This is a genomic window from Humidesulfovibrio idahonensis (genome assembly GCF_054657715.1).
The window spans coordinates 1,424,636-1,477,935 of record NZ_BAAHYE010000003.1 but is presented as its reverse complement, the minus strand read 5'-3'; the positions used below and the strand labels follow the sequence as shown (position 1 = coordinate 1,477,935).

The window sequence follows — 53,300 nt, the reverse complement described above, 5'->3', positions numbered from 1 at the left end:
TAGTCATCCTCAACCGCGGCCAAGAGGTCGCGGACGTAATACTCTCTGCCCAGCTTGTCGGCCAGTTCAATCTCTGCGCCGACCAGATCCTGTGTGCCGGGCAGCAGGGAAAGGTACGGTATCGCCGTCTCCACGATGCACTTGCGCACGTTGTCCGGGTCAAAAAGCGCCGTATAGATGTTCGCGCGATCATCACCAGGATAAAAGCCCAGCCCGCTCGATGCGTTTCCCTGAGGGTCGCAATCGACGAGCAGGACTCGCTTTTCCATTACAGCCAAGGAAGCGCCGAGATTGACCGCCGTGGTTGTCTTCCCAACGCCGCCCTTTTGATTTGCAACGACAATTCTGCGTGCCACATTTCCTCCGCAACGAAAGCAGATTTTCGCGTTTCACGTGAAACATTGCGTCTCACGTGCCTGTTTCACGTGAAACACGCGCGGTGAACCCAGAATAAATGTCACCAGCGCATAAATCAAGCGCTGGTGACGAATAGTGGGAAGAAAAGGACTAGGCTTTGAAATAGTCTCTGTACCACTCGACAAAGCGGGAGATGCCGACTTCGATCGTGGTGGCCGGCTTGAAGTCGACATCGCGCACAAGGTCGTCGACATTGGCCTCTGTGGCGGGGACGTCGCCGAGCTGCATGGGCAGGAATTCCTTGATGGCCTTCTTGCCAAGGCAGTCTTCGAGCACCTCAATATAATGAGAGAGCTCAACGACCTTGTTGTTGCCGATGTTGTAAAGGCGGTAGGGGCTCGGGCTCGTGGCCGGATCTGGCTTTGCGCCGGACCACTCGGGATTGGGCTCTGCCGTGTGCAGGGTGACGCGGACCACGCCTTCGATGATGTCGTCGATGTAGGTGAAGTCGCGGCGCATCTTGCCGTGGTTGAACACCTTTATGGGCTCGCCGGCCAGGATGGCCTTGGTGAAGAGGAACAGCGCCATATCCGGGCGGCCCCATGGCCCATAAACGGTGAAGAAGCGCAAGCCGGTTGTGGGCAGCCCATACAGGTGACTGTAGGTGTGCGCCATGAGCTCGTTGGATTTCTTCGTGGCGGCGTAAAGGCTCATGGGGTGGTCGACATTATCGTGAACGCTCAGCGGCATGGTCGTGTTCAGCCCGTACACGGAGCTGGAAGAGGCGTAAGCAAGGTGTCCCACCTTGTTGTGCCGGCAGCCTTCCAGGATGTTCAGGAACCCGACCACGTTGGAGTCGATGTATGCCCGCGGGTTGTCGATGCTGTAGCGGACGCCTGCCTGCGCAGCGAGGTTGACCACGTGGGTGAACCCGTTTTCCGCGAAGAGCTTGGCCATGCCGGCGTTGTCAGCCAAGTCGAGGTGCGCAAAGGTGAACTTGGGGTTTGCTTCAAGCATCGCCAAGCGTGATTTCTTGATCTCGACCGAATAATAGTTGTTGAGGTTATCCAGGCCGACAACATCGAAACCCATGGAAAGAAAGCGGCGGGAAAGGTGAAATCCGATGAACCCGGCCGCTCCGGTGACAAGTACCTTCATGGTGCAGTCCTTTTTTGCGGTTTGGAGTGAAGGGCGCAGATTTACCCGCGCAGGGGAGTAAAGGCAAGCTTAGGCGAGCTTGATGCCTTTGAGGTTGGCCAAGGCCTGATGCAGCTGATGCGGCAGCAGCGAGAGAAGCGCCTGGGTTTCTGGCGCCGGATGGATGATGACCGGGGGTGTCTTCTCCTCTTGGGGGTAGAGGGTCAACGCCCGTTTTGCTGCCTGCTCGCCAAAGCAGATGATGTGCCGGATGGCGAAATGCCTGACGCCAGCGGCAAAGAAGTCCGTTGCAAACTGTCCCTGCGGGTTGACGTTTGATGGGAAGGAAATCGGCCAGAACAATGTGGTCCCGGCAGGCCAGCCCAAAAAAGAAAGCACGGTCTGGAAGAGTCTCCGCCGCTCAGGATCAGCGGCGACAGCCACATCATCAGCGAGTGATGCGTATGTGATGATCACCCGTGGCTGGGTGCGGACGCGAGCATGCAGATTGCGCCAGGGCTCCGGCCACGTGCTGGGCGGTGCTTCCTCAACCTCGGCGACTTCGTGATTTTCGGGCGCTGCATCCCGAGGCACCTCGTCAGGGCCAATGGCGCAAGCGTCCTGCGCCGGGCACAGGCCCTCCGGAAGGAACACAAGCTCGAGTCCGGCATGGGCGAAAGGCCGTAGCCGCTCAGCGAGGTCTACAGATGCTGCAAAAGATCCCATATGCGCCAAGCGACCTCGGTTTTGGGGAGTACGGGCCATTGTTCAACGCGACCGGTCCGATCAAGCACCGTGACGACGTTCGTGGCGCTGTCGAATCCGCTTTCAGGCAGGCCGATGCGATTGGCGACGATGAGGTCGAGATTCTTTTCGCTCAGTTTCAGCCGCGCCTGATCAAGAAGGTCGTCGGTCTCTGCGGCAAAGCCGATGAGCGTCTGATCTTCGCGTTTGGAAGCACCCAGGGTGCGCAAAATATCGGGGTTTGCAGCCAGGGGGATGGAGAGCGCATCCGGGTTCATGTCGCGCTTTTTGAGCTTGCGCGTCAGGCCTGAGCTTGGCGGCACTGGGCGGAAGTCGCACACGGCTGCCGTGCAGCAGGCAATGTCAGCGTTGGGGAAAATCGCCGCTGCCGCAGCAAGCATTTCCCTTGCCGTGGTGACGGGCGTCACCGTGATGCCTGCCGGAAAATCGAAGGAGGTGGGGCCGGCAACAACCTGCACATTCGCGCCGCGCATCCAGGCCGAGACGGCAAGGCAGGCGCCCATAAGTCCGCTGGAGGGGTTGGTCAGGAAACGGACCGCGTCCCAGGCTTCGCGAGTGGGACCCAGGGTGACGAGCACCGTGCGCCCGGCAAGATCCTGAGGAGACAAGGCGCGCAGAACGTGGGCGAAAACGTGCTCCACAGGGCTCATGCGGCCTTTGCCTGTATCCCCGCAGGCGACTGGCCCGGCAACAGGCCCCACAGGCACAGCGCCCCGTTCGAGCAACGTCTTCCAGTTGGCCTGTGTGGCCGGTGCTGCCCACATGGCCGGATTCATGGCCGGTGCGACGATGAGCGGCCCGCTGAACGCAAGGGCCTGGGTGGAGAGCATGTCGTCGGCGATGCCGTGGGCGATCTTGGCGATGATGTTGGCGGTGGCCGGTGCAATGACCAAGGCGCTTGAGGAGCGGCCCGGTGTCAGGTGCGCGAAGGGATCATCCACCGGCGCATCATGGAACATGGCGGTGTTCACCGTGCCAGCGCCCAAGGCTTGGAAGCTTTCCGCGCCGACGAAGCGCTGGGTGGAGGCCGTGAGCGTGACCCCGACAGAGATTTGCGCTTCGACAAGAAGGCGCAGCAGGTCAAGGCTCTTGTACGCGGCAATGCTGCCGGTCACCCCAAGGTGCACCCGGCGGCCCAGAAAGCAGGGAAAGCGCAAATGGGCAGTGTTCAATTGCTGATGTCCTTTTCGGAAAAGCTGCTCTGGGAGGGGCTGGCGGGAGCCGGGCGGGCCGTGGCGGTGCCAGGGCGAGGCGCGGTCGAACGCGGGCTGGACGTGGCGCCAGCCTTGTATTCCAGGGCGAAGATGGTCGCCTTGGCCTTGAAGCCGTCCACCAGCTCGATGATCGCGGCCTTGTTCGACTTTTCAAAGACGAGGATGCTCTTCTTGGAGCGCACGGAAGAAACCTTGCGCCAGCCGTCCTTGACCATGTTGTTCTGGAAGAAATTGATGAGGTCGTCAAAGACGACGCGGCCCTGGAAGATCTGGATGCCGGCCTTGAATTGCTGTGTGTCGAACGAGAAGTCGTCGTCCGTGGAGTGCTCCATGCCGTTAGGGATCAGGATGTCGTCGAAAAGATAATAATAATTGGGGTTGTCGTAGGTCTCAGCCTGGCCGCCCGTGGCCGGGGCAGGGTCGGAATTGCTCCTCGTATTCAAGCCGGAACAGGCGGGCAGGGCAAGAAGAAGCAGACACAACAGCAGAAATTTAAGAGATGCTGGCTTCATGGCGCGGCTCCTCGGTTTAACTTGTGGGAAACGAACCACATGCGAAGTGGTGACGCTGATAATCTAGACTAAAGCTAGAGAAAGCTCAACGCCATATATGTGGGATCATTTATGGCGTCTAGGCTCCAAGGCCGTTTGCCCGTTTCAGCTGGGCCTCGAGCCGGTCGCGGTCCTCGCGCAGCCTGCGCAGTTCGACTTCCTGAGCGGAAAGCCGAGCTTTGAGGTCGGCGTTGTCGCTGGTCAGCGTCAGCGAAATTTCTTCCATGACGGCGAGCTTGGGCTCCATGGTCTTGACCCGCTCAGCCAGCGTTTCCACCTGTGAGGCGACATCGGCCTGTTCGCGTTTGGCCACGCGCTTGAGGTTGCGCGCAAGCAGCACAAAGCCGTTCTTCAGCTTGTTGATGTCGGTCTGGTGCGAGTCCAGGCTGGTCTTCTGCTCGGACAACTTGTCGAGGGCGCTGGAAAATTGGGAGATGGAGTTCGAAAGCGCTTCGGAAAGGGCATCGGAGAGGACCTCGGCCAAATGCTCCGGCAGGTCCTGCGTCATGGCGGGCAAGGCCAGGGGCTCGGCCGCGGGGCCCACTTCAATGGTGCGGGGAAATTCTTTGCGTAGCATTTCTTCGATTTCCGCAGTGATGCGGCCTTCGGTGTAGAGTTCGCTGATGCGCTGGAAGATCGCCACCGACTCTTCAGGGTAGCGGGTCATGCGGCCCAGACGGCGCCCGGAGAGATAATCCTTGAACAGCGCGGCGTAACGGCGCGCCGTGGGAGCGGGGATGCCGGTGTGCTTGGCGATATCGCTGAGAGCCAGGAGTTCCATGTCCCGTCCATACCAGGATCAGGCTGAAGATCAAGGGAAAACTAGCGGCAGTCGCGGGTTTGCGGGGGTGATGATGGCGGGGTGAGCGGATGATCGAGTCGGCTGTGCGCGGGGGCCGCTTGGTCTAGGGTTGCGATCACAAGGGGAATGGTTAAGATGCATCGACCATGCACACGAAAGAAAATGCACCTGACCGTCTGGATATTCCCGCCGAGTTTCGCCTAAGCAGCTATGTGTACGAACTGCCCGAGGAGCAGATCGCCCGCAGACCGGCCGAGCGCCGCGACGGCTCGCGCCTGCTTGTGCTCGACCGGGAGGAGGCGGCGCCGCGCGTGGACGCCTTTGCGAATCTGCCGGAGATCTTGGCAAAGCGCTTTCCCCAGGGCGCGCTGCTGGTGGCGAACAATTCCCGCGTGTTCCCGGCGAGAATCTTCGGCAAGCGAGCCACCGGCGGGCGCGTGGAGCTGCTCTTGCTCACGCCGCTGCCGCTGCTTCACGTGAAACCTTTGCCCGACGGCCGCCAAAGCGCCGAGGCCGAGGGCCTGGTGCGCACGGCCAAGCGCATGAAGGTGGGCGAGGCCGCGTTGTTCGATGCGCCCCTGACGGTGACGCTGCTGGAACGAGGCGACTTCGGCCGGTGCCGCGTGCGCTTGGAGTGGGCTGGAAGCCTTGGAGATATATTGAACGAAATCGGGCATATGCCGCTGCCGCCGTATCTTGAGCGGGCGGACGACGCCGCGGACCGCGAGCGCTATCAGACCGTGTACGCCGACGCGGCAAAGGCCGGCAGCGTTGCGGCCCCCACGGCCGGGTTGCACTTTACGCCAGAGGTGCGCGGCGCTTTGGCGCAAAAGGGCATCGCCTGGGCCGAGGTCACGCTCTACGTCGGCTACGGCACCTTCAGCCCCGTGCGCGAGGGCGACATCCGCGAGCACAAGATGCACGCGGAATATGTCGAAGTGCCCGAGGCGACGGCCAAGGCGATACGCGAGGCCAAGGCGGCGGGCGTTCCCGTTGTGGCCGTTGGCACCACCAGCGCGCGCAGCCTGGAGGGCATGTACGCGGCCACGGGCCAGGTGGAGGCCTTTGCCGGCGAGACGGAAATCTACATTATTCCGGGCAGAAGCTTCAACGTCGTGGACGCGTTGCTCACCAATTTCCATTTGCCAGAATCAAGTCTCCTGATTATGGTTTCGGCCCTGGCGGGCCGCGAACGCATCATGGCCGCCTATGCTTTGGCGCTCGCCCAGGGCTTCCGTTTCTTTTCCTACGGCGACGCCATGCTCATCGTGTGATCGAAAGTTACTGACAAGGCCGGCGTGGCGAAAGCTCGCGGCGGCGAAAGGGGTGTCCCATGTCCCGCATCACCGTATCAGAGGAGCGCTGCAAAGGCTGTCTCCTGTGCACCCAGGTCTGCCCGGTGGAGATCATCCGGCAGAGCGAGCGCATCAATCAGCACGGCTACAAGGTGGCCGAGGTCCCGGCCGAGAGCCTGGACAAATGCACCGGGTGCGCGTCCTGCGCCACCATCTGCCCGGACGTGGCCATCGAAGTCTGGCGCAGCAAAAAGCCCAAAAAGGCTGCTTAGGAGGGCGCATGGCAGGCAAAAAGGAAAGACTTTTCGTCAAGGGCAATGAAGCCATCGCCATGGGCGCTTTGGCCGCCGGGTGCCGGTGCTTCTTCGGCTACCCCATCACCCCGCAGAACGACATTCCGGAGTTCATGAGCAAGCACCTGGTCGAAGCCGGGGGCGAGTTCGTGCAGGCCGAGAGCGAAGTGGCCGCGGCCAACATGCTGCTGGGCGCAGGCGCCTGCGGCATCCGCGCCATGACGAGCTCCTCCTCGCCGGGCATGAGCCTGAAGCAGGAGGCCATCAGCTACATGGCCGGCAGCGAGATCCCCGCCGTCATCGTGAACATGAACAGAGGCGGCCCAGGCCTGGGCGACATCGGCCCCAGCCAGGGCGACTACTTCCAGTCCACGCGCGGCGGCGGCCACGGCGACTATCGCCTGCTGGTCCTTGCGCCCTCCAGCGCGCAGGAAGCCTACGACATGACCTTTGATGCCTTTGACCTGGCGTTCGCGTCCAAGAACCCCGTGCTCATCCTGGGCGACGCCATCATCGGCCAGATGAAGGAGCCCATCGTCCCGCGCGAGCCCAAGGCCGTGGACCCCGAGGAAGGCGGCGACTGGCGTCTCATCGGGGCCAAGGGGCGGGAGCACCGCATCATCAAGTCGCTCTTCCTCATGGACGGAGAGCTGGCCGGGCAGAATATGAAGCTGCAGGCCAAGTACGATGCCTGGAAGAAGCTCGCCGACTTCGAGACCTTCGAGGTCAAGGACGCGGAGCTTGTGGTGGTGGCGTACGGCTCCATCGGCCGCATCGCCAAGAACGCGGTGCGCGCCCTGCGCGCCAAGGGCAAGAAGGTCGGCCTGTTCCGGCCCAAGACCTTGTACCCCTTCCCGGAAAAGGCGCTGGAAAAGCTGGCCAAAGAAGGCAAGCGCTTCCTGACCATCGAGCACAATCTGGGCCAGATGGTCGAGGACGTCCGCTTGTCCGTGCGCAGGCACGCCGACTCGGACCTGTTCTGCGTCTACCCCGGCAACATGCCGAGCCCGGACGATTTCGAAGCGCCCATTCTGCGCGCCCTGGGGAGGAAATAACATGTCCAAGCCCACTTCCGCCGCGGCGGCACAGGAAGAGCTGGTCTTCACCCGGCCCGCCTCCCTTGTGGACCGCGCCACGCATTATTGCCCCGGCTGCCATCACGGCATCGCCCACCGCATGGTGGCCGAACTGCTGGACGAAATGCAGCTGGCCGAGAACACCATCGCCGTGGCCTCCATCGGCTGCTCCGTGTTCTTGTACAACTACATCAACGCCGACGGGGTCGAATCGCCGCACGGCCGCGCCCCGGCCGTGGCCACGGGCGTCAAGCGCGCCCGGCCGGACAAGTTCGTGTTCACCTACCAGGGCGACGGCGACCTGGCCTCCATCGGCATGGCCGAGATCATGCACGCCGCCAACCGCGGCGAGCGCATCAGCGTGGTCTTCGTCAACAACACGGTCTACGGCATGACCGGCGGCCAAATGGCCCCGACCACGCTCATCGGCCAAAAGACCACCACCTGCCCCGGCGGTCGCTGCAAGGACCGCGAAGGCTCGCCCATCCGCATGGCCGAGATCATCGCCCAGCTGGGCGGCACTGCCTTTTGCGCGCGCGGCTCGCTTGATTCCGTGAAGAACATCCGCCAGGCCAAGAAGTACATGCGCCAGGCCTTCGAGGTGCAGACCAAGGGCCTTGGCTTCGGCTTCGTGGAGCTCTTGTCCGGCTGCCCCACCAACTGGCGCATGTCTCCGGTGGCCGCCAACAAGCGCATCACCGACGAAATGATCCCGTACTTCCCGCTGGGCGTGTACCGGGACGTTGTCGCGGACGGCACCTGCGGGTCGCTGGTTTCGGGAGGCGAATAATGAAGCGTTACATCGACGTCATCATGGCCGGCTTCGGCGGGCAGGGCGTGCTCTTGATCGGCAACCTGCTGGCCTACGCCGGCATGCGCGAAAAGCTGAACGTCACCTACATTCCCGTCTACGGCGTGGAGATGCGCGGCGGCACGGCCAACTGCACTGTGGTCCTGTCCGAGGAGGAAATCGGCTCGCCCATCATCAACACGCCCAAAAGCCTCATCGTCATGAACCGCCCCAGCCTGGACAAGTTCCAGCCCAAGCTGGCCGACGGCGGCATCCAACTCGTCAATTCGTCCCTGGTGGACCCGGAACTGGTGGAAAAGGGCGGGCGCATCCGCACCGTGCTGGTGCCGGCCAACGAGCTGGCCGACCAGGTGGGCAACGCCCGCGCCGTGAACACCATCATGCTGGGCGCATATGTTGCGGCCACGGGCATGGTGAAGCTGGAAACCGTGGAGGGCTGCCTCTCCGCCGTCATGCCCGCCAAGATTGTGGAGCTGAACGTCAAAGCTCTGCGCCTTGGGGCCGAGTACGCCAGAAAGCAGCTTGCGGCCGCTCCCGGCGCGAAAAAAGCTCCGGCCAAGGCTCCTGGCAAGGCACCTGCGAAGCCTGTGAAAACCGCGGCCAAGGCCAAGAAGCCAGCCGCCAAAAAGCCCGTCGCAAAGAAGAAATAGCGTGCAGTTGAACGCGAAGAAAAAGCCCCAGGGTCAGTACGGCATCATCGGCTGGCCCCTGGGGCACAGCAAAAGCCCGTTGCTGCACAACTGGGGGCTCAAGGAATCCGGGCTGCTGGGGACCTATGTGCCCTGGCCGACGGAACCGGCCAAGCTCAAGGCCTTCATGGCCGAGGTGCGCGCCCGGCACATCCGCGGCGTCAGCGTCACCATTCCGCACAAGCAGACGGTCATGCCTTATCTGGATGGGCTGACCGACAGGGCCAAGGCCGTGGGCGCGGTGAACACGCTCTTCTGGCGCGACGGCAAGCTTTGGGGAGACAACACCGACGTGTGGGGGCTCATGGTCCCGCTGTTGCCCCATAAGGACGCGTTGAAGAACGCCCTGGTGCTTGGGGCGGGCGGCGCCGCCCGGGCCGCCTGCGCGGCGCTCAAGGAGCTTGGCGTGCCGGACATCGCCGTGGCGAACCGCACGGCGGCCAAGGCGGAAAAGCTGGCAGCGGATTTCGGTCTGCGGGCCATTGCGTGGGAAGAGCGCCTCGGGACCTGGTCCCTGGTGCTCAACACAACGCCGCTGGGCATGTTGGGCGACAACCTGGGCAAATCGCCCTGGCCCGCCGACGGTTTCGGCGGCGTGTCCCTGGTGTTCGACCTGGTCTATAACCCCGTGCGCACCAAGCTGCTTGAAGACGCACAGGCCGCTGGCGTGGCCTGTCTCTCCGGCCTGTCCATGTTTTTGCACCAAGGTTTGGCGCAGTTCGAGGTCTGGACGGGCAAAAAGCTGGACGAGCGGCGCGCGCGGCAGGTGCTCATGGCCGATTTGCTGCTGACCGGCGGCTGAGCCGTCCGGCATTTGTGGTCCATCAAGGGCGGTTGCTGCGGCGCCGCCCTTTTTTTATGCCGCCGCCGCCTCATGGCCTGAGGAGATTTCGAGCCGCGCGGCCAAGGCCTGGATGTCCTCCAGGTATTCGCGGCTGGTATCGAGATAAAACGCCAAAGCCCGGGCGAAATTCTTGCCCACGAGCCCGTCGAGGAACAACTGACTGATCTCGCGCTCGCGCAGGAGCACATACTGCGAAAGCAGAAAGACCTTGCGTTCCTCGACGCTCATTTCCTGCAGCCATCTGGTGAGCACGGAACGGGCACGCGGCTGATACATCCAGAAATATAACAAATCCAGCGCATTGACGATGATGATGTTTTCGAGGCCCTTGTCCTCGTAGCTCATGGTGAGCATGAACTGCTTGGGCGATTCCAGCAGCGCCAGCACGTCCTCCTGCGGGAAGCGCAGCTCCAGCTTCTGGAAGGTGTCGAAGAGCTGGGCCAGCTTGCCCTTGTAGTCCCACTCGCGCAGGCGCGTGGCCTGGGCGCGGTCCACAAAGCCTTCTATGACGCCCGCTGCGGTGTCCGAGGCCAGCTTGGAGATGACCGCCGCCCAAGGTTCGAGCAAAAGCGCGGCATCCTGGTGCCCCGCGGATTGCAGCAGCACCACCAGGGCGTCGCTGTACACAAGGGCGAGGGGGATTGACACCACGGAGCGGAAGAGATTGCCCAGGGCGGATCCTTTGGGCAACCCGCGCAAAATGTTGTGTCCCATGATGTACAGGCCGTTTGCCAGGGCCACCACGGTGTAGAGCGTCAGCGGCGCGTTGGCGAGCGTGATGCCCATGCCCTTGTTGAGCAGCAGCGTCTTGATGACGTAGTCCAGCAGCGGCACGGAAATGCCTGTGTAGAGCAGGGAATCGGCCAGCCGCTCCCAGCTGACCAGGTCGTTCCAGCGCAGCAAAGACGAGCGCGTGAACCCGCCGGTGGAGAGCACCATCTGGATGATGTTGCGCACGCCGGTGATGCCGAACCACAGGAACGCGCCCAAATAGGCCAGCACCCACCAGTCCTTGGTGAGGCCGAAGGTGAGGGCGGCGGGGATGAATCCGCCAAGCACCTTGAGCACGATCTTGAGGGTGGAGTTGAGGTAGCGCGGGTGCAGCAGTCGCGGCGGCGCAGGCGTTGCCGGCGGCTCAAGACCCAGGCCGGACTCGGCGCCGTGCTCGCGCTGGATGCCGCCCATGAGCGAGACGTTGCCGGGCACGCCGGGGGTCAGGTGGAAGGTCTCGGCCAGCCATTCCACGCTGGTGCGGCGCACCAGAAAGCGCAGACGCGGAAAGACATCGGCCAGGGCGTGCAGCAAGCCGCGCTCGGGTTCGCGGTCGTCGTCGGGCAGCTCCGTGACGCGCTTGCGGGCCACGGCCTGCACCTCCAGGCGCTTGGAGGCAGCCTCGGGCATGTTCCGCAGGGCTCGCCGCGCCCGTCCCGGCAGGGTCTCGTCGACAACCATGCCCATGCCGTAGAGCCGGCTCGACTGGCCGGTGGAGTCCGTGCCGATGCACGAGGCCAGCGGCGTCTTGCGGTAGCAGGCGTGCAGGGTGGCGATGTCGAAAAGGATCTCCTCAAGCTTGTCGCGCACGCTCTTGGTCGGCACGGCTTCAATGATGTCGCGGATGAGCTTCTTGAGCTTGATGATGTTGGAGGTGTTCAAGGCCTCCTGCAAGGCGTTGATGCGCGCCCGGTCGATTTCGCGGCCCAGGGCGCGGTCCTTCATGTTCACGATCTCCAGGTGCGTTATGGCGCCCCTGCAGTCGTACAGGATCTCCAGGACCTCCTCCACGCGCAGATTGCCCAGGCTGAGTGTGATGCGCCCGGCCGGGTGGATGTCCTGCAGCCTGCGGGTAAGCTCCTGGGGTGAGAGGCGCAGCAGCGCGGGCGCGGTGGGGGCGTCGCTGGGAATGTCGGGGTTTTGCAGCGTCGGGTTGCGCAAGGGCTTGAGGAACAAGTCGATGATCTCGTCCGTATCGAGCTTGCAAAGCCGGCTGAGCTGCTGGCGGATCTCCTCCCGCTCCGGGCCGGTGGCGCTGGCCAGCTCGTGGCGCAGGAACGCGGCCTGCCGCTGCATGAGCGGGAGCAGGCGCTCGTGGATGAACTTGCCCAAGTGCTGCAGCGATGCCTGCCCGGCGCCGACAAAGCGCTGGAACTGTTCCACGGGCAGGGGCTCCAGGTCCAGGGCGTAGTCCCGCTTCAGGGTCTGCCGGTGGATGTTGTTGAAAACGCCAAAGACATCCGCGACATACCGTTGGTGGAACTGCGAAACGATGCGGCCTTCGGCCATGAAGTCCGCCGTGGCCGGCTGGTCGAGAAAATCGAGGAACTCCAGCGGAGTGGCGAAACCGCCCGGCACCCAGATGACCTTCAGGAAACGGCCGCGGAAGCGGGGGGTGAACTCGATGCCGATGCGGACCTTGAGTTCAAGCACGCGCGCCGCCTCAAGCAGCTCGGCCGCGGCAGAGCGCGGCACGTAGTTGTAATACACCACAGTCAGGGTCTTGATGCCCTTGATCCAGGCGTCGAGGACCAGGTGGGTGCTTGATTTGCGGCCCTTGGTGTTGGCGTCGTGCACATGGTCGTCAAAGGCCACCTGGCTCTGGTCCTCGGGCATTTCCAGCAAGTGGTAGTTGGAAAGGTGGCGGCGCACGACGCGCGGCTTGCCTGAGCAGGCCTCGCGGAAGTCGCGGGCGAACATGAGCTGGGTCAGGGTGTCGCCGCTGGCACGCACCATGTCCTTCATGATCTGCACAAGCACGCGGGCCGTGTTGCGGCGCAGGCCGCTTTGCGCCGTGGTCAGCACCTCGGCATGAAGCGAGCGCAGGGCGGAGAGGCGGTCCTCGGCCTTGCCGGTCTCCAACGAGCCCAGCAGGTGCACCACGGCATAGGCGATGCGCAGGCCGCGCGTGGCGGCCATTTCCTTAATGCCATGGGGGTGCATGTATGGCGCAAGCAGCTTCTTGTGGCTCGGCGCGTCGTCCCGGTCGATGACATCGCGGACGATGCGCAGCAGTTCGTAGTCCTTGCGGTCAAAATATGCCCGGCTTGGTCTTGCAGCAAAGCCGACGTCCTGGCGGGCGCGTTGTTCCGTGGTCTCGGGCATGCGTATCCTTTTTAGCGTGCCGCCTCCGCTCGTGACAGGGGGGAGGCGAATGAACGTGACTGATTTCACAATCAGGAGAGGAGAGAAAAAAGTCAAGGGGATGACGGACATTTAGAGCCTGATTCCGCGCATGTCTGACCCAGGACGGCCGCAAACGCTGTCAATGGGTAAAATCGTTCCTTTTACCGGCCAAAAGCAGGGTGTTTTTGTCCTGCCTCACAGGCCCGTGCTATGCTGCGCACAGGAGGGCCCAGAGCCATGCACGATATGAACACATTGCACCATTGCTACTTGCGCGCGTTTGAGGGAGAGGCGGGAAAGGCGGTATTGGCCGACATCGAGTCACGGGCCTATGTGCGCGACACCAGCTTCAACCCGGATCCGCAGCGTGCGGCCTTCAACGAGGGCAGACGCAGCATGGCCTTGCACATCCGGCGCATGCTCGATGGCGAGGTGATGCCGCGTCATCAGCAGGGCGAGGAAGCACCGGGCATTTCTTAGGCACAAAAAAAGAGGGAGACCCGAAGGCCCCCCTCTCGAATAGCTAGACTAAAAGCCTTAGGGCTTCTTGGTCTCAGCAGGAGCGGCCGGAGCGGCAGCGGCGTCAGCGGGCTTGGCAGCGCCGTCAGCGGGCTTGGCTTCAGCAGGAGCGGCCGGGGCGGCGGGAGCCGGAGCGGCAGCGGCGGGCTCGGCCTTCTTCTCTTCGGCTTTCTTCTCACCGCAAGCGGAAACGCCAAGGGCCAGGGCAGCAACGATCATGACAGCGAAAAGCTTTTTCATGGGACTCTTCCTCTCTATTTGTGGTGGTACAACTCAAAACAGAAATTCCGTTCCCCGGAAAGTCCCGCATGGGACCTTTGCCTTTGACCAGAAACCCTGCGGCGTTTGGTCTTAAGCCCGGGAGCAAGGGCAGAAACAGAACCCATACACGGAACACCCGCGCACAGGGCGGTTCAACCCCTCACGCGCCCCTCAATATACCCGTTGAATGCGGTTGGCAACAGAAAAAACCGGGAAAGTTCTCGTCGGGGCAAACGCGCCAAACCCACGCCCTGAAAGGGTCGGAGGGGGATAGAGCAAGGAGGCGGCAGAACACTATGGGCATCCAACCTACAAAAAACGCACATCCCGCGCTCGCATACATGGACAAAATGGAGAGATTCCGCTTCGTCAGCCTGGCGGACGACCGCGGGCTTTACGGGGCTGGCGCTTTGGCGGAACACGACGATTGCCTTGAGGTCCACCTGGAGATTTTCCGCTTTGGGCCGGGCGTGCTGCGTTCGCTGCGGGCAGACGCGGAAGAGCTCAAACGCATGGCGTACCGCCTTGGCAAGAAACGCATCGTGGGGCTCAAGGTGGAGGCCGGACCAGTGGCGGACGCGCGCTGGCCCAAGTTCACGCGCCTGCTCGGCTTCACCGGGCAGCGCATCTACCAGGCGGCGGAAATGTGGCTGGAGTAGATCCCTGTCAAGGCGCTAATATTGTCCTTTTCGCGGCCAAAAACAGGGCATTTTCATCCGGGCCGAAAAGCGGCGGTATACTGGCGCGGATCTCTGGAGCCCGACACAGGGCCGGGTTTCCAGCTAAGCCACCCTCTAAGGACAAGGAGACCATCATGCCTGATGCCCGCCCCCGCAATGTGAAATTGCCCACCACGCCCGCGCCTGCCATGGACGACTGGCGGCAGACCCTGCCGGAAGACTGGACCGCGCCCGGACGCGACGCAACCGGTGCGGAAGTGCAGGTGCCCCTGCGCGAGCACCCCGCCCTGGCCAAGTATGCGTCCAAGGATGAAGCTATCAAGGCCCTGGTGCATGCCCAGCGCTTGCTGGGAAAAAAAGGCGAGTCCATGCCCGACGCCGGCGGGGAGTCGCTCTTGTCGCTGGGCGCCTGCCCCGCGGGCGCGGACTGCCCGGCCAGCCCCGCCGACTACCAGCTGCCCGAGATCGAACTGCCGGAAGAGTTCAACCTGGACGACAACCTGCGCGAGGCCTTTTTGGCCAAGGCCCATGAGCTGGGCCTGAGCGATGCCCAGGCCGGCGGACTCTACGCCTGGTTTGTGCCCATGAACGTGCAGGCCCTCATCGACAAGACCCAGGAGGACCAAGCGGAGCGCTCCAGAGCCCGCGACCGGGAGCTGTCCGCGTTGCGCCAGGTGCATGGAGGTGCCGCCACGAGCGTGCTGGAGGCCGCGCGCAAGGCCGTTTTGGCCCTTGGCGGCAAGGAGCTCATGGAGCGCTTGGAGGCCAACGGCGCCGCCGACGACGCCCGCGTGATCCAGGCCTTTGCCCGCATGGCGCCCATGGTGAGCGAATCCGTGCTCAAGGGGCGCGACGCCGCTCCCGCCCAGAGCCTCACCCCCCAGCGGCTGCGCGAGATGATGCGCGACCCCCGCTACTTCGACCCGTCGCGCCGGGACGAGGACTTTGTGCGCCAGGTGCGAGACGGCTTTGACGCGCTGTACCCCGGGGACCAGCCGCAGAGCCCTCGGGGCTACGAGGCGTAGCCGAAGGCGGGGGCGCTCTTAGCTCTCGCTGGGGGGCAGGAGGCTCTGCTCTGGCCGCGTACGCAACACATCGACACGCAGGTGGCTGCCCGCAAGGCGGCCACCTGTTTTTGCGAATGGGGCGCCCCCCTGTCGAACAGATGTTGTCTTTGCCGCATAGTCGTGAGGCGATATTCAATTGAAAGGCCGAAGGGGTAGGCTATGGAGACGAATAATGAGCAGCCGCGCATCTGGACCAGGGTGAGCCCGGACGGCAAGTCCGCCGCCGCCGGGATGGACCTGGGGCCTGCGGGCACGAAACCCGGCGCGGGGAGAGCGCCAGCGTTTCTCCCAGGGGAGGACGCCCGAGAATTCCTCAAGCGGGCGTCGAGAAAGAGGGAAATTGCTCTGCTGCGTGGCGGCACAATCAAAAGGGCTTGCATGCTTTCGCGCTGCAAGCCCTTTTGATTGTTATGGGAAGGGGACATTGCCCCCCAGGAGGCGTTTTGCGGCGGCTAGTTGCCCAGAATGGACGGCAAGGAGGGCATTTTGAAGCCGAAGCCGGCGCTCGTGGGCGTGCTGGAGCCGTTTTGCGGCACGCGCAAACGCCAGAAGGAGGCGCCATTTGTGGCGCGGTCGGCCGGATTGCCCACGCCGGGCAGGGCGTAGCGCATGCTGGCGGGACAGATCATCTCTTGCAGCAGCCCGGTGCTGTAGCGGTTGCAGTTCTCGGTGACGGAGCAACGCAGGTCCTGCAGCACGGCGCGGCTTTGCGAAATCCAGGAGTGGCCGAGCACGTCGGTTTTGACATCCGAGACATCGGTGACATGCACGCCGGGGATGCAGAGCACGTTCTTGCCCAGGCGCTCATAGTCGCCGCCCTGGACCAGGGCCGAGGCGGTGAGGGCCATGTCGCCGGCGGAGGTGTAGAGCACCACGCGGGCATCCAGGTGGGTGAGCTTGGCGGCGTACTGGTCGAGGAAGATCTCGCGGTCCATGTCCGGCGCGGCAAGCACGATGGCCCGCACTTTGCGCAGGTTGCCGCAGCCGCCGCGTGTGCTGGCGCATTCGCCCGCCAGCTCGCTGTAGGCGCGGATGAGCACCTCGTTGCCCATGCTGTGCACCACCACGCTGACGCGGCCGATCCACGGGCTGTTGGTGAGGTCGGTCAGCAGGTCCTTCAAGCCCTGCACAGCCCAGTAGGCGTTGTTGCGGTCCGCCAGGTAGCTGGCCGGGCTGCCGGCGCTGGGCCAGCTGTACAGCATCATGGCGCCGGTGAAGCCGATGCCGACGCCGATGCGCGCGCTGGTCTTGGCGGCGTCGTCGAAGGAGTTGTCGAAACCGTGGATGAAGAGCAGCACCTCGCGTCCAGGCGTGCGCGCCGCGGCGCGCTCAATGTCGGAGAACGCGCGGGAATGCGTCATGCGCGTCACCCGGTCCAGGCTGATGTTGACGCGGTAGAGGTCCGAGCCGTCGGCCTGCCCGCCGGTGGCGCCCACAAGCAACTGCCCATAGGACATCTCGCGCGAGCGCTGGCCGCCGTAACGGGCGCCATTGGGGCCCACATCGAGCGCATTGCGGTTGGTGGCGTAATAGAACACGGGACGGCGCCAGTCCTGCGCGGCCAGGGGGGGCGGAGCCTGCACCGCGGGCGGCGGCACCGGGACCGGGGTTTTGTCCGCGCAGGCGGCAAGCAGCAAGGTGACAAACGCCAGGGCCAGTAGCAAGAGAGGGGCGCGCGTGTTCATGCGCGGGGGACTACACCCGCTTGTCGCAGGGGGCAAGAGGGAGCATCGTCCGTATTTCGCATCCGCAGCGCAAGAATTCATGATATTGTCATGAAAAAATCAAGAAAGCTTGGCGATGGTGCTCTCAGGGCGCTTCCGCCGGAGAGTCCGTCCTTCAATCTCTCTGTTCGATTTCCTTTTGTTCGGCTTCCTCTTGTTCGATTTCCTCCTGTGCGGCGGAAAGATCGACATCAAGGGTCACCATCCGGCGCTCCAGGGGCTGCGCAGATTCCTTGCCCGCTCCATAGCGCTCCGGCCGCAGCGTCTTGAGAAGAAACATGAGCAGCTGGTCCGAGTGTTTGACCGTGTTGCCGCACTCGCGTCCCTGGTGAAACACCGGTACGCTGACACCGCTGAGGGCCCGGCGCACGGCTTCCGTCTCCAGCGCGGCGATGGCGTCGTCAAGCTCCCCCTTGAGGGGGCGCTCCTTCAAATGTGACAGTATGGTGGTATTGTTTTGTCGGTTCAAATGACCCCCAACCCTTCGCAGCTTTGCACAAGGCGAAGCCGTTTGTGCAGCCCTTTTGGCGGCCGCAAAGCAGCCTGTTGCGTTTAAAACGAGCCGGAAAGTGAGTAATTGAAAGGGTTTCATCCGAAGCTCCAGAGCGGGATTTTGGCCGCAGCCGTTTGAAACGGTTAAGAAAATTTCTAGACAAATATCTCAATAGTCCAACTTTACAGGATATATTTGTCTTGCACTCTTTGGGGGCAGTGGTACAAGCTTGAACACATGGGAAGGATGGGCCTTCCCGTTGTACCCTCAGTGTCTGCACCTTAAGGAGATGAAGTCATGAAGAAAGCTCTTATCGCCATGTCCCTGGTTCTCGCCTTCTCTGGCGTTTCTTTCGCCGCTGACGCCGCTGCCCCGGCTGAGAAGCCCGCCGCTGAGGCCGCTGCTCCTGCCAAGAAGGCCCCCAAGAAGGCCGTCAAGAAGGCCGCCAAGAAGGCCCCCAAGAAGGACGCCGCTGCTGAAGAGAAGAAGGCCGAGTAATTAGCCTTCCTTTGGGAGAAGCCGCACCGATCTGATTGCGGCGTCTCTGCCTTGCCGAAAGGCCTTTTGACGGGCTCCGGGATTTTTCCGGGGCCCGTCTTTTTCTTGTGCCGAGTATAGCATGGGGTTCCGGGCCGAGATGAAATTCCCAGGTGTTTGGCCGGAGAAAAGACAAAATTCCCCTGTTGACACCTGCCTGTGCGGAAGGGTGCGGCCCCAGCAAAGACGCCGGCAAGTTAAAGTCGTTGCCAGAGATAAGGCGAAAGCGTAGGATCGCACTCCAAGACACTGGAATAATCCGTGTCCAACGCACACACAAAGGAAGGCCCGTGGCAAAGCCGAACTATCAGTACGAAAAGCGCGCCAAGGAACTGGCAAAGAAGAAGAAGAAGGAAGAGAAGCTGCGCCGTAAGCAGGAGAATGCACAGCGCGGCGTGGGCGACTCCGGTGAAGTGGAAGGCGTTGAGGGCGAAGCCCCGGCCGCCGAAGGCGAAGCGCCGCCGCAGCCCTAGCGCTTCCGCCTGTCTAGAACGTCAGCGACAGGCTGATGGAACCGAACATTTGCGGGCGCTTTTGTCCGTCATATTCCTCTGTCCTGTACACATGGGTGTAGGTCAGCTTTGTTGCGCCCATGACAAGACCGATGCCTGCTGAAAGGTCCCCCACGAAATTCTTTTTCGTCACGCTGGGGCTGCTTTCCCAGGTGTTGCCATCCAGAAAGATGTTGCGGGCGACGGCCCGGCCCTCGGCTCCGGCGAACACATGCAGGCCGAAGGCGGACTCCCTGCCCAGGCGCGGGTCGTTCGCATCGGCCGGCGCGGAAACGCCGCCGCCGGGGCTGATGAGCGACGTGCCGAAGTCCCAGGGCAGCTTGTAGCCAAAGCGCGTTTCGAACCCGACATTGGCCTGGGTGAGCACATTGCCCGCGGTGACCCCGAAGTGCGGCAGGATGTCCCAGGCGACGTCGCGGCCAAGGTCCGCGCGCGCGGTCCGTAAGGTGCGCTGCCAAGAAAGCAGCAGCCCCGGCTCGTCATGGATCTGGTTGCTCCAGCCGTTGGCCTTCTTGAAGCCCATGAGCACATGATAGTTGTTCTGCGTTTCGCCCGCGCGGGCCGAGGGCCCCACGATGCCGAGGGTGGTTTCGAAGGTGTCCAGCTGCGAGGCGGTTTTGGCGTGCAGCGCCAGGGACATGTACGTCCAGCCCGCGTAGGGGCGGTCGCCGGGCTGGTAGGCCTTGGTGGCGGTGTTCTGCGGGGTGTACATGTTCTGCCCCAGGGCTAGGGCCACGTTGTACTGCTGGCCGGGCTCGTTCACAAAGGGCAGCATGGCCAGATAGGGCAAAACGAAGTGCGGCAGCCGGTCGTCCTCGGCATAGCGCAAAAGGTCGCCGGAAACCCAGGTGAGCTTGATGCCGTTGGTGTAGTGCTCGTCCGTGCCGGCAAAGAAGTCGTTCTCTTCCGTCAAGATGAAGGTGGAGGCCGGCTCCGGGCGCTCCGCCGCTGTCTCGACCGCCAGCGCGGACAAGGCGGTGGTGAGAAGCAGGGCGGCGGCAAGCATCGTGGCGCACGCAAAAAACAGGGCCGGTTTGGGGGAACGCATTGCTGCGGTTTGCCCTTGGGCCACCGGGGTGTCAACACCTCCCTGATGCGGACGCATGGCGGTTTCGCTCCATATTCTGCGGATTACGTATTTTGCGGCTCCGGGCCGTCTGCGTTGCTGCGCTGGCATAAAGCCTGCTACGATGGACCCAGTGCAGTAACCCCTTTTGTGGAGGCTACCCATGCGGTCGGTTTCGCTGGTCTTTATTATCGCGTCAGTCCTGCTGATTGCGTTGCTGTTGGCTGGTTGCGGCGCGCCCGGCATCGACCGTGTGGATGTAACCTGGGAAACCGACCCGCCGCCGCGCTGGGGCCTTTACCCCGGTTATCGGCAAGAAATTCCCTGCCCCAAGGGCGCAAGCTACCATGTGGACGTGTTCTCCAAGGGCAAACCCTTCACCGGGGCCACTGTGGCCGAAGCGGGCAAGGGGCTCCTCTTTAAGCCGACAGCCGGCTCCCGTGACATCGAGGTCGAGGCCGTGGATCCCAATCATCTTGTCATCTACGCAACCCTGCGGGACGAAGGCGGCACCGGCAGGCGCCTGCTCGCCCTGCGTGTGGAGCGTCGGGGCGAGAAGATTTATTTCGAGTTTCCGAAGTAGCCCAACGGCTGCGATTCCCACCGCCACCTTGTTCTGAAAGCCGTCGGTCCTGTTTGGGCTGACGGCTTTTCGTTGTGCCCTGGCGGGTGCGGCCGGCCTTTGGCGCAATGGGCATCGTTGTATCAATGCCTTCTATTTCTCATATCGATTGCCTCTTTTTCAGAGTTGATATAACGCTCCGACATTCCCGTGTATTCATCTCGGGTAGGCGTTGTTTATCAGAACACTTGGGGGTGGTTATGGCCAATGTCTTCGCCGGGCGTTCCGGCATTCTAGCAACGGGCGGAATCATCGGACTTTCCGCCGCGTTGCTGCAGTTTGCGGGCAATCCCGCCAATATGGGCATCTGCGTGGCCTGCTTCCTGCGCGACATCGCGGGGAGCCTTGGGTTGCACCAGGCCGCGGTGGTGCAGTACCTGCGGCCGGAGATTCCGGGTTTCGTTCTCGGCTCCTTCGTGGCCGCGCTCATGACCGGCGAGTTCCGGGCGCGGGCGGGGTCGGCCCCGGCCACGCGCTTTTTCCTCGGCATGTGCGCCATGGCCGGGGCGCTGGTTTTCCTCGGCTGCCCGTGGCGCGCCTTCTTGCGTTTGGCCGGCGGCGACGGCAACGCCCTCTTCGGCATCGCCGGACTGGCCGTTGGCGTGTTCATCGGAACGCGGTTCTTCAAAGGCGGCTTCAGCCTGGGCCGCGCCCAGGGGCAATCCTGGTCCGCAGGCGTCATGATCGCCCTGGCGGCGCTGGTCCTTTTGTCCGCCCGTTTCTTCCTCTCCCCCGACCCCGCGGCGGGCACCCTGGGTTGGCTCATGGCCTCGGTGAAGGGCCCAGGCGCGGCCCATGCGCCGCTGTTCATCTCCTTGGCGGGAGGCCTGCTCATCGGCGTATTGGCGCAGCGCAGCCGTTTTTGCACCATGGGCGCCCTGCGCGACCTGTTCCTGTTCAAGCAGACGCACCTGTTGAGCGGCGTGCTGGCCTTCCTCGTGGTGGCCTTTGCGGCCAATCTGGTTCTGGGGCAGTTCAAGCCGGGCTTTGCGGGGCAGCCCATCGCGCATACGGACGGTCTGTGGAACTTCCTGGGCATGGTGGCCTCGGGCCTGGCCTTCGCCCTGGCCGGCGGTTGCCCCGGCCGCCAGCTCATCCTGGCGGGAGAGGGCGACGGCGACTCGGCCGTGTTTGTGCTCGGCATGCTGGTGGCCGCTGGCTTGGCCCACACCATGGGCTGGGCCAGTTCGCCCGCCGGCCTGGGACCCAACGGCATGGCCGCCACCCTTGTGGCGTTGGGCTTCTGTCTGCTGGTCGGCGTCATGAACCTCAAGAAGGCGTAGGGGGGAGATCATGGCAGAAATCACGAAGATCGTGGATGCGCGCGGGCTTTCCTGTCCGCAGCCTGTGCTCATCGCCTCGGAGTCGATGGCCGCCCTGGGAACGGGGCGCATCGAGGTGCTCACCGACTGCGGCGCAAGCCCGGAGAACGTGGGCCGCGCGGCCAAAACCGCAGGCTGGCGGCTGGTCTCGTCCAGCGAGGACAAGGGGACCGTGCGCCTGGTGCTGGAAAAGCCGTGAGGCTGCCGTTTGGCTGGGGGGGCAAGGCCCCCCGGCCCGGGCAGGAGGGCTCGCGGGGGCAGGGCCACGACCGCGGCGTCCTGGCTTTCTCCCACACGGCGGAGGTCATCCGCGCCGAGGCCGCGCTCAAGGCCGCGGGCCTTGCCGTGCGCGTCATGGGCCCGCCGCCGGACATGCGCACCGGCTGCGACATGGTGGTGGAATTTGAGCTTGTGCGCGAGCCTCTGGCGCGCCGCGTCCTTGCGGAGGCGAAGCTCGCGCCGCTTGCCGTGGCCCCGGTGCGCGCCGGGATGCTCGAACCCGTGTCCCTGTGCCAGGTCAAGGACTTCGGCCAGTGGCTCATGGTGCGCGCGGCCAACATGAAGCTCACCGTGGACAAGGGCACCCGCGTCATTGTGAACATTTCCGGCGGCGGCTGCCCGGACGTGCCCGCCCTGGCCGAATTGCTCGTGGGGCAGACCCTTGACGCGGCCCCGTCGCCCCTTGCCACAGGGCAGACGCTGTGCGCCTATGCCCTGGAATTGGCCTTTCGCGAGGCGCAGCGCCAATTCGAACACCCGCGGCCGGAAGGCCCGCAGCCGGAGCGGCCGTGACCTCTCCCTGGCTGATCGTGGGCACAGTGCCCGATGAGTCCGTGGGGCTGCTGCAGGGGCCCTGCGCTATGGACCGCGCGGGCCTTGTGGTGGGCGGTGTGGACCTGTCCGTGCGGCGCGGCACGCCGGCGCTCTTGGCCGCGGCCTGCGCGGCCTGCGCGGTTCTCGGGCTCGAGCCGCCCCAGGCGCTGCTCGTCGGCGACGCCGGGCGCGGCCGGGGCAGCCGCATGCTGTACGACCATTTGCGTGGGGCCCTGCCGTCCCTGGCCCCGCGCGGTCTGACCTTCCACTATCTGTTTCCGGATCTTGCCGGGCACGACCAGGTGCTTCTGGCTACGCTGGCCCTGTCCGCTCGGCCGCTGCTCGTGGCGGACGCGGGCTTCATGTATGTGGCGAAGATGAGCGGGCAGGCCGTCGAATACGACCTGTTCACCCCGGACGCGGGCGAGCTGGCGTTTTTGGCCGACGAAATGGCCCCGCACCCCTTTTATACGCGTGGATTTTTGCTGGAAGCCGGCGCGGTCCCGGCCGAGCTCATCCGCCGCGCCTGGGATTCCGGCGGCGCGGCCAAGCATATGCTTGTCAAAGGCGGCAGCGACCAGGTCGTGCGCCAGGGGCGTATTTTGACAGAGATCGCCGGGCCGCAGACGCCCGCCATGGAGGCCATAGGCGGCACGGGAGACACGCTCACCGGCATGGTCACCGCCCTACTCATGGGTGGCCGGTCCATCCCCGGGGCCTGCGCGGTCGCCGCTTTGGCCAACCGCCTGCTTGGGCAGCTTGCGCGGCCCACGCCCGCCACGCCTGTGGCCGGACTGGTGGAGCATGTGGGCGAGGCGCTCCGGCTGGCGTTGGAAAGAGAGGAAGAGTTCCTGTGGGGAAAATGATCCCCCCCTGGGGAAGACTGAGCGACAAGCCCCTGCCGGAGGGGGAGTTCATCAACGCGCATGCGCGATAACGCGCTGCTGCGGCAATGAAGAAGACCGCAGGATGCCGCCAAGGCCCATCGTCAGACTCGGCCACGGCCGCCGGGCACGTCTTTGCCAAGGGCCCAGGCCGCGCTGTTTGCCGTGCCAAGCCGCCTGACTCTTGCCGCAGTGGGCAGGTCATCGGCGGGCATGTTGTGCGTGATCGGGGAGAACCCGCTGCCGGCGTGCCCGTTTATTGCCGTACGGCCAGTCGCCCGCTCTCGCCCAAGGCGGCCCTCAGCGCGGCCGCGAGCCGCTCTGGCACGTGTCCGCGGCCAGACGCGGCCAGCTCCGCATCTGCGCAGCCCTCGGGCTGGAAAGCCTGCAGCACCCAGAGGAGCGGCCCGGCTTTGCCCGGCAGCGCGGCCAGCTCACCGGCGAGCTCAAGCAGTTCGCCCTCGGAGAGCAGCGCCGGGTGCCATGTGGTGCGCAGTTCAAAGGGCACACCGCTTTTGCGCAACAGGTCTAGGCTCTCCCGGGCCGTGCCCGCGCTTCCGGGTGCGCCGGTGATGCGCGCGTAGGCGCTCTGCGGGGCCTTCAGGTCGAGGCCGACCCAATGACACAGGGGCAGAACGCGGGCCAGGGCCAGCGGGTCCATGCCGCTGGTGTGCAGGCCGACTTCGAAGCCAAACTCGCGGACTTGGCGCATGGCGTCGCCCAGGCCCGGCTGGAGCAAAGGCTCGCCGCCGGAAAAAACCACGGCTTCCAGCAACCCCTGCCGGGTTTCCAGCCAGGCCGGAACCTCAGCCCAGGGCCTTGCGCCGGCGCCAAAGGTCCGCAGCGCGGCGTTGTGGCAATAGGGGCACGCCCAGCCGCAGCCCTGGCAAAACACCGTGGCCGCCAGTTTCCCCGGCCAGTCCGAGGTGCTCAAGGGGGTGAGGCCGCCGACGGACAACGCTTCCGCCTTGAGCCCCGCCCCTTGTCTGTTCTCGGCGTCGTTCAAGCGGTGAGCCCGGAATCGTCGGGACCGCTGCGCACCGGCTCGCGGAAGCACACGCGCTCGTCGTATTCGCCCTTTTTGCCGATGTTGAAGGCCGAGCGCGGACGGTAGTAGCCCATGACGCGGGTCCAGATTTCGCAGGCCTGCTCGCGGCCCTGGTCTGTGCAGGTGGGGCAGGTCTTGTGCTCGCCTTCCAGGTAGCCATGGCTGGGGCACACGGAGAAGGTGGGCGTGATGGTGATGTACGGCAGGGCGAAACGCGTCAGCGCCCGGCGCACCAGCTCGCGGCAGGCCCGCGCGTCGGACACGCGCTCGCCCATGTACAGGTGCAGCACCGTGCCGCCGGTGTACTTGCGCTGAAGCTCCTCTTGCCGGGTGAGCGCCTCGAAGGGGTCGTCGGTGAAGTTCACGGGCAGTTGGGAGGAGTTGGTGTAATACGGCTGTTCTTCGGTGCCCGCCTGGATGATGTCCGGAAAGCGGCGGCGGTCCTCCTTGGCGAAACGGTAGGTGGTGCCCTCGGCCGGGGTGGCCTCCAGATTGTACAGGTGCCCGGTCTCCTCCTGGAATTCGGTCATGCGCGCGCGCACATGGTCCAAAACGCGCAGAGCCAGGGCGTAGCCGGTCTCGGTGGTGATGTCCTCCAGACCGCCGGTGAAGTTGCGGATCAGCTCGTTGACGCCGTTGACGCCGATGGTGCTGAAGTGGTTGCGCAAGCTGCCCAGGTAGCGCTTGGTGTAGGGAAAGAGTCCGGCGTCCATGCGTCGCTCGATCTCCTTGCGCTTGATCTCAAGGCTCGTGCGCGCGGTTTCAAGCAGGACATCCAGCCGGGCCATGAGGTCGCGCTCGTTGCCGCGTGAAAGGTAGCCCAGGCGCGCGCAGTTGATGGTGACCACGCCCAGCGACCCGGTCTGCTCCGCGCTGCCGAAGAGCCCGTTGCCGCGCTTGAGCAGCTCGCGCAGGTCAAGCTGCAGGCGGCAGCACATGGAGCGCACCATGTTCGGCGTCAGATCGGAGTTCAGGAAGTTCTGAAAATACGGCAGGCCGTACTTGGCGGTCATCTCGAAGAGCAGGTCCACGTTGGGCCCGTCCCAGGGAAAGTCCTTGGTGATGTTGTACGTGGGAATGGGGAAGGTGAACACCCGGCCCTTGGCGTCGCCCGCGGTCATCACCTCGATGTAGGCGCGGTTGATCATGTCCATCTCAGCCTGCAGCTCACCGTAGGTGAAGGACATTTCTTCGCCGCCGATGACCGGATGCTGGCCTTTCAAGTCATCCGGGCAGGTCCAGTCGAAGGTCAGGTTGGTGAAGGGCGTCTGCGTGCCCCAGCGCGAGGGAACGTTGAGGTTGTAAATGAGTTCCTGGATGCACTGGCGGACGTCATCATAGCCGAGCGCATCTTTGCGCAAAAACGGCGCCATGTAGGTGTCGAACGAGCTGAAGGCCTGCGCGCCCGCCCATTCGTTCTGCAGCGTGCCAAGAAAGTTCACGATCTGCCCCACGGCGCTGGAGAGATGCTTGGGCGGCTTGGCCTCCACCTTGCCGGGCACGCCGTTCAGGCCCTCGACGAGAAGCGTGCGCAGCGACCAGCCCGCGCAGTACCCGGCCAGCATGTCCAGGTCGTGGATGTGCAGGTCGCCCTCGCGGTGGGCCTGGCCCACCTCTGGCGGGTAGACGTGATTGAGCCAGTAGTTGGCCGTGACCTTGCCGGAGACGTTCAGGATGAGCCCGCCCAGGGAATAGCCCTGGTTGGCGTTGGCGTTGACGCGCCAATCCTGCCGGTCCAGGTACTCGTTGATGCTGGCCGCCACATCCACCACGGTTTTTTTGTCCTGGCGCAGTTTGGCGCGCTGTTCGCGGTACACGCTGTAGGCGCGCATGGTCTGGAAGTGGTTGGCCGAGATGAGCGCCTGCTCCACCGCGTCCTGGATGTTTTCAATGTCGGGCAGACGGCCGGAGAAGCGGTGGGAGAGCACCTTGACCACCTGCGCGGTGATGAGTCCGGCCTCGGCGTCGTCGAATTCGCCAGTGGCCGCGCCCGCGCGGCGGACGGCCGAGCGGATCTTGCCCGCGTCGAAGCCGATGACTTCGCCGCTGCGCTTGCGCAACTGGGCGGGCGGCGCAATGGGACGCAGCGGGGTGAGGATGGCGGCCGGGGTGGAGGAGGCATCCTCGGACGGCTGGGGATCACGGTGTTGGGCGGTTTGAGACATGGCGGGCTCCGGCGGGTTCTGGTTTCGTTGACGCGGGGGCCGAAACCAGCAGCCGAGGGCAGCACGCCCATCCAAACTGCCGCATCGCCCTCCCACGAGGCAAACGCGTCATGCCGTCCGCGCAGGGTGCGCGGGCGGGAGCAGGCAGGTCTTCGGACTTGCGGGCATTGCGGCGTTCTTGCCGTCTTTCTTGCCCCCGGACTTCCCGGCCTTTCGCCAGTGTCTCGTAGTGGGGGCTCGTTCCCGTTCACCGCTGCGGGGCAGTTCTGGGCTTGCACCAGATTCTCTTTTCACCCGGCAGGGCCGGGCACCAGCTCACGCAGATCTATGAGGCCGGCGGGCGATAAAGTCAAACCCCCCTCATGACGCGCACCCTCCTTGGATTGCTGGGGGGATGCGCGCCGCGGCCGGCAGACGCTGCCAAGCAACGCGGCGTGAACAAGGAAAACCACGCCATGCGGCGATCTAGAAAACATCCAGATGTTCTTTAGATTTATGGGCCACCCGGAGCGCACGACGAGGCTCTTCCGAACGGGCAAGGCATTTGGGACAAAGAGCCTGCGCGTTCATCGTCATGGCCTTGCCCAAGAGCCTGGGCCGGTCTTTTTTGCGCGGCCCGCCCCTTGGGTTCCCCGCGGCCTAGCCGTCGCCGCGCAGCGCGGCTATGGGATCCAGCGCGGCCGCGGCCTGCGCGGGCTTGAGGCCGAAGACGAAGCCGATCAAGAGCGCGCTGCCCAGGGACCAGAAGAACACCTTCCACGAGAAGAGGATTTGCAGCATGCCCAGCCGGGTAAGCAGTTGCCCCAGTCCCAGCCCCAGTCCCAGCCCCACAAGCCCGCCGATGGCCGTCAAAAAGGCCGCCTCGAGCATGAACTGCAGCAGGATGGCGTTCTTGGTCGCGCCCAGGGCCTTTTTGAGCCCTATTTCTCGGCTGCGCTCGCTGACGCTGATGGAGAAGAGGTTGGCCAGCACAAAACCGCCAACGGTCATGGCGGCGGCGGCGGTGACGCCAAGAAAGGCCACCAGCCCGCCCTTGAAGGCGGAAAGGAATTTCAGGATCTCGTCGGCGGTGATGATGGAGAAGTCGTCGTCGTCGCTGTCGGCCAGGTGGTGGTTCATGCGCAGAAAGGCGCGCAGATTCTCCACGTGGCTGCTCATGAGCTGGGGCTCCAGAAACTTGATGCGCATGGCGCGGTAGTACTTGCGGTCCAGGTTGAAACGGCTGGTGAGGGTGCTGATGGGGATGATGACGCGGTCGTCCACATCGCCGCCGCCGCCGGAGGCCCCGCGGTACTTGAGCCGGCCGATGACCTGCACCTGGAACTTGCCCATCTGGAAGGTGCGGCCCACGGGCGACTCGTCGCCGAAGAGCTCGCGGGAGGGCTTGTCGCCCAGCAGGGCGACGCGCGCGCCCAGGCGCACGTCCTCCTCGGAGAGGTCGCGGCCCTCGACCAGCGGCCAGTTCCAGGCGCTGGCGTAGTTTTCCGTGGCGCCGACGATGAGCGTGCCCGGAAGATTCTTGTCCTGAAAGCGCAGAGGAATGTCCTGCTTGGCGCGCATGGGCACCACCAGCGAAACGCCGGGCAGCGACTGGCGGATGGTGCGCATGTCGTCTTCGGTGAGGGTGTTGGTGCGCGCGCCGACAGCCCGCTTCTTGAAGTTCCCGCCGAAGACGAGGGCGGCGTCGGGCCCGAACCATTCGACCAGCTCCACGGCCTTGCGCTCCGCCCCGTCCACGGCGGTGACGATGAGGGTGAGGGCGGCCACGCCGAACCCCACCCCCATGATGACAAAGAGCGAGCGGGCCTTGTAGGCCCACAGGGCCGCCAGGGCCATGCCCCGCAAACGGCCCAGAAGGGTCAGCGTTCCGGCGCTCATGCTCCCTTGCAGGCGGCTTTCGGGCTGTCGGCCAAACAGGCCTCCATGCAGGCGGCCAGCCGCTTGATGCCTTCGTCGATGGTCTCGGCGTCGGCGTTGGAGTAGTTGAGGCGCAGGGTGTTTTCGCCCGTGCCGTCCACAAAGAAGGCCGCGCCGGGCACAAAGGCCACCTTGCACTCCACGGAGCGCTTCAAGAGCTCCGTGGCGGAGAGGTTCTCCGGCAGGGTGACCCAGAGGAACATGCCGCCCTCGGGCTGGGTGACGTGCACGTTCTTGGGAAAGTGCTTGGCGATGGAGGCCTGCATGGTCCGGCACTGGTTGCCGTAAAGCTCGCGGATGCGCGCCACGTGGGCCTCGAAGTCGTTGTCGGCCAGGAACTGGTGCACGATCATCTGGTCGAGGGAGCCGGTGTGCAGGTCGGCCGCCTGCTTGGCGATGACGAGCCGGTCCATGATCTCGCCCTTGGCCACGATCCAGCCCAGGCGGAAGCCGGGCGCGGCGACCTTGGAGAAGGTGCCGAGCAGCATGGAGTGCTCCGGCCGCTGCTTGTACACCGGCGGCAGGGCGCGGCCCTTGAAGCGCAGCTCGCCGTAAGGGTCGTCCTCAAGGAAGAATGTGCCGTGGCGGTGCAGCAGCTCGGCCACCGCTGCGCGCTTTTCTTCGGAATAGGACAGGCCGGAGGGATTCTGAAAGCTGGTGACGGCATAGAACAGCTTGGCGCCCTCAAGGGCCTTGTCGAGGGCGGCCAGGTCCGGGCCGTCGTTCTCCAGCGGCACGGAGCGCCAGGAGGGCCGGAAGATGGTGAAGGCCTGGATGGCGCCCAGGTAGCCGGGCTTTTCCATGACTACGGTATCGCCCGCGTTGACGATGACCTTGGCCACGAGGTCCAGCGCCTGCTGAGAGCCGGTGGTGATGAGGATGTCGTTGGGGTTCACGTTCATGTCCATGCGCCGCTTGTAGCGGTCGGCGATCCACTTGCGCAGGGGCAGGTAGCCCTCGGTGGTGGAATACTGCAGGGCGCTCGGGCCGGACTCGTACAATACCTTGGCGGCGGCGGCGGCGATCTCGGGCACGGGGAAGGAGGCCGGATTGGGCAGGCCGCCCGCGAAGGAGATGACGGAAGGATCCGCGGTGACCTTCAGAATCTCGCGGATGAAAGAACGCTGGGCCTTAGCCACACGATCGGCAAACTGAGGCATGTGGGGGACTCCTTTTCATTATTGTAGGGAGGACTGTAGGCCCGTGCCTCCGCGATTTCAACCCTCCTTGCCTTGACAACCGGCAGGCAAGCGGAGAATCTTGAACGACCTGCAACCTCATAGCCGGAGCACGCCATGACCGACGCCGACAAGGTATTTCGCGACATTGAGGCCATCCGCGCCAAAGCGCCGGTGATCTTGTCCATAACCAACTACGTGGTGACCAACACCACGGCCAACGCGCTTTTGGCCCTGGGCGCCTCGCCCATCATGAGCCACGCGGTTGAGGAAATGGCCGAGCTGGTCGCCATTTCCGGCGGCGTGGTCATCAACCTCGGCACCGTGGCGCCGGAATATCTTGCCGCCATGGATCCCGCCTGGACCGCGGCCGACGAGGCCGGCGTGCCCGTGGTGCTCGACCCCGTGGGCGCGGGCGCGAGCATGCTGCGCACCGTCACCCCCCTGGCCCTGCTCGGCGCGCACCAGCCGTTCATCATCCGCGGCAACGCCTCGGAGATCATGACCCTTGCCGGTGATTCCGGGTCCGCCGCGCGCGGGGTCGACTCCACGGCCAAGAGCGACAACGCGGGCACCGCCGCGCGCACCCTGGCCATGAAGCACAACTGCGCTGTTGTGGTCAGCGGCGAAACCGACTTCGTCACCGAAAGCGGCGCCAAGGTGCGCGTGCTCGGCGGCAGCCCGCTCATGCCGCGCGTCACCGGCCTTGGCTGCACGGCAACGGCCCTGTGCGCGGCCTTTGCCGCCGTGAACAAGAACCCGCTGGAAGCCGCGCTGCATGCCTGCGTCACCATGAAGGTTGCGGGCGAGATGGCGGAACGAAAATCAAGCGGCCCCGGCACGTTGCAGCTGCATTTGTACGATGCGCTGTACAACATGACCGCCCAGGACGTGGTCGACCACATCAAGGTGGTGCACTAGCCATGACGCGGCGGCCGGGCTTTGACCTCGCACTCTATCTGGTGACGGACCGGAAGCTGTGCGGAGAGCGGAGCCTGGCCGACGTGGCGGCCCTGGCCGTGCGCGGCGGCGCAAGCGTTGTGCAGCTGCGCGAAAAGAGCCTGGGCTTCCGCGACATGGTCGCCCTGGGCCAGGCGCTCAAGGCCCTGCTCGCACCGCATGGCGTGCCGCTCATCGTCAACGACCGTGTGGATGTGGCTTTGGCCGTGCAGGCGGACGGCGTTCATCTGGGCCAGTCGGACATGCCCGCGCCCCTCGCCCGGCAATTGCTCGGCCCGGCCGCGCTCATCGGGCTCTCCCTGGAGCGCCCGGACCAGCTGGCCGAGGCCGAAGGCCTGGACATCGACTACTACGGCGTCAGTCCCATCTATCCCACGCCGACCAAGACGGACACGGGCCCCGGCTGGGGCCTGGGCGGCCTGCGCGGTCTGCGCGCCGCCACAGCGCGTCCCCTGGTGGCCATTGGCGGCATCGGCGCGCAAAATGCCGCCGAGGTCATCCGCGCCGGGGCCGACGGCATTGCCGTGGTCTCCGCCATTTGCGCCGCCCCGGATCCGGAGAGCGCGAGCCGCGCCCTGCTCGACGCCGTACGCCGGGAGCTGGCGCTCCGCCCCTGACAGCCACGTCCATCAAGGAGGCCCGCATGACCTCGCCCCACGGCACAAGCACCACGGTCGACGATGGGTACGCCATCCGCCGCATGGCGCGGCATGAGCTGGACTTCGCCCTGGACCTGGCCGCGGCCGAGGGCTGGAACCCCGGCCTGCGGGACGCCGAAGCCTTTTGGCGGGCCGACGGAGACGGCTTCTTTCTCGGCGCGCTGCACGGCGAGCCCGTGGCGGCCATTTCCGCCGTGCGCTACGCCGCGGACCAGCACAGCCCGGCCTTCGGCTTCATCGGTCTGTACCTCGTGCGGCCGGATCTGCGCGGGCGCGGCTATGGCCTGCGTCTGTGGAACGCGGCCCTGAAAGCGCTGGCTGCGCCCACAATCGGTTTGGACGCGGTGGTGGCCCAGCAAAGCGCCTACGCCAAGGACGGTTTCGCCCTGGCCCTGCGCAACAGCCGCTATGAAGGCACGACCGGTGGCGAGATGCCCCCTGGGCTGCACGATCTGGAGGAAACGCCCTTCGCCGAGGTGCTGGCCTACGACAGGCGTTGCTTCCCGGCCCGGCGCGAAGCCTTCCTGACATCCTGGCTCAGCCTGCCGGGGCACGTGGCCCTGGGGCTGCGGCGCGGGGGAAGGCTGGCCGGCTACGGCGTGGTGCGGCCCTGCGGCGTGGGCTCAAAAATTGGCCCGCTCTTCGCCGATGACGCGGTCGCCGCACACAGTCTTTTTCATGGTCTTTGCGCCGCCGCGCAACAGGGCCCGGTCTTCCTCGACGTGCCCCTGCCCAATGCGGACGCGGTGCGGCTGGCCGAGTCCCACGGCATGCGCCAAGTGTTCGAGACCGGGCGCATGTATCGCGGCCCTGCGCCCGCATATGACCTGGAACGCGTCTTCGGCGTCACCAGCTTCGAACTGGGCTGACAAGAAAAAGGCCGCCCCCCAACGGGAGACGGCCCAAATGAACGACGAATGAACGGCGGGTGAACAGCGTTCGACGTGCTTCCTTAGCGTGACCGCTCCCGATCAGGCCGTGGCTTCAGTCAAAACCCGTGCCGCAAATACTGGCGGTCCGCCCGGTTGATGAGCTGGCTGTAGCGGTAGCCGTCCTTGGCCTGGGCTTCGTCATACAGGGCCAGACCCTTCTCGCGGCAGCGCGGGCAGGCGTTGAGCGGAATCTCCACGCCCAGGCAGGCGGGGTTCTTGGTGGTGCGGCTGACGACCTTGAGCAGCCCCCGGCAGGAGTCGCACAGCAGCAGCTCCTCGGTTTGCGCCTCGCTGATGCCGTCGGTGTCGTAATAGATGTCCTTGTGGCGCACGAACCACTCGCCCTCGATCTTGCCGCCGGAGACGCTCTGCTCCAGGCTGGGCGGGTTGAAGTACAGCTCTGGAAGGGCGTCGCACAGCTTGGCCAGATATTCGGCTATCTGCGGCCGCTGCGCATGCTTCACGGCGTCGAAGCCCGGCTCGCGCACGCCGGAGTAGTCCAGCCCGGCCATGGACAGGCAGATGCCCAGATTCACGTAGGGCAGGGCGCCCTGGATGGAGTACCCGCCTTCCAGCACGGCGATGTCGGCCTGCAAGAGTTCGGTCAGGCGCGCATAGCCCTGCGCCGTCAGGTTCATGTTGGTGATGGGGTCGGTGAAGTGGTTGTCCTGCCCGGCGGAATTGATGACCACCTCGGGCTGGAAGTCCTTCAGAATGGGCATGACCACCCGCTCCATGGCCATCATGTAGCCTTCGTCGCCGGTGCCCGGCGGCAGGGGGATGTTGATGGTGCGGCCAAGGGCGTGCGGGCCGCCGCATTCCTGCGGGAAGCCCGTGCCGGGGTAGAGCGTGCGGCCGTCCTGGTGCAGCGAGATGAACAGCACATCCGGGTCGTGCCAGTAGATGTCCTGGGTGCCGTCGCCGTGGTGGCAGTCGGTGTCGACCACCGCGATGCGCTTCTTGCCGTAGTTCTCGCGCAGGTGCTCGATCATCACGGCTTCGATGTTGATGTTGCAGAACCCCCGCGAGCCGTGCACGACCTTCATGGCGTGGTGTCCCGGCGGGCGCACCAGGGCGAAGGCCTTCTTGTGCCGGCCGCTCATGACAAGATCAGCGGCGGTCATGGTGCCGCCGGCCGCCACCAGGTGCGAGCGCGTGGCCACGGCCTCCACCTCCGGGTAGCAGAAGTGCACGCGCTCGATGTCCTCTTTGGTGGCCACGCCGGGCTTGTGCTCGTCCACGCCCTCGATGTCGAAGAGCCCCTCTTCCTTCAGCTGGTCCTGCGTGTAGAGCAGACGCTCTTCCCGCTCCGGGTGCGTGGGCGAGATGCTCCAGTCGAAAGCCGGGAAGAAGATGACGCCCAGGCTGTTTTTTGCCTCGTGCATGGCCCTACCTCCCCGCCGTGGTTTGCGACTGTCCGGTCAGGGCGAAGGCCACGCCGGGCTTGATCTGGCATTTGACGCGGATGTTGCGGCCGGTGGTGACGCCGTCGCTCACCATGTTGAAGCTGGAGGCGTGGTTCACCTGCGCGTTGTCCCGGTCGGCGAACACGCCCATTTCGGACAGATGCGCCAGCAGATGGTTCAGGGCGTCGCGCTCGGCCTCCTTCAGGCTGTAATTGCGCGGCACGTTTTCGCGGTGGCGCAGGGCGGGAATGAACATGACGCCCTTTTCCGTGTCGGCGAAGAGCTCCAGGCTGGCCGTGTTGCGCGTCAGCGCCGCGCCGATGGCGTTGGCCACGTCGAAGTGCTCCGGCACCACGGTGAAAAGCTCGAAGCGCTGGCGCACGGCCTCGCGCATGGCCTGGGCCGGGCCGCCCATGAGGTATACGCGCTTGGGCACCACGCGGCGGCCCTCCAGCAGCTCGTGGATGGTGTATACGGGCTTGTCGTTGATCTCGTCGAGCAGCTCCCGCGTGGCCTTGAAGATGGCCTCGCTGGCGGCCTCCACGGCGCTCTGGGCCAGCACCTCCGGGCTGATGGAGTGGCAGCGCGCGAACTGGCCGATGGCCTGGCGCGAGGCCTCCACGTTGCCGTGGCTGGCCGCGCCCACGCAGTTCAGCGCGTCGATGAGCGTCGGGCGGGCATCGGCCGCGCAGGCGCAGCCCAGCTCCACGCAGTCGGCCTGTGAGGGGCCGAGGCGGTTGGGCCCCACGCGCACGGCCTCGCCCAGCACGCTGATGGCCGAGTCGCCGCCGATGCCGATGGAATGCACCTTGAGCGCGCGCACCAATGTGGGGTGGCTGCCGATGTCGATGCCGTCGTGCTCCACCAGGGGTTGGCCGTCCACGAACACGGCGATGTCCGTGGTGGTGCCGCCGATGTCCAGAATGATCGAGTCGTGGTTGATGTCGCACAGGGCGATGATGCCCATGACGCTGGCCGCGGGGCCGGAAAAGATGCTCTGCACGGGCATTTTGCGCGCCTGGGCCAGGGGAAAGGTGCCGCCGTCGGCCTTGAGGGTGTTCACGCGCACATGGCCCAGGCCAAGGCGTGCAAGGCTCTTCTCCACGGCGTCGGCAAAGGCGCCGAAGACCCGCCACACCGCGCAGTTGAAATAGGCCGTGGCCAGGCGGCGGGGAAAGTTGAGACGCCCGCCCAGCTCGTGGCCCAGGGTCACGGCGTCCGCGCCTGCGCCGTCCGGGCCGAGCATCTGCCGCAGGGTGTTTTCGTGCAGGGGGTTGCGGGTGCTGAACTTGCCCACGCAGCCGAACACGCGCACGCCTTTTTTGCGGCAGGCGTCGATGGCGCTTTGCGCCTGCGCCGCGTCCAGGCGTTCGATCTCGCTGCCCCGGTGGTCGATGGACCCTGTGAGCACGTGGTAGTCGCGGCAGAGCATGAAGTCGTCGGCGCTGATGCCCGGCCCCGGCACCACCAGCATGCCCACGTCCTCCAGGGTGCCCTGGACGATGGCGTTGGTGGAGAGCGTGGTGGAAAGGTTCAGCTGCGAAATGCTCTGGGCCGGCACGGCCGCCAGAATGCCCTCCAGGGCCTGGTTCACGGAGGCCAGCAGATCCTGGTGGTTGGTCTTTACCTTGGCCTGGGCGGCAATGCCTGATTCGTCGAGCGCCACGGCGTCCGTGTGCGTTCCGCCTACGTCGATGCCGAGATACATGGGCTGGCCCCCTTGGATGTTGTGAAGGCTTCGGCAATGCTTTTCGGGGCATAGCACCGGCTTTTAGGACCGTAAAGAGGCCCGGGGACGCCCCATCGGCGGGCGGTCTGTGGGGGTCGGTGGATGGTCGCAAGCGGTCGGGGCGCCACAGGCCTCACGCTGTCGGTCCAGGCTGCGGGGCCGCATTGCCCCTTGTCGCAGCGTTCGGTCAGGAGAGCGGTCTCCCATGCGGCCTGTCGCCGCCGTCTTGCTTTTCCCTTGCCGCCCATCTAGAAGGACGTAGAAGGAGAGCCCGCATGCGCTTTACCGGCATCAACCACCTGGCCTTGGCCACGGGCGACATGGACGCCACCATCCGCTACTGGCGCGACCTGCTCGGCATGCGCCTTGTGGCTGGTCTGGGGCACCCCGGCTACCGGCATTACTTCTTCGAGCTCACCCAGCAGGACATGATCGCCTTTTTCGAGTGGCCGGGCGTGGAGCCGGGGCCGGACAAGGACCATGGCGCGCCGGTGCGCGGCCCCTTCACCTTCGACCACATCTCTTTTGGGTTGGAGTGCGAGGAGGACCTGTGGGCCCTGCGCGACAGGCTGGAAGCCGCCGGTTTCTGGGTGTCGGAGGTGGTCGACCACGGCTTCATCCACTCGCTCTATTCCTTTGACCCCAACAACGTTGCGGTGGAGTTCAGCGTGCCCGTGCCGGGCGTGGACCTGCGCGCCCAGCCGGTGATGGCCGACACCGAGCCCACGGCCTGCGCGGCCGAAGGCCCGGACCCTGTGCCGGGCGTTTGGCCCGCCGTGCCCCGCCCCACGCCGGAAGCCGAGCGCCGCGTCTACCCGGGCGAAGGCCTGCGCCTTGTGGGCAAGGAACCTGAGGAAGACGGCAACGGCCCCCGGCATGTCTGATTCTGCCGTGCTCCTGCCTTTTGCCCCCGGCTGCCGCGTCACCCGGCTGCTGCGCCGCGAGAAGCGCTTCACCGCCGTGACCGTGGACCCCGCCACCGGGGGCGAGGTGCGCGCCCACACCAACAACACCGGCTCCATGCTCGGCCTGCTGCGGCCCGGCGTGGCCGCGCTGCTTTCCCCGGCGTTGAACCCGGACCGCGCCCTCAAATGGACCCTGGAGGCTTTGGCCCTGCCGGGCGGGCACCGTGGCGCGGACCCCGCCTGGGTGGGCGTGAACACCCTGACGCCCAACAGGCTTTTGGCCGCGGCCTGGCGAACGGGCCTGCTGCCCGAGGCCCGCGCTTATGCGCGCATGACGCCGGAATTCAAGATCGGCGACAGCCGCCTGGACGCCCGCTTTGACTCCGCCGATGGTGAAGCCCCTGAACCTGGCCCCCTGCCGCCCCTCTACGTGGAGTGCAAAAACGTGACCCTTGTGGAAGATGATCAGGCCCAGTTTCCGGACGCCGCAAGCGAACGCGGCCGCAAGCACCTTGTGGAGCTGACGCGTCTGGTGGGCCAAGGCTGCCGCGCCGCGCTGTTCTTCCTGGTGCAAAGGCCGGACGGCGAGTGCTTCGCCCCGGCGGACGTGGTCGACCCGGCGTATGCCGAGGGCCTGGCCGTGGCCCTTGCGGCCGGGGTGGAGGCCTGGGTCTGGCGCGCGCGCGTCACCGAAGCGGGCATAGCCCTGGCCGGGCGTTTGCCGCTGGCGCCCGCCTGGGCGCGGCTCGTCCGCCCCCGGAGCGCCTGATGCTGCATCTGCTCCTTGGCGCATTCATCATCAGCTTCTCGCCCGTGTTCGTAAAGCTGGCAGGCCCCTACGGCGTCAGCGGCGACGCGGCGGCCTTCTACCGCATGTTCATCGGCGGAATCGGCCTGCTGCTGGCCACCTGCATGAGCCGGGAACCGCGCTCGCGCATCGCGGCCCTGCCCAAGGCCGGATATTACTGGTCCGCTCTCTGCGCGGCGTTTTTCGCCGCGGACCTCGTGGTCTGGCACATCTCCATCCATTACATCGGCCCGGGGCTTTCCACCCTGTTCGGGAACTTCCAGGTGTTCATCCTGGCCCTGTGGAGCATTGTCTTTTTGAAGGAAAAGCCCAGCGGGCGCTTTTTGCTGGGGCTCGGCCTGGCCATGGCCGGGCTCTTCGCCATCGTGGCTCCGGCCTGGGCCGCCGCCGGGCCGGACTACCACATCGGCGTCATTTTCGGCCTGCTCACGGGGTTCTTCTATGGCGGGTTCATCCTGGCTTTGGGCCGCAGCATGATGATTTGCGGCGAGGGCAGCCAGCTTGCCGTCACCACCGTGAACACGCTCATGACCGCCGCCCTGCTCCTGCTCGTGCTGCTGGCGCGGGGCGAAAGCCTGGGCCTTTCCCCGGGCATGCCTCTGCTGCTCATGGCGGGCTATGGCCTCAGTTCCCAGCTCCTGGGTTGGGTGCTTATCAGCCGGGGCCTGCGCGACACGCGCATGTCCCTCGCCGGGCTGATTTTGCTGCTGCAGCCCGTGCTGGCCTACATTTGGGACCTGCTTTTCTTCGCCAAGCCAACGGGCGCCGCCGAACTATTGGGCGTGGCCGCCACCCTTACCGGCATCGCCCTTGGCGTGCGCCGGCGTTAAAGTTGCCGCTGACGCAGAGACGAAGCTTCCGGGGGCTTTTAGGTTCTGTGGAATATTAAGGAAGGGCCCCTGATAGAATCCCTGGGTCCATCTTGATTTCCTGGCCGGAAGCTTGCTGCTTTGATGTCGGCATCAGGCACGCATCTGTTTTCCCTCTCTCCCCATCTGCATGGCCGTGGGCCAGATTGCGCGCCACGGCGGGTTCCAGCCAAAAGCCCCGGCCGCGTTTTCTGCGTGGCCGGGGCTTTTGGCTGGTTCGAGACGGGCCGGGGCGTTGCCCCGCATGCAGTGCTAGAACAAGGCCAGGAGAGCCTGTATCTTCACCTTGGCCTGCTGCTGGGTGGCGCTATCGGCCGCGACGGACAGCCGGTCGGAGATGGAGAGGTCGCGGTCCTGGCCGACCTGGGTGGCGAGGGTGAGCAGTTCGGCCCGGGCGAGGGGATTGGCCTCGTGCTTGGCCAGAGTGGCGAGCTTCTGCTGCATATGGGCGCGGGCCTTGTTCGCCGCGGGGGCGATGGCGGCAGGCGCGGGCGTGACCGCCGCGCGGTATGTGGGGCCGCTCTTTGCCGCTTGGGCAAGATGGATGGGGCTGATGGGGCTTGCGGGTAGCGGCTGCGGATCATCCTGCAGGGTGATGCCGCGCGGAGTCTCCTCGCCGGGCTTGAGCAGGTAGAGCCGGTTGGTCTGGGTGTGCCCGGTGGCGTATTCGTCGCGGATGGCCAGGAGCGAAAGGGCCGGCTTGCCTGTGACGGTTTCGACGTACTGGATGATGTCCAGGGCCTCGGCATGGGTGCCGACGACGCCCATGAGGCAGAGCTGTCCGTCCACGGCCTGGATGTCGACCCCGACGTTCTTGTGCAGCAGGTGGCGGCTCAGCGCGAGGCGGGCGCGGCTTTCCAGCCCGCTGTCCGCGCTGCGGTTGATGGGCGCTTCCACGTCGCGCAGGCGGATGTAGCCCTTGATGGCTCCCACGCCCTTGACGTTCTGCATGGCGACGATGACGCGGTCGCGGTCGGCCTGGGTTTCCACGACGCCCACGGCGAAGACCTCGCCGTTGTAAGCGCGCACCTGCACGTCCGCGGAGCCGTGCGCCGTGAGCAGCGCGCTTTGGGCCTTGATGGAGAGCATGTTGTCGCGCACGATGGTGTTCATGTCGCGCTCATCGCTGGCGAGATAGGCGGAGTTGTAGACGCCTTTGACGCCGGTCATGGCCAGGGAGCTGTTCTGCGGCATGGCCAGGGAGGCCGTGGTGGTGATGGCGAAGGGCAGCATGGCGCAGCCGCCGGCGCACAAGAGCCAAAGCCCCAGCGCGGCCATTGTCATGGCGCGGAGGGTGCGGTTGTGCAGGGGCTGGCGGCGGTTTCTACCCATGCCGCTACTTGTGCAAGACCGGGGCCAGAGGGAGAATCTCATGCTTCTGATGGACTTGCCTTTAGGTTCGCGCTGGTATTGGTATCAGGACGTCAAATGCATGACGTCCTGATAGGCAATACTGTTTCACAGAACCTTGGTCAAGACAAAGTCTAGATTGGCTTTCTCCAACCCGTCGCGTCCGCCCGCCACGACCATGGGGCCGTTGGCCAGCACGGCGTTCACGGCTTCTCCAAAGGCGGCGAAGTCCTTTTGGCTGGTGGCGAACACCGCTTCGCGCGCGGCCTGGCGGTAGTCCGCGTCCTCGCCGGTGATCTCGCGCGCCAGGGCCGTGAAGCCCTTGGCGTCGGGCAGCATATAGTGGTCCATGTCGCCGATGCTGCCGACAACGCTCTTTTCCAGCTCCGAGGGGTCGATGTGCAGGCTGGTGAGATACGGCCCGACGCCGGCGTAGGCGTCCAGGGTGCGCGTCACGTTGGGGTCGCGGTAGGAGGCGAAGACGAGGTTGCCGGAAAGCCTGCTGTACGCGCAGGAGGCCCCGTACGCGCCGCCCTGCACGCGCACGCGCTCCCACAGGTAGCCCGCCCGCAGGAACTTGGCGACCACCGAGGCCGCGGCGCCGGGCTCCTGGCCGAGGGCGCGGGCGTTGCCGCCGGCGGCGACGTAGTTCACCTGCGCGGGCAGGCACAGGCCCTCGCGCAGGGGCAGTTCGGGGATTGCGCGGGGCGCGGCGCTGAGGGTCACATCCGGCAGGCCTCCGACCACTTCGGCGATGCGCGGGAGCGCCGCCTTGATGGCCTTGGCGTCGGTGGTGAGATTGACCAGCAGGCCCCGGCGGGAAAGCAGCAGGGAGAGCAGACGGTGCAGGTCCGCGCTCACGCCTTCCGGGGCGGTGTCCATGCGCCGGGCCAGGTCGCGCACGAAGTTCAGGCCGGTCAGGCCGCCCATGGCCTCGTTCATGGCCTGGGCAACGCCCGTGCGGGCCTTGAGCCGCGTGGAGGCGAGAGCATGACCCGAAGGGATGAGGCGCTGCTCGCGCCGGGCCTTGGATTCAAGGATGATCTTGCCCAGGCGCTCGGCATCGCTGAAGTCCGCTTCCGTGAGCACTTCGGTTATGAGGCCAAGGAGCGAGGGCAGTTTCTCGGCCGTGGCCTTGCCGCGCAGGAACAGGCGCTGGGCGGCCGCGTTCGGCCCCTGGCCGCGCACGGAGGAGACGAAGGTCTGCGCCCACAGGCCGCCCGTGGTCATGGCGATGTTGCGCGAGAGGTCCACAAAGCTGGAGCGCTTGGTGCCCATTTCAAGAAGCGTGCGGCCAAGGATGGGCACCAGCGGGATGAGTTCGTCCGGTACGCCCGCGAGTTCGAAGGCTAGGTCCAGGTACACCACGCCGCTGGTGGGCAGGTCGTGCACAAAGGTCTTGGTGCCGGTATCCGGCAGGCCGGGCAAGGCGGCCAGCTCATGCGGAATGGCGGCGTTTTCCCGCGGCAGGTCGGCGGGGGTCAGGCGGGGAATGCGGGCCAGGTCCTCCGGCGCGTCCGGGGCCTCCTGCAAGGCGTGCAGTTCGTGCGTCTCCGCCACCAGGCGCTCCACGTCCCGAGCGGACAGGCTGTCCTTCACGGCCTTGAGGCGCGCCTGTTCGGCGGCTTCGCGCTGGGCGCCCAGGGCCGTGTCGGGCACCAGGATCACCAGGGTGCGGTGGGTGTTGTGCAGAAAATGCGTGCGGATGAGGTCCTCAAAGACCTTCTCGCCCTTGTCCAGCCGGGCCTTGAGCCGCGCCAGGGGGCCTTCGAAGGGCAGGTGCGCCAGCGGGTCGCCGTCGTACAGCCAGGTCGCCAGGGCCTCGAAAAAGACCACCAAGCCGCGCGGGTAGCTGCCCGTGTTGTTCTCGCGCAGGTCGAACTCCACGCTGTTGATGCCCGCGCGGATGTCGTCCAGGTGCAGGCCGTCTTCGGCGAGCTGCCGCAGGGTGTCCAGCACCAGGGCCTCCACCTTGTCGGCCGTGGCCTCGGCCGCGTTGTTGGCGGTGGCCAGGCCTTTGAGGCCGACGGAGAAGGACATCTGGCGCAGGTCCGTCTCCAGGCCGCCGCCCGTGAGGTCCTCGCCCAGGCCGGAGTCGACCAGGGCCTTGCGCAAGGGCGATGACGGCAAGCCGATGAGCACATGCTCCAACACCTCGAAGGCGAGGCTCAGGTCCGGGCTTTGCGTGTCCGGCAGGCCGAAGTTGACCGTGCACATGGCCCGGGCCGCGCCTTCGCCGTCTTCCGCTCCATTGTCCTCGTCGCCCTCGTCATCTCCCTCCGCCATGGGCTCGGGAAGTGCTGCGTCCGCGGCGTACGGATGCACAAAGCGCCGGGGTTTCTCAAAGGAAGGCTGCAGCTCCACCTCTGAGGCGGGCTGGCCCGGAGCCGGGGCGTCGAACTGGGAGAAATATTCGTCCAGCATGGCCAGGCGCTTTTCCGGGTCGTCGTCGCCGGAGAAGAATGCATAGGCGTTGGACGGATGGTAGAAGCGCTTGTGGAAGTCCATGAACTGCTCAAAGGTCAGGTCGGGAATGCGTTCCGGATCGCCGCCGGAGTCCAGCCCGTAGCAGGTGTCCGGGTAGAGCGAGCGCTGGGAGTATTCGCCCAGCAGGCTGTCGGGCGAGGAGTACACGCCCTTCATCTCGTTGAACACCACGCCCTTGAATGCCAGCGGGTCCTCGGCGCGCTCCACGTCGTAGTGCCAGCCTTCCTGCTTCAGCGTATTGGGCGTCAGGCTGGGGAAGAACACCGCGTCGAGATAGACATCAACGAGGTTGTAGAAGTCCTGCAAGTTGGCGCTGGCCACGGGGTAGCAGGTCTTGTCCGGAAAGGTGAGGGCGTTCAGGAAGGTGTTGAGCGAGCCTTTGATGAGCTCCACGAAGGGCTCCTTGACCGGGTACTTGCGCGAACCGCAGAGCACGCTGTGCTCCAGGATGTGCGGCAGCCCGGTGGAGTCCGTGGGCGGCGTGCGGAAGGCCACGCCGAAGACCTTGTTTTCGTCCGGGCTGATGAGCGAAAGGAGACGGCCGCCGGTCTTGGCATGGCGGTAAATGCGCGCGGTGGCGGCAAGTTCGGGTATTTCCTGCTCGCGTTCAAGGGCAAAGCCGTGGATGAGCTTGGTCATGGGACCTCTTTTGGTGTGGTGTGGTCTTGCGCGCGGGTGCTGTTCGCCGCGCTTGTGCGGCCATAGATATAGCACGATGGCCCGGGAGGGAAGGGGGGCGCGCCTTGACTCCCCCGGCGTGAACCCCTATTTAGCTTAGATACGGAAAGAGCCGCGCCCTGCCGCGCGCTTTTGCCCAGCAACAACAAAAAACACAACGGAGAAGCCCGCATGGAATGCTGCGATCACGATCACGACGACTACGAGTTCATGGAATGCGCCAAGGTCGGACAGAAAATCCGGAACTTCACCCTTGAGGCCTATGACCCGAGCGAGGGCGGCTTCACGGTTGTGGATTCCGAGAAGATCCAGAAGAAAAAGAAGTGGCTGGTGCTTGTGTTCTACCCGGCGGACTTCACCTTCGTGTGCCCCACGGAGCTGGCCGACCTGGCCGCCCAGCACGCCAAGCTCAAGAAGCTCGGCGCGGAAGTGGTCAGCGTGTCCACCGACACCAAATTCGCCCACCTTGCCTGGCAGACCAGCGAACGCCTGCTCAAGGACGTGAAGTTCCTCATGGGCGCCGACCCCAACGGCAACGTGTCCCGCTTCTTCGACGTGTGGGACGCGGAGTCCGGTCTGGCCCTGCGCGGCACCTTCATCATCAACCCCGATGGCGTGCTGGCCTCCAGCGAAGTGAACTTCTACAACGTGGGCCGCAACGCGGACGAGCTTGTGCGCAAGCTTGAGGCCAACGTCTACCTCATCAAGAATCCCAACGAGGCCTGCCCAGCCAAGTGGACCCCCGGCGCCAAGACCCTGACCCCCTCTGAATCCATGGTGGGCAAGGTTTACGAAGCCCTGAACGAGAAATAGGCAACGACGTTTGATAAGCCCCGGACCTGCTGAGGTCCGGGGCGTTTTTTGAAGCTCCCGGAAGCGGGAGCGTGGGCAGGCCGCTTATGGATTGGGACGCAGCCCATTATGAAGAGTGGTTCGCCACACCAGAAGGGCGCTTTGCCCTGGGGGCCGAGCGCCGCCTGCTGGACAGCGTTGTGGCCGAGTGGCCGCGCCGCAACCAGCGCGTGCTCGAAATCGGCTGCGGCACGGGCCTGTTCCAGCACATTTTGTTTGATGACGGCTTTTCCGTGGCCGGGCTGGACAAGTCTCCGGGCATGATCGCCGCGGCGCGCCGCCGGCTTGGCCCGGACGCGGAGCTCTACGTGGGCGATGGCGAAGCCCTGCCCTTTGCCGACAACGAGTATGACTTCTGCGTGCTGTGGACCGTGCTCGAATTTTGCGACGACCCCGGCAAAGCCTTGGCCGAGGCGGCGCGGGTGGCATCAAAGGGCCTGCTCATCGGCTTTTTGAACCGGCACTCGGCGTACTGGCTGGCGCGCGGCTGCGCCTGGCCCTGGAACCGCGGGCACCTGCTCTGCGGCGCGCGCTGGTTCACCTGGCCGGAAATGCGGGCCCTGGCCCTGGTGCACACGGGCAAAACGCCCGCGCGCACGCGCTCCGTCCTGCCTGGCCCGCCCTGCACCTGGAAGAACTCCCAGCCGTGGCGTTTTGCCAACAACCTGGTGCTGCCCCCCATGCTGGGCGCCATGTGCGCCATGCGCATAGACCTTGTGGATTACCAGCCCCTCACGCCCATTTACGCCTGGAGCACGGAGCCGGGCATCGGCTAGGCCGGAGGAGCGCAAAACGCGTTGCAATCTTTTGCCAATTGTCCCGCCAAGCCTTGACAGAGCCAGCCTGTGCGGGCGATTATCGCACAGTCTTACAAACAGCGACACCATCCACTGACGGAAGGAGGCCCTTATGTTTAAGGACAGCGCCCACAGCGAGGAAATGGCTCAGGAACTGCGTGAAGTCATCAGCCACGCCCAGAAGCTCATCGAAGCCACGGCCGGCGAGATTGACGACCGCACCCGCGCCGCGCGCGCCGTGCTTGAAGAGCGTCTTGCCGTCGCCAAGGTCAAGTGCGGCGAGCTGGAAGGCCATCTCAAGAACCGCCTGCAGGACACGGACAAGATCATCCGCGAGAAGCCGTATTACGCCATCGGCGGCTCCTTTGTCGTCGGGCTCATGCTCGGCTGGCTCATGGGCCGGAAGTAGGCGCGACATGGGCTTGCTCCTGGAGGACCTGGACCTCGGCGGCACCTCGGGGCGTGTCGCCGCGGCCCTGGCGCAGACCGTCAAAGACCGCATTGAGCTGCTTGGGCTTGAGCTGCGCGAGGACAAGATCCGCCTGGTGCAGATCCTGATCCTGTCGTGCTGCGGGGTGGTCTTCGCCCTTCTGGGGCTTATTCTGGGCGTGCTGACCTTCCTTGCGCTGCTCCCCGTGGAATGGCGCGTGGCTGGCATGGGGGTGCTTACAGGCATCTGCTTCGTCGCGGCCGCGTGGGCCTTTGTGGGCATCAAGCGGCGCCTGGCGGGCAGAAACCACATGTTCGCCCAGACCCTGGCGGAACTGGAGAAGGACAAGTCATGTTTCTAGACGCGGAACTCGAAGGCGTGACCAAGGCCAAGGCGCGGATCGCCGTGCAGGCCGACCTGCGCCGTCAGGTGATTCAGCTTGAGGTGCTGGCGCTGCGTTCGCGCGTGCGCCGGGCCGCCTCCGGCATCAGCCTTGGCTTGGGGCTGGCGGGCAAGGTGTTCGATTACATCATCGCCCGCCGCAAGCGCTAGGCCAGGGCCGCAGGCGTCGGTAGCCCCGGGTTGCGCGGCTTGACCCTCGGCTTTTGTTGTTCTATGTGACGAATGTATTTGGCAGGCGGCCTGCGGGAGGTCCTCGCAGGCTTCTTGTTGTTTTGTCCAGACCAAAGTTGCGGCGCATTGCGCCGCGTGATGCAAGAGAGGCAGCACATGTCGAGTCTACCCATTTCCCAGGAAGGCTATAAGCTCATGAAAAAAGAGCTTGAGAGCCTGAAGAAGCAGCGTCCCGAAGTCTCCGAGGCCATCCGCTTGGCCCGCGAGGAAGGCGACCTGAAGGAAAACGGCGGCTACCATGCCGCGCGCGAGCGTCAGGGCTTGATGGAGGCGCGCATCAACTTCATCGAAAGCCGGATGCACAAGTACAATGTCATCGACATGAAGACCCTCGGCGGCGACAAGATCAGCTTTGGCGCCACGGTGGAGCTTGAGGACGTGGATTCCGGCGAGAAGAAGCTGTACACCCTGCTCGGCCCGGACGAGACCGGATTCTGCAAGGGCAGCGTGTCCATCCTGTCTCCCGTGGGCCAGGCCCTGCTCGGCAAGAGCGAGGGCGACGAGGTGGTCATCATCGTGCCGCGCGGCCGCGTGGAGTACGAGGTTCTGAGCATCGCCTTCAACGGTCCGGCCATCACCATCACCGAGTAGCCCCGCCTTCTTCGCGGCGTTTTCTGCCGTTCGACCAAATGCACCCCTCCGTCTCCAGCCGCAGTCCGCACCACGCCGCAAGGCGTTTCGGCGGCCCTGCGGCTGGAGGCGCGGGCATGATGCGCGCCGCCTTTGGGACGCAAGGAGCAGGACCAATGCGCTCTCGTTTGACGACCTTGACCTTGTTGTTGGTGTCGATTGCGGTCTTGCTTTGCCCTGCGCCGTCCTCCGCCGGCGAAGCTCTTTCGTCGGGGGCTGGGAGCCCGCTGAGGCTCTGGACTGCGGCGCAATTGGCAGAGCCGCTTGACCCCGCCAGAATGCGCGCCGAGCGCGCCATCCGGCACCTGTCGAAAGCCGACGCGGCTGCTCCCGTGCGCACCTCCCAACGGGCCGCGTTGCCAGCCCTGCCCGAGACCCAGCGCGGCATCATCCGCCGGGTGGCCTTGCCAGAGGGCGACCGCCGCGTGGCGTTGACCTTCGACCTCTGCGAGCGGACTGTACACGTCACCGGCTATGACGCCCGGCTGGTGGACGCCCTGCGCGCCGCCAACGCCAAGGCGACCTTCTTCGCCGGGGGCAAATGGCTGCGGTCCCACCCGGAGCGCGCCATGCAGCTCATGGCCGACGGCCGCTTCGAGCTTGGCAACCACTCCTGGGCCCACGCCAACATGGCCGTGGCCCCAGTGGCCTTCCGCCGTCAGCAGGTGGAATGGACCAGCGGGCAGTTCGATCTACTGCGCGAGGAGTTGGACCAGAGGCTTGCGGCGCGCGGGCTGCCCACCTCTGGACGCGGTCCGCTGCGGCTGTTCCGTTTGCCGTATGGGCGCGGCGGGGCGGATGTGGCCCAGGATCTGAACGCTCAGGGGTATGCGGTCATCCAGTGGGATGTCGTCGGCGAGGGCGGCTGCGGCGACGCCCAGCGGCGGGCCCAAGCCCTGGCCGAGGCCGTGCGGCCCGGCTCCATCGTGCTGCTGCACGCCAACGCCGTGCCCAAAGACACGGCCGAGCTGGTGCGGCACCTGCTGCCGCTTCTGGCGGCCAGGGGCTATGCCACGGCCACGGTGAGCGAACTGTTGTCCGCAGGCAAGGCGGAGACAGTGGATGAGGGGTACTTCACCACGCCCGGCGACAACGAGGTTTATGACGCCATGTTTGCGGGATATGGCACGGGCGGACGGGTTCACGCCGTGAAAGGGCGCTGAGGAGATGTGCGAAGGGGCTGCCGCGCCTAGGGATACCGGGGCCGCAGGCGCATGAGCTCAAGATATTCCGCAGGGCCTTTGTCGCGGAGTATCTCGCCGTTTTTCCGCCAGCGCGCAACGAGCCCGGCGGGCAATCCCGGCTCTTCGCAGGGAAAGTCCGGGCACAGGCCGCAAAAATCGAGTTCCCGCTTTATCGCGCACTCGCGCACGCCGCAGTCGCCCAGAAGGCAGCCGCCGTCGCGGCAGCCCTTGCATGACCCCTGGGAGAGGAACTCCAGCAGGCCGGAGAATTCCTGGTACTGACCGAACGCCGGGTTCATGGCCGCCATGCGTTCGGCATAGGCGGCGAAATTCGGGCCGAGCAGGTCGCGCAGGGCGCGCGCATGGCTGCGGATTGCGCCGCCGGTGAAGGCCAGACAGCCCCCGCAGTACAGCCCGCAAGGCGCCACAAGCCGCAGAAGCTCAGAACGTGATGGGGGCAGGGAATTGAAGGGCATGCGGTCCTCCAGTCGTATTCGCATGAATCAATATGCGAAATGCCGGATCAGGCCAACACGCAAAAATACGGATTTTTCGCAGGGACCGGAGAGAACGGCGGCTGCCTGGGCCCAACGCGGTTCAGCAGGGCAGGGAGACCAGCACCTTGGCGCCTTGCCCGGGCTGGCTCGTGATGTCGATGTCGCCGCCAAGGGCTTTGAGCGTGCCGTAGCTGACGGAAAGGCCGAGCCCCGTGCCCTGGCCGACTTCCTTGGTGGAGAAGAAGGGCTCGAAGACGCGCGGCAGGTGCGCGGGCAAAATGCCGCAACCGGTGTCCTCTATGTCGATGCGCGCCTCGCGGTTTTGGGCCGTGGCGCGCACGGTGAGCATGCCGCCGCCGGGCATGGCGTCCAGGGCGTTGTCCAGAATGTTGCCGAGGGCGGTGGAAAGGTCTGTGCCGGGCAGCCCCGCCGTGGGCAGGGTGAGCAGCGGGAGTTCCGTGGAGATCTCCGCCCGCAACTGCACGCCGGAGGCCGCCAAGCGTTCCGCGCGTTCCGCCAGCAGTCCGTTCAAAAGCGCCCGCAGGTCGAGGGAGGCCTCTGCCGTGGCGGCGCGGCCCGTGGCCGCATCCTTGTGGCACAGGCACAAAAGCTTGGCGGTTATCTGCTTGCAGCGCTGCCCGTGCTCGCGCATTTTCCGGGCAGAGTCCTGCATCTCGCCCAAAGTGCCGGCCTGGGCGGGCAGCAGGCTAGAAGACTTCATCTCCGCGCGCAGATCGCCCACAAGGTCTTCCAGCCAGCCGGCCAGGTTGACCATGGTGTTGACGGGGTTGTTGATCTCGTGGGCGACGCCCTCCGCCATTTGGCCCAGGGCGGCCATTTTGGCGGTTTCGGCCATGCGCAGGCCTTCCAGGCGTTCCTCGCGGCGGTCCTGGGCGCGCAGGATGGCCTCGGCCAAGCGTTCGATGGGCACCGGCTTCACCAGATAGTCCGAGGCGCCGAGCTTCATGCCGGTCACGGCCGTGGCCAAGTCGTTTTGCCCCGTGAGCATGAGCGCCTCGACCTGCGGCTTGAGCTTTTTGAGCTCGCGCAGCAGCGAGAGCCCGTCGATGCCGGGCAGGTTCACGTCGAGCACGGCCACGTCGAGCTCCAGCTCGGCGGCCAGGCGCAGGGCATCCTCGCCATCGTAGGCGGTCTTGACCTGGAATCCCCGCGCCTGGAGCCGCTCAGCCAGCAGATCGGCAAAGTCGCGCTCGTCATCCACCAGAAGGACGGCGTTCATGCGTCCCCCGGCTACTTCTTGTTACCCTCTTTCATCACCTTGTCGGCTTCATCGAAGTCGCCGGCTTCGGCAAAGGTGGCGGCCACCATCATGTCTTCCATCTTCTGGCGGTAGGCGCCCTTGATGCTCTTCACCAGGCGGTCGATGTCCACGGGCTTCTTGTGGTATTCGTACGCGCCGAGCTGCATGCAGATTTCCTGGTCCTGCTCGGAGCCGTGGCCGGTGAGCACGATGACCTGGACATGGGGATGCGCCTTCTTGACCTTGCGCAGCACTTCGACGCCGTCGATGCCGGGCATGCGCAGGTCGAGAACCATGACGTCCGGAGCCTCGTCCTTGACCATCTCCAGGGCGGTTTCGCCGTCATGGGCCACTTCAGAGCCCATGTCGCGCATGTTCATGCGTTCGGCCAGGGTGTTGACGAAATTCTCCTCGTCGTCGACCAGCAGCAGCTTGATCTTCTTGCTCATGTGCACTCCTTGTTTGGGCGCGTGGTGCGCGCCCGGTTCCGGGGGCCCAGGGCGGACCCGGAGCCCCCGGTTTTGGCGTGTTAAGGCTTAGGCCTCGGCCAGGCCGTAGGCCACATGCACTCCGCCAAGCCCCACGGATTCGAGGAACCCGCAGACTTGAACCGGAGGCGTGAGCCGCTTCGGCGCGCAGCCCAGCATTTCCAGGGCCACGCCGTGGCAATCGGCCTCGGCAAAGGCGGCGGCGGCGAATACATCCGACACGCTGACGCCGCAGTTCGTCACACCGGCCAACTGCATGGCCGTCTCGTTCTCGCCGGCCTCGGCAAAGGCCATTCCGGCGAAGCTGTCCTCAAGTCTCTTGAGCATTCCGAGCATAACGTCCTCCTTCTGGCCGGGGCTATGGCGTGCACTCCGCGCCCGCGGCAATGTGAAGTCAAGCTGCTACCTTGGAATGCTACTCCTCTTTAACCAGAAATCAAGGGGCTCAAGCCTGGGCTTTGGGCAGCGAAAGCACGATCCCCTCGCCATTGGGGCCGGGGCACAGGCCAACGCCAAGGGTTTTGGCGCAGGCGGCCAAGTCCGCATACTCGGGCTGGCCCCGCAGGGCCTCGAACGCAGGTGAGCCGACGCGCGCCACGGCGAGCCCGCCCTGCTCCTCCACCGAGAGCATGAGCTTGGCGTCGCGCGGGAGCAGCGGCAGGGCGCAGTCGACGGCGAGTCCCGCCAGATCCATGACCTCCACGGCGCGCAGCGAGGTGCGCAGGCCGGTGCGGCCCGGGGCAAGGGCCAAGCTCACCCGGAAGCGCGCGGCCGTGCGGCGGAAAAGCCCCACCAGGGCGCGCAGGGCGTCGTTCACCTCGCAACCCGTGGGGCTGGGCTCCGGGGAATGCGCGCAGTAGTTGAGCTGCTCGGAAAGCTGCATGCCGCGCTCCACCTGCTCGGAAAGCACGCCAAGGCCGCGCTTGAAGCGCTCCGCGTGGGCGAAGTTCTCTCCGCCCATGGCCAGCAGGTCTTCCATGAGTCCGGAGGACTCGCGGATGGTGGCGAGGATGTTCTGCATCTCGTGGGTGGCGTGGGCCGTCAGCCGGCCCATGAATAGCGCGTCGCGCATGGTCTTGCCCCTATTGGCCGAGCTTGGCGGCCTTGCTGGCGTAGTCGATGGCCGACTCCATCTTCTCGATGAGCGTGTCGATGTTGAGCGGCTTCATCATGTAGTCGAAGGCGCCCAGACGCATGCCCTCTATGCCGTCGCGGGTGCTGCCGTGGCCGGTCAAAAGCAGCACCTGCACGTTCGGGTTGGTGCGCTTCACGCGTTCCAGCACTTCAAGGCCCTTGATGCCGGGCATGAGCACGTCGAGGATCATGACGTGGGGCTCGTCCTCGGCAACGGCCAGCAGGGCGGACTCGCCGTCGAAGACCACGCGCGCGCCTATGCCCCGCAGCTCAAGGCGTTCGGCCAGGGTGGTGATGAATTCGTGCTCGTCGTCAACGAGCAAAATCTTCCAGTCTTTCGTGTTCATGCCAATGCCTCGCGCTGCCCTATGGGCAGGGTGATGGTGAGCGTGGTGCCGACGCCCGTGGTGGACTCAACGGCGATCTCGCCGCCAAGGCGTTTTACGATGCCGTAGGTGATGGACAGGCCGAGGCCCGTGCCCTTGCCCTTCTTGGTGGTGAAAAACGGTTCAAAGATGTGCTTCAGGGTTTCGTCGCTCATGCCGCAGCCGTTGTCCTTCACGGTGACGCACACGCCGTCGGATTCGGGCCTGGCCGCGGCCTCGATGACGCCGCCGTCCGGCACGGCCGCCAGGGCGTTGTTGAAGAGGTTCAGGAACACCTGCTGGAGCTGGCTGCGGTCGGAAACGATGCGCGGCAGGAGCGGGTCGATGTCCAGGCGCACATCCACCTTGCGGTGCATGGCCTCGTTGGACAGGAAGCTGGCGGTCTCGGCGATGAGCTCGCCCAAGTCCAACTCCTCGTTCGTCACGTCCATGCGGCGGGCAAAACCGAGCATGCGGTGGGTGATGCCCCGGCAGCGGTCCACGGCACGCAGAATGCTTTCCACCTGGGCCAGAATCTTGCCCTTGGCCGGAAACTCGTCCTGCATGGACAGGATGTCCTTCATGAGCCCGGCTTTCTCGTTGATGATGGCCAAGGGGTTGTTGACCTCGTGGGCCACGCCCGCGGCCAGCCGGCCGATGCTTGAAAGCTTCTGCGAGTGCTCCACCTCGCGCAGGGCAAGCTCGCGCCGGTCCTCGGCCTCCTTCATGCGCCGGATGAGCGCGTCGGTGACGCCGACGGCGGCCAGAAGCACCAGGGCCACGCCCACGGCGAAGATGAACAGCAGGTCGCCGCGCACCGTGTACCAGGTCTTGAGCACGCTGGCCTTGGGCTTGACGGCCATGAGCACGAAATCGGCCTCCGGGAAGTAGGCATAGGAGAGGAAGACATCGCGCCCAAGGGGATCGATCATCTGCAGCACGGTTGGCTCATAGGTCTGCGGCGGCAGCGGGAAGGAAAGCTTCTCCAGCACCTTGCCGTAGTTGTTGGAGCTGGTCTGCATCAGCCCCTGGGTGTTCACCAGAAAGGCGTCGGCGTCGGGCTCCAGGCTCATGCTGGCGATGATGCGCTCGAACTGCCGGGTGTCGAGGGTGGCGCGCAGAATCCACACGCGGCCGTCCTCGGTCATGTGTTGCACGGCGATGATGACGTGGGGAAACTTGCGGTAGCCCATGAACACGTCGCTGACGTACTTGCCCTTGAGGCGCACCTCTTGGAACCAGCGCTGCTCGGCGTAGTTCTTGCCCTTGAGGGCATAAGGCCCGACGTAATTGATCTGGTTGCCGTGGGCGTCGATGAGCCCCAGGTCCACGAAGCCGTCGAACTCCTTCTTCATGACCGTGAAGATGCGCGCGAGCTTGTTTTCGTCGGCCAGTTCGCCGTAGCTGTAGGCCGAGGCGATGAGGCTGACCGTGGAGGTGCGCTCGGCCAGGAACAGCTCGAAGGAGTTCTTGGTCTTGTTCACCAGCACGCGCAGGGGGTTCTGGATCTCCTTGGTCATGGCGTTCTGGTGCTCGTAATAGTTGAGCACGGCCATGACCGAGAGGGGAATGAGCGACGCCGCCACGATGAGGGCGATGATCTTGCGGCGAAGCATGGTGTAGCGCTCCGGCGAAACCGCCTCGTCCACGTCGCTTTGCAGTTCGCGCAGGGGATGTTTGATGAGCGCCGCGAGCTTACGCATGCTCCCCCCTCGGGAACAGGATGTCCCCGGACTCCAGCTCGCCGCGCAGGTAGCGGGCCAGGGCGTCCTCGGCCAGTCCGGCAATGCCGTCCAGCACGTCCAGGCGCTTCCAGCGCAGGTAGTGGTAGTGTTCTTCTTCCATGCCGCCGGTAATGAGCACAGCCACTTCCCGGTCCAAAATGAGGTCGCAGAGGTCGTCGGCGCTGGCGTGGGCCAGCACGAGCTCCTGCCTGCGCACCTCGCGGTTGTCCGCGTCCACGGTGACGAGAAGCACTTCGCTCGCCAGGTCGAAACGCGGGGCGACTTCGTTGCGGTACAAGGTCACGAGGATTTTTTTAGCCATGACGCGCGCCTCCCCTTAGACCTTTTTCCGGGCGTGCTTGACGCGCGCGGCGGAGGAGTTGGCGGCCGGATCATCGGCGGGCGGGGCGGCCTGGGGAAAGCGCACGTGCGGCGGCAGGTGGTCGGGCAGGACCACGTCGCCCGCGCAGACCATTGCCGCGTATTCGACCATGTTGCGCAGCTCGCGCACGTTGCCGGGATAGTCGTAGGCCGAGAGCAGCGAGAGCGCCTCGGCCGAGAAGCCCAGCACCTGCTTGCGGAACTTGGTGGCGTAAATGCCCAGGAAGTGCGCGAGCAGGAACTGCACGTCCTCGCCGCGCTCGCGCACGGGGGGCAGGTGCAGGCGCACGGCGTTGAGCCGGTGGAACAGGTCCTCGCGCAAGAGCCCGGCCTTGACGAGGGCTTCGGGGTCGCGCCCGGTGGCGGCCACCACGCGCACGTT

56 protein-coding genes, 1 pseudogene and 1 riboswitch (2 of these 58 running past the window's edge) are annotated in these 53,300 nt (G+C 65.2%); of the genes and pseudogenes, 29 read left to right on the top strand and 28 right to left on the bottom strand.

Translation table 11 applies throughout. The features are described 5' to 3' along the window. The 6 genes from ACYQ4W_RS13000 to ACYQ4W_RS12975 form a co-directional block, all read right to left on the bottom strand. Nucleotides 1-356, bottom strand: partial view of a ParA family protein gene (locus ACYQ4W_RS13000; protein WP_459857361.1) — the 5' portion only. It extends 415 nt beyond the left edge of the window; 356 of the gene's 771 nt are visible here — the first part of the coding sequence; its start codon is at nucleotides 354-356; its stop codon lies off the left edge, out of view. Nucleotides 357-507: 151 nt separating this feature from the next. Further along, nucleotides 508-1,515, bottom strand: a complete 1,008-nt coding sequence (locus ACYQ4W_RS12995; protein ID WP_459857359.1) for an NAD-dependent epimerase — start codon at nucleotides 1,513-1,515, stop codon at nucleotides 508-510. 69 nt (nucleotides 1,516-1,584) lie between these two features. Further along, nucleotides 1,585-2,148 (bottom strand): hypothetical protein, encoded by a 564-nt coding sequence (locus ACYQ4W_RS12990; RefSeq protein WP_459857357.1) that lies wholly within the window; start codon nucleotides 2,146-2,148, stop codon nucleotides 1,585-1,587. 47 nt (nucleotides 2,149-2,195) lie between these two features. After that, on the bottom strand, nucleotides 2,196-3,431 hold the full coding sequence (gene coaBC / locus ACYQ4W_RS12985; protein WP_459857355.1) for a bifunctional phosphopantothenoylcysteine decarboxylase/phosphopantothenate--cysteine ligase CoaBC: 1,236 nt from the start codon (nucleotides 3,429-3,431) through the stop codon (nucleotides 2,196-2,198). Continuing rightward, on the bottom strand, nucleotides 3,428-3,985 hold the full coding sequence (locus ACYQ4W_RS12980) for a hypothetical protein (RefSeq protein WP_459857353.1): 558 nt from the start codon (nucleotides 3,983-3,985) through the stop codon (nucleotides 3,428-3,430). Before ACYQ4W_RS12980 ends, coaBC begins: the two co-directional genes overlap by 4 nt. A gap of 118 nt (nucleotides 3,986-4,103) precedes the next feature. After that, entirely contained in the window at nucleotides 4,104-4,805 is a 702-nt protein-coding gene (locus ACYQ4W_RS12975) for a hypothetical protein (protein WP_459857351.1), read from the bottom strand. A 167-nt stretch (nucleotides 4,806-4,972) separates the two neighbouring features. Here ACYQ4W_RS12975 and queA point away from each other — a divergent pair, with 167 nt between their 5' ends. The 6 genes and pseudogenes from queA to aroE all read left to right on the top strand — a co-directional run bounded on the left by queA (nucleotide 4,973) and on the right by aroE (nucleotide 9,792). Then, nucleotides 4,973-6,100 (top strand): tRNA preQ1(34) S-adenosylmethionine ribosyltransferase-isomerase QueA, encoded by a 1,128-nt coding sequence (gene queA / locus ACYQ4W_RS12970; RefSeq protein ID WP_459857348.1) that lies wholly within the window; start codon nucleotides 4,973-4,975, stop codon nucleotides 6,098-6,100. Nucleotides 6,101-6,159: 59 nt separating this feature from the next. Continuing rightward, nucleotides 6,160-6,393, top strand: a complete 234-nt coding sequence (locus ACYQ4W_RS12965) for a 4Fe-4S dicluster domain-containing protein (RefSeq protein ID WP_459857345.1) — start codon at nucleotides 6,160-6,162, stop codon at nucleotides 6,391-6,393. An 8-nt stretch (nucleotides 6,394-6,401) separates the two neighbouring features. Then, nucleotides 6,402-7,469: a 3-methyl-2-oxobutanoate dehydrogenase subunit VorB gene (locus tag ACYQ4W_RS12960; RefSeq protein WP_459857343.1), complete on the top strand. Its 1,068-nt coding sequence runs from the start codon at nucleotides 6,402-6,404 to the stop codon at nucleotides 7,467-7,469. A 1-nt stretch (nucleotide 7,470) separates the two neighbouring features. Continuing rightward, nucleotides 7,471-8,280, top strand: a complete 810-nt coding sequence (locus ACYQ4W_RS12955) for a thiamine pyrophosphate-dependent enzyme (RefSeq protein ID WP_459857341.1) — start codon at nucleotides 7,471-7,473, stop codon at nucleotides 8,278-8,280. Beyond that, nucleotides 8,280-8,813 (top strand): annotated as a pseudogene (locus tag ACYQ4W_RS12950) (2-oxoacid:ferredoxin oxidoreductase subunit gamma family protein); the annotation flags it as partial. The gene ACYQ4W_RS12955 and the pseudogene ACYQ4W_RS12950, both read left to right, overlap by 1 nt. 139 nt (nucleotides 8,814-8,952) lie before the next feature. Continuing rightward, complete coding sequence (gene aroE, locus ACYQ4W_RS12945; protein ID WP_459857339.1) at nucleotides 8,953-9,792, top strand: shikimate dehydrogenase; 840 nt, start codon at nucleotides 8,953-8,955, stop codon at nucleotides 9,790-9,792. A gap of 54 nt (nucleotides 9,793-9,846) precedes the next feature. Here aroE and ACYQ4W_RS12940 read toward each other — a convergent pair whose 3' ends face one another. After that, on the bottom strand, nucleotides 9,847-12,930 hold the full coding sequence (locus ACYQ4W_RS12940; protein WP_459857336.1) for a hypothetical protein: 3,084 nt from the start codon (nucleotides 12,928-12,930) through the stop codon (nucleotides 9,847-9,849). A 258-nt stretch (nucleotides 12,931-13,188) separates the two neighbouring features. Between ACYQ4W_RS12940 and ACYQ4W_RS12935 the strand changes: the two genes are divergently transcribed. Beyond that, complete coding sequence (locus ACYQ4W_RS12935; RefSeq protein WP_459857334.1) at nucleotides 13,189-13,431, top strand: Bbp19 family protein; 243 nt, start codon at nucleotides 13,189-13,191, stop codon at nucleotides 13,429-13,431. A gap of 57 nt (nucleotides 13,432-13,488) precedes the next feature. Here ACYQ4W_RS12935 and ACYQ4W_RS12930 read toward each other — a convergent pair whose 3' ends face one another. Then, entirely contained in the window at nucleotides 13,489-13,710 is a 222-nt protein-coding gene (locus ACYQ4W_RS12930; RefSeq protein ID WP_459857331.1) for a hypothetical protein, read from the bottom strand. A 371-nt stretch (nucleotides 13,711-14,081) separates the two neighbouring features. On the opposite strand from ACYQ4W_RS12930, the gene ACYQ4W_RS12925 reads away from it, so the two are divergent. Continuing rightward, nucleotides 14,082-14,390 (top strand): hypothetical protein, encoded by a 309-nt coding sequence (locus ACYQ4W_RS12925; RefSeq protein ID WP_459857329.1) that lies wholly within the window; start codon nucleotides 14,082-14,084, stop codon nucleotides 14,388-14,390. A 155-nt stretch (nucleotides 14,391-14,545) separates the two neighbouring features. Beyond that, nucleotides 14,546-15,436 carry a hypothetical protein gene (locus ACYQ4W_RS12920; RefSeq protein WP_459857326.1) on the top strand — a complete coding sequence of 297 codons (891 nt, stop codon included), beginning with the start codon at nucleotides 14,546-14,548 and terminating at the stop codon, nucleotides 15,434-15,436. A 494-nt stretch (nucleotides 15,437-15,930) separates the two neighbouring features. On the opposite strand, the gene ACYQ4W_RS12915 is transcribed toward ACYQ4W_RS12920, so the two are convergent. Further along, nucleotides 15,931-17,163 carry an alpha/beta hydrolase gene (locus tag ACYQ4W_RS12915; protein WP_459857324.1) on the bottom strand — a complete coding sequence of 411 codons (1,233 nt, stop codon included), beginning with the start codon at nucleotides 17,161-17,163 and terminating at the stop codon, nucleotides 15,931-15,933. A gap of 154 nt (nucleotides 17,164-17,317) precedes the next feature. Then, nucleotides 17,318-17,794: a hypothetical protein gene (locus ACYQ4W_RS12910; RefSeq protein ID WP_459857322.1), complete on the bottom strand. Its 477-nt coding sequence runs from the start codon at nucleotides 17,792-17,794 to the stop codon at nucleotides 17,318-17,320. A gap of 198 nt (nucleotides 17,795-17,992) precedes the next feature. On the opposite strand from ACYQ4W_RS12910, the gene ACYQ4W_RS12905 reads away from it, so the two are divergent. Next, entirely contained in the window at nucleotides 17,993-18,193 is a 201-nt protein-coding gene (locus ACYQ4W_RS12905) for a hypothetical protein (RefSeq protein WP_459857320.1), read from the top strand. 329 nt (nucleotides 18,194-18,522) lie between these two features. Further along, complete coding sequence (locus tag ACYQ4W_RS12900; RefSeq protein WP_459857318.1) at nucleotides 18,523-18,705, top strand: hypothetical protein; 183 nt, start codon at nucleotides 18,523-18,525, stop codon at nucleotides 18,703-18,705. 13 nt (nucleotides 18,706-18,718) lie between these two features. On the opposite strand, the gene ACYQ4W_RS12895 is transcribed toward ACYQ4W_RS12900, so the two are convergent. Then, entirely contained in the window at nucleotides 18,719-19,750 is a 1,032-nt protein-coding gene (locus ACYQ4W_RS12895; protein WP_459857316.1) for a lipid A deacylase LpxR family protein, read from the bottom strand. A 223-nt stretch (nucleotides 19,751-19,973) separates the two neighbouring features. Here ACYQ4W_RS12895 and ACYQ4W_RS12890 point away from each other — a divergent pair, with 223 nt between their 5' ends. The 5 genes from ACYQ4W_RS12890 to ACYQ4W_RS12870 all read left to right on the top strand — a co-directional run bounded on the left by ACYQ4W_RS12890 (nucleotide 19,974) and on the right by ACYQ4W_RS12870 (nucleotide 23,433). After that, complete coding sequence (locus ACYQ4W_RS12890) at nucleotides 19,974-20,393, top strand: hypothetical protein (protein WP_459857313.1); 420 nt, start codon at nucleotides 19,974-19,976, stop codon at nucleotides 20,391-20,393. A gap of 239 nt (nucleotides 20,394-20,632) precedes the next feature. Further along, nucleotides 20,633-21,715, top strand: a complete 1,083-nt coding sequence (gene yedE / locus ACYQ4W_RS12885) for a YedE family putative selenium transporter (RefSeq protein ID WP_459857310.1) — start codon at nucleotides 20,633-20,635, stop codon at nucleotides 21,713-21,715. A gap of 10 nt (nucleotides 21,716-21,725) precedes the next feature. Further along, nucleotides 21,726-21,953 (top strand): sulfurtransferase TusA family protein, encoded by a 228-nt coding sequence (locus tag ACYQ4W_RS12880; protein WP_459857308.1) that lies wholly within the window; start codon nucleotides 21,726-21,728, stop codon nucleotides 21,951-21,953. Then, nucleotides 21,950-22,546, top strand: coding sequence for a putative Se/S carrier protein (locus ACYQ4W_RS12875; RefSeq protein ID WP_459857306.1), 597 nt, complete (start codon nucleotides 21,950-21,952; stop codon nucleotides 22,544-22,546). Before ACYQ4W_RS12880 ends, ACYQ4W_RS12875 begins: the two co-directional genes overlap by 4 nt. Then, entirely contained in the window at nucleotides 22,543-23,433 is an 891-nt protein-coding gene (locus ACYQ4W_RS12870; protein ID WP_459857304.1) for an NAD(P)H-hydrate dehydratase, read from the top strand. Before ACYQ4W_RS12875 ends, ACYQ4W_RS12870 begins: the two co-directional genes overlap by 4 nt. A 274-nt stretch (nucleotides 23,434-23,707) precedes the next feature. Here the strand turns inward: ACYQ4W_RS12870 and ACYQ4W_RS12865 are convergent, their stop codons facing one another. From ACYQ4W_RS12865 to ACYQ4W_RS12850, 4 genes are all read right to left on the bottom strand, one after another. Next, nucleotides 23,708-24,457, bottom strand: a complete 750-nt coding sequence (locus tag ACYQ4W_RS12865) for an anaerobic ribonucleoside-triphosphate reductase activating protein (RefSeq protein ID WP_459857302.1) — start codon at nucleotides 24,455-24,457, stop codon at nucleotides 23,708-23,710. Then, nucleotides 24,454-26,664 carry a ribonucleoside triphosphate reductase gene (locus ACYQ4W_RS12860; RefSeq protein ID WP_459857299.1) on the bottom strand — a complete coding sequence of 737 codons (2,211 nt, stop codon included), beginning with the start codon at nucleotides 26,662-26,664 and terminating at the stop codon, nucleotides 24,454-24,456. Before ACYQ4W_RS12860 ends, ACYQ4W_RS12865 begins: the two co-directional genes overlap by 4 nt. A 126-nt stretch (nucleotides 26,665-26,790) precedes the next feature. Then, nucleotides 26,791-26,994: riboswitch (cobalamin riboswitch) on the bottom strand. Nucleotides 26,995-27,303: 309 nt separating this feature from the next. Beyond that, the gene (locus ACYQ4W_RS12855; RefSeq protein WP_459857296.1) at nucleotides 27,304-28,542 is read right to left on the bottom strand and encodes an ABC transporter permease; all 1,239 of its coding nucleotides are present in this window, start codon (nucleotides 28,540-28,542) and stop codon (nucleotides 27,304-27,306) included. After that, a complete protein-coding gene (locus tag ACYQ4W_RS12850) occupies nucleotides 28,539-29,741 on the bottom strand; it encodes an aminotransferase-like domain-containing protein (RefSeq protein ID WP_459857294.1) in 1,203 nt (400 codons plus the stop codon). Before ACYQ4W_RS12850 ends, ACYQ4W_RS12855 begins: the two co-directional genes overlap by 4 nt. A 135-nt stretch (nucleotides 29,742-29,876) precedes the next feature. Between ACYQ4W_RS12850 and thiM the strand changes: the two genes are divergently transcribed. The 3 genes from thiM to ACYQ4W_RS12835 are packed head-to-tail and all read left to right on the top strand — an operon-like array spanning nucleotide 29,877 to nucleotide 32,247. Beyond that, complete coding sequence (thiM, locus tag ACYQ4W_RS12845) at nucleotides 29,877-30,680, top strand: hydroxyethylthiazole kinase (protein ID WP_459857292.1); 804 nt, start codon at nucleotides 29,877-29,879, stop codon at nucleotides 30,678-30,680. Nucleotides 30,681-30,682: 2 nt separating this feature from the next. Continuing rightward, nucleotides 30,683-31,336 carry a thiamine phosphate synthase gene (gene thiE, locus ACYQ4W_RS12840; protein WP_459857290.1) on the top strand — a complete coding sequence of 218 codons (654 nt, stop codon included), beginning with the start codon at nucleotides 30,683-30,685 and terminating at the stop codon, nucleotides 31,334-31,336. A 26-nt stretch (nucleotides 31,337-31,362) separates the two neighbouring features. Then, nucleotides 31,363-32,247 carry a GNAT family N-acetyltransferase gene (locus ACYQ4W_RS12835; protein ID WP_459857288.1) on the top strand — a complete coding sequence of 295 codons (885 nt, stop codon included), beginning with the start codon at nucleotides 31,363-31,365 and terminating at the stop codon, nucleotides 32,245-32,247. A gap of 119 nt (nucleotides 32,248-32,366) precedes the next feature. Here the strand turns inward: ACYQ4W_RS12835 and ACYQ4W_RS12830 are convergent, their stop codons facing one another. Continuing rightward, nucleotides 32,367-33,695 carry a histone deacetylase family protein gene (locus ACYQ4W_RS12830; RefSeq protein ID WP_459857285.1) on the bottom strand — a complete coding sequence of 443 codons (1,329 nt, stop codon included), beginning with the start codon at nucleotides 33,693-33,695 and terminating at the stop codon, nucleotides 32,367-32,369. A 4-nt stretch (nucleotides 33,696-33,699) separates the two neighbouring features. Next, nucleotides 33,700-35,424 (bottom strand): hydantoinase/oxoprolinase family protein, encoded by a 1,725-nt coding sequence (locus tag ACYQ4W_RS12825; RefSeq protein ID WP_459857283.1) that lies wholly within the window; start codon nucleotides 35,422-35,424, stop codon nucleotides 33,700-33,702. A gap of 296 nt (nucleotides 35,425-35,720) precedes the next feature. Here ACYQ4W_RS12825 and ACYQ4W_RS12820 point away from each other — a divergent pair, with 296 nt between their 5' ends. Genes ACYQ4W_RS12820 through ACYQ4W_RS12810 form a run of 3 tightly spaced genes read left to right on the top strand, consistent with a single transcriptional unit; the run spans nucleotide 35,721 to nucleotide 37,988 of the window. Further along, a complete protein-coding gene (locus ACYQ4W_RS12820) occupies nucleotides 35,721-36,329 on the top strand; it encodes a VOC family protein (protein ID WP_459857281.1) in 609 nt (202 codons plus the stop codon). Next, the gene (gene sfsA, locus ACYQ4W_RS12815) at nucleotides 36,322-37,119 is read left to right on the top strand and encodes a DNA/RNA nuclease SfsA (RefSeq protein ID WP_459857279.1); all 798 of its coding nucleotides are present in this window, start codon (nucleotides 36,322-36,324) and stop codon (nucleotides 37,117-37,119) included. The genes ACYQ4W_RS12820 and sfsA overlap by 8 nt, the downstream gene beginning before the upstream one ends. Next, nucleotides 37,119-37,988, top strand: a complete 870-nt coding sequence (locus tag ACYQ4W_RS12810) for a DMT family transporter (protein WP_459857277.1) — start codon at nucleotides 37,119-37,121, stop codon at nucleotides 37,986-37,988. The genes sfsA and ACYQ4W_RS12810 overlap by 1 nt, the downstream gene beginning before the upstream one ends. 291 nt (nucleotides 37,989-38,279) lie before the next feature. Here the strand turns inward: ACYQ4W_RS12810 and ACYQ4W_RS12805 are convergent, their stop codons facing one another. Both ACYQ4W_RS12805 and ACYQ4W_RS12800 read right to left on the bottom strand, forming a co-directional pair. After that, entirely contained in the window at nucleotides 38,280-39,359 is a 1,080-nt protein-coding gene (locus ACYQ4W_RS12805) for a BON domain-containing protein (protein WP_459857275.1), read from the bottom strand. A gap of 126 nt (nucleotides 39,360-39,485) precedes the next feature. Next, entirely contained in the window at nucleotides 39,486-42,503 is a 3,018-nt protein-coding gene (locus ACYQ4W_RS12800; protein ID WP_459857273.1) for an insulinase family protein, read from the bottom strand. A 210-nt stretch (nucleotides 42,504-42,713) separates the two neighbouring features. Here ACYQ4W_RS12800 and ACYQ4W_RS12795 point away from each other — a divergent pair, with 210 nt between their 5' ends. From ACYQ4W_RS12795 to ACYQ4W_RS12765, 7 genes are all read left to right on the top strand, one after another. Further along, complete coding sequence (locus tag ACYQ4W_RS12795) at nucleotides 42,714-43,355, top strand: peroxiredoxin (RefSeq protein ID WP_459857271.1); 642 nt, start codon at nucleotides 42,714-42,716, stop codon at nucleotides 43,353-43,355. Between the two features lie 86 nt (nucleotides 43,356-43,441). Next, entirely contained in the window at nucleotides 43,442-44,170 is a 729-nt protein-coding gene (locus ACYQ4W_RS12790) for a class I SAM-dependent methyltransferase (RefSeq protein WP_459857269.1), read from the top strand. 133 nt (nucleotides 44,171-44,303) lie between these two features. After that, on the top strand, nucleotides 44,304-44,600 hold the full coding sequence (locus ACYQ4W_RS12785; protein WP_459857267.1) for an ElaB/YgaM/YqjD family protein: 297 nt from the start codon (nucleotides 44,304-44,306) through the stop codon (nucleotides 44,598-44,600). 7 nt (nucleotides 44,601-44,607) lie between these two features. Further along, nucleotides 44,608-44,982 carry a phage holin family protein gene (locus tag ACYQ4W_RS12780; RefSeq protein ID WP_459857265.1) on the top strand — a complete coding sequence of 125 codons (375 nt, stop codon included), beginning with the start codon at nucleotides 44,608-44,610 and terminating at the stop codon, nucleotides 44,980-44,982. Next, nucleotides 44,973-45,173 (top strand): hypothetical protein, encoded by a 201-nt coding sequence (locus tag ACYQ4W_RS12775; RefSeq protein ID WP_459857263.1) that lies wholly within the window; start codon nucleotides 44,973-44,975, stop codon nucleotides 45,171-45,173. The genes ACYQ4W_RS12780 and ACYQ4W_RS12775 overlap by 10 nt, the downstream gene beginning before the upstream one ends. A gap of 177 nt (nucleotides 45,174-45,350) precedes the next feature. Further along, on the top strand, nucleotides 45,351-45,845 hold the full coding sequence (greA, locus tag ACYQ4W_RS12770) for a transcription elongation factor GreA (protein ID WP_459857261.1): 495 nt from the start codon (nucleotides 45,351-45,353) through the stop codon (nucleotides 45,843-45,845). Nucleotides 45,846-46,162: 317 nt separating this feature from the next. After that, entirely contained in the window at nucleotides 46,163-47,047 is an 885-nt protein-coding gene (locus tag ACYQ4W_RS12765; protein WP_459857259.1) for a polysaccharide deacetylase family protein, read from the top strand. Nucleotides 47,048-47,073: 26 nt separating this feature from the next. Here the strand turns inward: ACYQ4W_RS12765 and ACYQ4W_RS12760 are convergent, their stop codons facing one another. The 9 genes from ACYQ4W_RS12760 to ACYQ4W_RS12720 all read right to left on the bottom strand — a co-directional run. After that, nucleotides 47,074-47,544, bottom strand: coding sequence for a DUF3795 domain-containing protein (locus ACYQ4W_RS12760; RefSeq protein ID WP_459857257.1), 471 nt, complete (start codon nucleotides 47,542-47,544; stop codon nucleotides 47,074-47,076). A 121-nt stretch (nucleotides 47,545-47,665) separates the two neighbouring features. After that, nucleotides 47,666-48,805, bottom strand: a complete 1,140-nt coding sequence (locus ACYQ4W_RS12755) for a sensor histidine kinase (RefSeq protein ID WP_459857255.1) — start codon at nucleotides 48,803-48,805, stop codon at nucleotides 47,666-47,668. Between the two features lie 11 nt (nucleotides 48,806-48,816). Then, on the bottom strand, nucleotides 48,817-49,275 hold the full coding sequence (locus ACYQ4W_RS12750) for a response regulator (protein ID WP_459857253.1): 459 nt from the start codon (nucleotides 49,273-49,275) through the stop codon (nucleotides 48,817-48,819). Between the two features lie 87 nt (nucleotides 49,276-49,362). Next, nucleotides 49,363-49,650 carry a hypothetical protein gene (locus tag ACYQ4W_RS12745; RefSeq protein WP_459857251.1) on the bottom strand — a complete coding sequence of 96 codons (288 nt, stop codon included), beginning with the start codon at nucleotides 49,648-49,650 and terminating at the stop codon, nucleotides 49,363-49,365. Nucleotides 49,651-49,759: 109 nt separating this feature from the next. Continuing rightward, nucleotides 49,760-50,386: a hypothetical protein gene (locus tag ACYQ4W_RS12740; RefSeq protein WP_459857249.1), complete on the bottom strand. Its 627-nt coding sequence runs from the start codon at nucleotides 50,384-50,386 to the stop codon at nucleotides 49,760-49,762. 10 nt (nucleotides 50,387-50,396) lie between these two features. After that, a complete protein-coding gene (locus ACYQ4W_RS12735) occupies nucleotides 50,397-50,795 on the bottom strand; it encodes a response regulator (RefSeq protein WP_459857247.1) in 399 nt (132 codons plus the stop codon). Next, nucleotides 50,792-52,516: a sensor histidine kinase gene (locus tag ACYQ4W_RS12730; protein WP_459857244.1), complete on the bottom strand. Its 1,725-nt coding sequence runs from the start codon at nucleotides 52,514-52,516 to the stop codon at nucleotides 50,792-50,794. The genes ACYQ4W_RS12735 and ACYQ4W_RS12730 overlap by 4 nt, the downstream gene beginning before the upstream one ends. Further along, nucleotides 52,509-52,859 carry a NifB/NifX family molybdenum-iron cluster-binding protein gene (locus ACYQ4W_RS12725; RefSeq protein WP_459857241.1) on the bottom strand — a complete coding sequence of 117 codons (351 nt, stop codon included), beginning with the start codon at nucleotides 52,857-52,859 and terminating at the stop codon, nucleotides 52,509-52,511. Before ACYQ4W_RS12725 ends, ACYQ4W_RS12730 begins: the two co-directional genes overlap by 8 nt. A gap of 15 nt (nucleotides 52,860-52,874) precedes the next feature. Continuing rightward, nucleotides 52,875-53,300, bottom strand: the 3' portion of a protein-coding gene (locus ACYQ4W_RS12720) for a sigma-54 interaction domain-containing protein (protein WP_459857239.1). The gene runs 867 nt beyond the window's last position; only the last 426 of its 1,293 coding nucleotides appear in the window; the start codon falls outside the window, past its right edge — the gene reads right to left on this strand; it ends in the stop codon at nucleotides 52,875-52,877.

What these genes read in the sequence shown, in the direction of transcription:
- ACYQ4W_RS12805 (WP_459857275.1), bottom strand. Translation starts at nt 39,359, where the DNA reads ATGGGTAGAAACCGCCGCCAGCCCCTGCACAACCGCACCCTCCGCGCC.
- ACYQ4W_RS12820 (WP_459857281.1), top strand. Translation starts at nt 35,721, where the DNA reads ATGCGCTTTACCGGCATCAACCACCTGGCCTTGGCCACGGGCGACATG.
- ACYQ4W_RS12800 (WP_459857273.1), bottom strand. Translation starts at nt 42,503, where the DNA reads ATGACCAAGCTCATCCACGGCTTTGCCCTTGAACGCGAGCAGGAAATA.
- ACYQ4W_RS12760 (WP_459857257.1), bottom strand. Translation starts at nt 47,544, where the DNA reads ATGCCCTTCAATTCCCTGCCCCCATCACGTTCTGAGCTTCTGCGGCTT.
- ACYQ4W_RS12955 (WP_459857341.1), top strand. Translation starts at nt 7,471, where the DNA reads ATGTCCAAGCCCACTTCCGCCGCGGCGGCACAGGAAGAGCTGGTCTTC.
- ACYQ4W_RS12835 (WP_459857288.1), top strand. Translation starts at nt 31,363, where the DNA reads ATGACCTCGCCCCACGGCACAAGCACCACGGTCGACGATGGGTACGCC.
- ACYQ4W_RS12825 (WP_459857283.1), bottom strand. Translation starts at nt 35,424, where the DNA reads ATGTATCTCGGCATCGACGTAGGCGGAACGCACACGGACGCCGTGGCG.
- ACYQ4W_RS12975 (WP_459857351.1), bottom strand. Translation starts at nt 4,805, where the DNA reads ATGGAACTCCTGGCTCTCAGCGATATCGCCAAGCACACCGGCATCCCC.
- ACYQ4W_RS12980 (WP_459857353.1), bottom strand. Translation starts at nt 3,985, where the DNA reads ATGAAGCCAGCATCTCTTAAATTTCTGCTGTTGTGTCTGCTTCTTCTT.
- ACYQ4W_RS12855 (WP_459857296.1), bottom strand. Translation starts at nt 28,542, where the DNA reads ATGAGCGCCGGAACGCTGACCCTTCTGGGCCGTTTGCGGGGCATGGCC.
- ACYQ4W_RS12740 (WP_459857249.1), bottom strand. Translation starts at nt 50,386, where the DNA reads ATGCGCGACGCGCTATTCATGGGCCGGCTGACGGCCCACGCCACCCAC.
- ACYQ4W_RS12795 (WP_459857271.1), top strand. Translation starts at nt 42,714, where the DNA reads ATGGAATGCTGCGATCACGATCACGACGACTACGAGTTCATGGAATGC.
- ACYQ4W_RS12750 (WP_459857253.1), bottom strand. Translation starts at nt 49,275, where the DNA reads ATGAGCAAGAAGATCAAGCTGCTGCTGGTCGACGACGAGGAGAATTTC.
- ACYQ4W_RS12940 (WP_459857336.1), bottom strand. Translation starts at nt 12,930, where the DNA reads ATGCCCGAGACCACGGAACAACGCGCCCGCCAGGACGTCGGCTTTGCT.
- thiE (WP_459857290.1), top strand. Translation starts at nt 30,683, where the DNA reads ATGACGCGGCGGCCGGGCTTTGACCTCGCACTCTATCTGGTGACGGAC.
- ACYQ4W_RS12920 (WP_459857326.1), top strand. Translation starts at nt 14,546, where the DNA reads ATGCCTGATGCCCGCCCCCGCAATGTGAAATTGCCCACCACGCCCGCG.
- ACYQ4W_RS12830 (WP_459857285.1), bottom strand. Translation starts at nt 33,695, where the DNA reads ATGCACGAGGCAAAAAACAGCCTGGGCGTCATCTTCTTCCCGGCTTTC.
- ACYQ4W_RS12960 (WP_459857343.1), top strand. Translation starts at nt 6,402, where the DNA reads ATGGCAGGCAAAAAGGAAAGACTTTTCGTCAAGGGCAATGAAGCCATC.
- yedE (WP_459857310.1), top strand. Translation starts at nt 20,633, where the DNA reads ATGGCCAATGTCTTCGCCGGGCGTTCCGGCATTCTAGCAACGGGCGGA.
- ACYQ4W_RS12725 (WP_459857241.1), bottom strand. Translation starts at nt 52,859, where the DNA reads ATGGCTAAAAAAATCCTCGTGACCTTGTACCGCAACGAAGTCGCCCCG.
- ACYQ4W_RS12935 (WP_459857334.1), top strand. Translation starts at nt 13,189, where the DNA reads ATGCACGATATGAACACATTGCACCATTGCTACTTGCGCGCGTTTGAG.
- ACYQ4W_RS12755 (WP_459857255.1), bottom strand. Translation starts at nt 48,805, where the DNA reads ATGAACGCCGTCCTTCTGGTGGATGACGAGCGCGACTTTGCCGATCTG.
- ACYQ4W_RS12995 (WP_459857359.1), bottom strand. Translation starts at nt 1,515, where the DNA reads ATGAAGGTACTTGTCACCGGAGCGGCCGGGTTCATCGGATTTCACCTT.
- ACYQ4W_RS12925 (WP_459857329.1), top strand. Translation starts at nt 14,082, where the DNA reads ATGGAGAGATTCCGCTTCGTCAGCCTGGCGGACGACCGCGGGCTTTAC.
- greA (WP_459857261.1), top strand. Translation starts at nt 45,351, where the DNA reads ATGTCGAGTCTACCCATTTCCCAGGAAGGCTATAAGCTCATGAAAAAA.
- ACYQ4W_RS12880 (WP_459857308.1), top strand. Translation starts at nt 21,726, where the DNA reads ATGGCAGAAATCACGAAGATCGTGGATGCGCGCGGGCTTTCCTGTCCG.
- ACYQ4W_RS12765 (WP_459857259.1), top strand. Translation starts at nt 46,163, where the DNA reads ATGCGCGCCGAGCGCGCCATCCGGCACCTGTCGAAAGCCGACGCGGCT.
- ACYQ4W_RS12790 (WP_459857269.1), top strand. Translation starts at nt 43,442, where the DNA reads ATGGATTGGGACGCAGCCCATTATGAAGAGTGGTTCGCCACACCAGAA.
- ACYQ4W_RS12775 (WP_459857263.1), top strand. Translation starts at nt 44,973, where the DNA reads ATGTTTCTAGACGCGGAACTCGAAGGCGTGACCAAGGCCAAGGCGCGG.
- ACYQ4W_RS12735 (WP_459857247.1), bottom strand. Translation starts at nt 50,795, where the DNA reads ATGAACACGAAAGACTGGAAGATTTTGCTCGTTGACGACGAGCACGAA.
- ACYQ4W_RS12895 (WP_459857316.1), bottom strand. Translation starts at nt 19,750, where the DNA reads ATGCTTGCCGCCGCCCTGCTTCTCACCACCGCCTTGTCCGCGCTGGCG.
- ACYQ4W_RS12780 (WP_459857265.1), top strand. Translation starts at nt 44,608, where the DNA reads ATGGGCTTGCTCCTGGAGGACCTGGACCTCGGCGGCACCTCGGGGCGT.
- ACYQ4W_RS12930 (WP_459857331.1), bottom strand. Translation starts at nt 13,710, where the DNA reads ATGAAAAAGCTTTTCGCTGTCATGATCGTTGCTGCCCTGGCCCTTGGC.
- ACYQ4W_RS12850 (WP_459857294.1), bottom strand. Translation starts at nt 29,741, where the DNA reads ATGCCTCAGTTTGCCGATCGTGTGGCTAAGGCCCAGCGTTCTTTCATC.
- ACYQ4W_RS12905 (WP_459857320.1), top strand. Translation starts at nt 17,993, where the DNA reads ATGAAGAAAGCTCTTATCGCCATGTCCCTGGTTCTCGCCTTCTCTGGC.
- ACYQ4W_RS12810 (WP_459857277.1), top strand. Translation starts at nt 37,119, where the DNA reads ATGCTGCATCTGCTCCTTGGCGCATTCATCATCAGCTTCTCGCCCGTG.
- ACYQ4W_RS12910 (WP_459857322.1), bottom strand. Translation starts at nt 17,794, where the DNA reads ATGAAACCCTTTCAATTACTCACTTTCCGGCTCGTTTTAAACGCAACA.
- thiM (WP_459857292.1), top strand. Translation starts at nt 29,877, where the DNA reads ATGACCGACGCCGACAAGGTATTTCGCGACATTGAGGCCATCCGCGCC.
- queA (WP_459857348.1), top strand. Translation starts at nt 4,973, where the DNA reads ATGCACACGAAAGAAAATGCACCTGACCGTCTGGATATTCCCGCCGAG.
- ACYQ4W_RS12915 (WP_459857324.1), bottom strand. Translation starts at nt 17,163, where the DNA reads ATGAACACGCGCGCCCCTCTCTTGCTACTGGCCCTGGCGTTTGTCACC.
- ACYQ4W_RS12730 (WP_459857244.1), bottom strand. Translation starts at nt 52,516, where the DNA reads ATGCGTAAGCTCGCGGCGCTCATCAAACATCCCCTGCGCGAACTGCAA.
- ACYQ4W_RS12860 (WP_459857299.1), bottom strand. Translation starts at nt 26,664, where the DNA reads ATGTCTCAAACCGCCCAACACCGTGATCCCCAGCCGTCCGAGGATGCC.
- sfsA (WP_459857279.1), top strand. Translation starts at nt 36,322, where the DNA reads ATGTCTGATTCTGCCGTGCTCCTGCCTTTTGCCCCCGGCTGCCGCGTC.
- ACYQ4W_RS12890 (WP_459857313.1), top strand. Translation starts at nt 19,974, where the DNA reads ATGCGGTCGGTTTCGCTGGTCTTTATTATCGCGTCAGTCCTGCTGATT.
- ACYQ4W_RS12965 (WP_459857345.1), top strand. Translation starts at nt 6,160, where the DNA reads ATGTCCCGCATCACCGTATCAGAGGAGCGCTGCAAAGGCTGTCTCCTG.
- ACYQ4W_RS12745 (WP_459857251.1), bottom strand. Translation starts at nt 49,650, where the DNA reads ATGCTCGGAATGCTCAAGAGACTTGAGGACAGCTTCGCCGGAATGGCC.
- ACYQ4W_RS12785 (WP_459857267.1), top strand. Translation starts at nt 44,304, where the DNA reads ATGTTTAAGGACAGCGCCCACAGCGAGGAAATGGCTCAGGAACTGCGT.